At 71.0% G+C, this 56800-nt stretch carries 53 protein-coding genes and 1 pseudogene (2 of these 54 running past the window's edge); 31 read left to right on the forward strand and 23 right to left on the reverse strand.

Annotated elements, in window-relative coordinates; all coding sequences use genetic code 11:
• Nucleotides 1-981, reverse strand: the 5' portion of a protein-coding gene (locus ACIBJG_RS25530; protein ID WP_399310715.1) for a glutamate decarboxylase. It extends 444 nt beyond the left edge of the window; only the first 981 of its 1425 coding nucleotides appear in the window; the start codon lies at nt 979-981; its stop codon lies off the left edge, out of view.
• 141 nt (nt 982-1122) lie between these two features.
• Entirely contained in the window at nt 1123-1488 is a 366-nt protein-coding gene (locus ACIBJG_RS25535; protein ID WP_219567320.1) for a YbjQ family protein, read from the reverse strand.
• Between the two features lie 148 nt (nt 1489-1636).
• Between ACIBJG_RS25535 and ACIBJG_RS25540 the strand changes: the two genes are divergently transcribed.
• Nucleotides 1637-2347, forward strand: coding sequence for a DedA family protein (locus ACIBJG_RS25540; protein ID WP_399310717.1), 711 nt, complete (start codon nt 1637-1639; stop codon nt 2345-2347).
• A 33-nt stretch (nt 2348-2380) separates the two neighbouring features.
• On the opposite strand, the gene ACIBJG_RS25545 is transcribed toward ACIBJG_RS25540, so the two are convergent.
• Both ACIBJG_RS25545 and ACIBJG_RS25550 read right to left on the reverse strand, forming a co-directional pair.
• On the reverse strand, nt 2381-4078 hold the full coding sequence (locus ACIBJG_RS25545; protein WP_399310719.1) for a threonine/serine exporter ThrE family protein: 1698 nt from the start codon (nt 4076-4078) through the stop codon (nt 2381-2383).
• A gap of 139 nt (nt 4079-4217) precedes the next feature.
• On the reverse strand, nt 4218-4712 hold the full coding sequence (locus tag ACIBJG_RS25550) for an inorganic diphosphatase (protein WP_123525235.1): 495 nt from the start codon (nt 4710-4712) through the stop codon (nt 4218-4220).
• Nucleotides 4713-4798: 86 nt separating this feature from the next.
• Here ACIBJG_RS25550 and dacB point away from each other — a divergent pair, with 86 nt between their 5' ends.
• The 6 genes from dacB to folE all read left to right on the forward strand — a co-directional run bounded on the left by dacB (nt 4799) and on the right by folE (nt 12452).
• Nucleotides 4799-6304 (forward strand): D-alanyl-D-alanine carboxypeptidase/D-alanyl-D-alanine-endopeptidase, encoded by a 1506-nt coding sequence (gene dacB / locus ACIBJG_RS25555; protein ID WP_399310721.1) that lies wholly within the window; start codon nt 4799-4801, stop codon nt 6302-6304.
• 49 nt (nt 6305-6353) lie between these two features.
• Nucleotides 6354-7487, forward strand: a complete 1134-nt coding sequence (locus ACIBJG_RS25560) for a zinc-dependent metalloprotease (protein ID WP_399310723.1) — start codon at nt 6354-6356, stop codon at nt 7485-7487.
• Between the two features lie 200 nt (nt 7488-7687).
• Nucleotides 7688-8779 carry a tRNA lysidine(34) synthetase TilS gene (gene tilS / locus ACIBJG_RS25565; RefSeq protein ID WP_399310724.1) on the forward strand — a complete coding sequence of 364 codons (1092 nt, stop codon included), beginning with the start codon at nt 7688-7690 and terminating at the stop codon, nt 8777-8779.
• 99 nt (nt 8780-8878) lie between these two features.
• Nucleotides 8879-9418 carry a hypoxanthine phosphoribosyltransferase gene (gene hpt / locus ACIBJG_RS25570; protein WP_399310814.1) on the forward strand — a complete coding sequence of 180 codons (540 nt, stop codon included), beginning with the start codon at nt 8879-8881 and terminating at the stop codon, nt 9416-9418.
• Between the two features lie 196 nt (nt 9419-9614).
• The gene (ftsH, locus tag ACIBJG_RS25575) at nt 9615-11639 is read left to right on the forward strand and encodes an ATP-dependent zinc metalloprotease FtsH (RefSeq protein WP_399310726.1); all 2025 of its coding nucleotides are present in this window, start codon (nt 9615-9617) and stop codon (nt 11637-11639) included.
• A gap of 207 nt (nt 11640-11846) precedes the next feature.
• The gene (folE, locus tag ACIBJG_RS25580; protein WP_399310728.1) at nt 11847-12452 is read left to right on the forward strand and encodes a GTP cyclohydrolase I FolE; all 606 of its coding nucleotides are present in this window, start codon (nt 11847-11849) and stop codon (nt 12450-12452) included.
• Between the two features lie 45 nt (nt 12453-12497).
• Here folE and ACIBJG_RS25585 read toward each other — a convergent pair whose 3' ends face one another.
• From ACIBJG_RS25585 to ACIBJG_RS25610, 6 genes are all read right to left on the reverse strand, one after another.
• A complete protein-coding gene (locus ACIBJG_RS25585; RefSeq protein WP_399310729.1) occupies nt 12498-12980 on the reverse strand; it encodes a DUF3180 domain-containing protein in 483 nt (160 codons plus the stop codon).
• Nucleotides 12981-13038: 58 nt separating this feature from the next.
• Entirely contained in the window at nt 13039-13650 is a 612-nt protein-coding gene (folK, locus tag ACIBJG_RS25590) for a 2-amino-4-hydroxy-6-hydroxymethyldihydropteridine diphosphokinase (RefSeq protein ID WP_399310731.1), read from the reverse strand.
• Complete coding sequence (gene folB, locus ACIBJG_RS25595) at nt 13647-14006, reverse strand: dihydroneopterin aldolase (RefSeq protein ID WP_326736961.1); 360 nt, start codon at nt 14004-14006, stop codon at nt 13647-13649. Before folB ends, folK begins: the two co-directional genes overlap by 4 nt.
• A gap of 212 nt (nt 14007-14218) precedes the next feature.
• Complete coding sequence (locus tag ACIBJG_RS25600; RefSeq protein WP_399310733.1) at nt 14219-14701, reverse strand: nuclear transport factor 2 family protein; 483 nt, start codon at nt 14699-14701, stop codon at nt 14219-14221.
• Nucleotides 14698-15495, reverse strand: a complete 798-nt coding sequence (gene folP, locus ACIBJG_RS25605) for a dihydropteroate synthase (protein WP_399310816.1) — start codon at nt 15493-15495, stop codon at nt 14698-14700. Before folP ends, ACIBJG_RS25600 begins: the two co-directional genes overlap by 4 nt.
• Before the next feature lie 93 nt (nt 15496-15588).
• A complete protein-coding gene (locus ACIBJG_RS25610; protein WP_399310735.1) occupies nt 15589-17430 on the reverse strand; it encodes a phosphatidylglycerol lysyltransferase domain-containing protein in 1842 nt (613 codons plus the stop codon).
• A gap of 140 nt (nt 17431-17570) precedes the next feature.
• Here ACIBJG_RS25610 and ACIBJG_RS25615 point away from each other — a divergent pair, with 140 nt between their 5' ends.
• Nucleotides 17571-18692 (forward strand): alpha/beta hydrolase, encoded by a 1122-nt coding sequence (locus ACIBJG_RS25615; RefSeq protein WP_399310737.1) that lies wholly within the window; start codon nt 17571-17573, stop codon nt 18690-18692.
• A gap of 114 nt (nt 18693-18806) precedes the next feature.
• Here the strand turns inward: ACIBJG_RS25615 and ACIBJG_RS25620 are convergent, their stop codons facing one another.
• Nucleotides 18807-19994: a betaine/proline/choline family ABC transporter ATP-binding protein gene (locus ACIBJG_RS25620; protein ID WP_399310740.1), complete on the reverse strand. Its 1188-nt coding sequence runs from the start codon at nt 19992-19994 to the stop codon at nt 18807-18809.
• 129 nt (nt 19995-20123) lie between these two features.
• Between ACIBJG_RS25620 and ACIBJG_RS25625 the strand changes: the two genes are divergently transcribed.
• From ACIBJG_RS25625 to ACIBJG_RS25640, 4 genes are all read left to right on the forward strand, one after another.
• Entirely contained in the window at nt 20124-20837 is a 714-nt protein-coding gene (locus ACIBJG_RS25625) for an ABC transporter permease (RefSeq protein ID WP_399310741.1), read from the forward strand.
• Between the two features lie 5 nt (nt 20838-20842).
• Entirely contained in the window at nt 20843-21517 is a 675-nt protein-coding gene (locus tag ACIBJG_RS25630; RefSeq protein ID WP_399310744.1) for an ABC transporter permease, read from the forward strand.
• 106 nt (nt 21518-21623) lie between these two features.
• Nucleotides 21624-22607 (forward strand): ABC transporter substrate-binding protein, encoded by a 984-nt coding sequence (locus tag ACIBJG_RS25635; RefSeq protein ID WP_399310746.1) that lies wholly within the window; start codon nt 21624-21626, stop codon nt 22605-22607.
• Between the two features lie 104 nt (nt 22608-22711).
• Complete coding sequence (locus tag ACIBJG_RS25640; protein WP_399310747.1) at nt 22712-23746, forward strand: hypothetical protein; 1035 nt, start codon at nt 22712-22714, stop codon at nt 23744-23746.
• 32 nt (nt 23747-23778) lie between these two features.
• Here ACIBJG_RS25640 and ACIBJG_RS25645 read toward each other — a convergent pair whose 3' ends face one another.
• Both ACIBJG_RS25645 and ACIBJG_RS25650 read right to left on the reverse strand, forming a co-directional pair.
• Entirely contained in the window at nt 23779-24921 is a 1143-nt protein-coding gene (locus ACIBJG_RS25645) for an NADH-quinone oxidoreductase subunit D (RefSeq protein WP_136326460.1), read from the reverse strand.
• A 91-nt stretch (nt 24922-25012) separates the two neighbouring features.
• Entirely contained in the window at nt 25013-26005 is a 993-nt protein-coding gene (locus tag ACIBJG_RS25650; RefSeq protein ID WP_399310750.1) for an SAM-dependent methyltransferase, read from the reverse strand.
• Nucleotides 26006-26101: 96 nt separating this feature from the next.
• Between ACIBJG_RS25650 and ACIBJG_RS25655 the strand changes: the two genes are divergently transcribed.
• The 3 genes and pseudogenes from ACIBJG_RS25655 to ACIBJG_RS25665 form a co-directional block, all read left to right on the forward strand.
• Complete coding sequence (locus tag ACIBJG_RS25655; protein ID WP_399310752.1) at nt 26102-27322, forward strand: sensor histidine kinase; 1221 nt, start codon at nt 26102-26104, stop codon at nt 27320-27322.
• A 69-nt stretch (nt 27323-27391) separates the two neighbouring features.
• The gene (locus ACIBJG_RS25660) at nt 27392-28066 is read left to right on the forward strand and encodes a response regulator (protein ID WP_399310754.1); all 675 of its coding nucleotides are present in this window, start codon (nt 27392-27394) and stop codon (nt 28064-28066) included.
• A 63-nt stretch (nt 28067-28129) separates the two neighbouring features.
• Nucleotides 28130-28288 (forward strand): annotated as a pseudogene (locus ACIBJG_RS25665) (ATP-binding protein); the annotation flags it as partial.
• Between the two features lie 348 nt (nt 28289-28636).
• Here ACIBJG_RS25665 and ACIBJG_RS25670 read toward each other — a convergent pair.
• Nucleotides 28637-29857: a threonine aldolase family protein gene (locus tag ACIBJG_RS25670; protein WP_399310756.1), complete on the reverse strand. Its 1221-nt coding sequence runs from the start codon at nt 29855-29857 to the stop codon at nt 28637-28639.
• A 186-nt stretch (nt 29858-30043) separates the two neighbouring features.
• On the opposite strand from ACIBJG_RS25670, the gene ACIBJG_RS25675 reads away from it, so the two are divergent.
• From ACIBJG_RS25675 to ACIBJG_RS25720, 10 genes are all read left to right on the forward strand, one after another.
• Nucleotides 30044-31000: a Rossmann-like and DUF2520 domain-containing protein gene (locus ACIBJG_RS25675; protein WP_399310758.1), complete on the forward strand. Its 957-nt coding sequence runs from the start codon at nt 30044-30046 to the stop codon at nt 30998-31000.
• Nucleotides 30997-32013 carry a pantoate--beta-alanine ligase gene (panC, locus tag ACIBJG_RS25680; protein WP_399310759.1) on the forward strand — a complete coding sequence of 339 codons (1017 nt, stop codon included), beginning with the start codon at nt 30997-30999 and terminating at the stop codon, nt 32011-32013. Before ACIBJG_RS25675 ends, panC begins: the two co-directional genes overlap by 4 nt.
• Nucleotides 32010-33746, forward strand: coding sequence for an L-aspartate oxidase (locus ACIBJG_RS25685; RefSeq protein ID WP_399310760.1), 1737 nt, complete (start codon nt 32010-32012; stop codon nt 33744-33746). Before panC ends, ACIBJG_RS25685 begins: the two co-directional genes overlap by 4 nt.
• A gap of 2 nt (nt 33747-33748) precedes the next feature.
• Nucleotides 33749-34792: a carboxylating nicotinate-nucleotide diphosphorylase gene (gene nadC / locus ACIBJG_RS25690; RefSeq protein ID WP_399310762.1), complete on the forward strand. Its 1044-nt coding sequence runs from the start codon at nt 33749-33751 to the stop codon at nt 34790-34792.
• Nucleotides 34792-35589 carry a type III pantothenate kinase gene (locus ACIBJG_RS25695; protein ID WP_399310764.1) on the forward strand — a complete coding sequence of 266 codons (798 nt, stop codon included), beginning with the start codon at nt 34792-34794 and terminating at the stop codon, nt 35587-35589. The genes nadC and ACIBJG_RS25695 overlap by 1 nt, the downstream gene beginning before the upstream one ends.
• A gap of 149 nt (nt 35590-35738) precedes the next feature.
• The gene (locus ACIBJG_RS25700; RefSeq protein ID WP_399310818.1) at nt 35739-36323 is read left to right on the forward strand and encodes a hypothetical protein; all 585 of its coding nucleotides are present in this window, start codon (nt 35739-35741) and stop codon (nt 36321-36323) included.
• Nucleotides 36324-36365: 42 nt separating this feature from the next.
• The gene (locus ACIBJG_RS25705; RefSeq protein WP_399310766.1) at nt 36366-36545 is read left to right on the forward strand and encodes a hypothetical protein; all 180 of its coding nucleotides are present in this window, start codon (nt 36366-36368) and stop codon (nt 36543-36545) included.
• A 113-nt stretch (nt 36546-36658) separates the two neighbouring features.
• Nucleotides 36659-37156, forward strand: a complete 498-nt coding sequence (locus ACIBJG_RS25710; RefSeq protein WP_399310768.1) for a BlaI/MecI/CopY family transcriptional regulator — start codon at nt 36659-36661, stop codon at nt 37154-37156.
• Between the two features lie 9 nt (nt 37157-37165).
• Nucleotides 37166-37723: an amino-acid N-acetyltransferase gene (locus ACIBJG_RS25715; RefSeq protein ID WP_350997980.1), complete on the forward strand. Its 558-nt coding sequence runs from the start codon at nt 37166-37168 to the stop codon at nt 37721-37723.
• A 145-nt stretch (nt 37724-37868) separates the two neighbouring features.
• Nucleotides 37869-38204: an Lsr2 family protein gene (locus tag ACIBJG_RS25720; RefSeq protein WP_359134104.1), complete on the forward strand. Its 336-nt coding sequence runs from the start codon at nt 37869-37871 to the stop codon at nt 38202-38204.
• Here the strand turns inward: ACIBJG_RS25720 and ACIBJG_RS25725 are convergent.
• A complete protein-coding gene (locus ACIBJG_RS25725) occupies nt 38183-38803 on the reverse strand; it encodes an SCO3374 family protein (RefSeq protein ID WP_399310771.1) in 621 nt (206 codons plus the stop codon). The two genes, ACIBJG_RS25720 and ACIBJG_RS25725, sit on opposite strands and share 22 nt — an antisense overlap.
• Before the next feature lie 441 nt (nt 38804-39244).
• Between ACIBJG_RS25725 and ACIBJG_RS25730 the strand changes: the two genes are divergently transcribed.
• From ACIBJG_RS25730 to ACIBJG_RS25740, 3 genes are all read left to right on the forward strand, one after another.
• Entirely contained in the window at nt 39245-41773 is a 2529-nt protein-coding gene (locus tag ACIBJG_RS25730; protein WP_399310772.1) for an ATP-dependent Clp protease ATP-binding subunit, read from the forward strand.
• 239 nt (nt 41774-42012) lie between these two features.
• The gene (locus ACIBJG_RS25735) at nt 42013-43203 is read left to right on the forward strand and encodes a PQQ-binding-like beta-propeller repeat protein (protein ID WP_399310774.1); all 1191 of its coding nucleotides are present in this window, start codon (nt 42013-42015) and stop codon (nt 43201-43203) included.
• Between the two features lie 416 nt (nt 43204-43619).
• Nucleotides 43620-44357 (forward strand): M23 family metallopeptidase, encoded by a 738-nt coding sequence (locus ACIBJG_RS25740; RefSeq protein WP_399310776.1) that lies wholly within the window; start codon nt 43620-43622, stop codon nt 44355-44357.
• A 21-nt stretch (nt 44358-44378) separates the two neighbouring features.
• Here the strand turns inward: ACIBJG_RS25740 and ACIBJG_RS25745 are convergent, their stop codons facing one another.
• The gene (locus ACIBJG_RS25745; protein WP_399310778.1) at nt 44379-44963 is read right to left on the reverse strand and encodes a TetR/AcrR family transcriptional regulator; all 585 of its coding nucleotides are present in this window, start codon (nt 44961-44963) and stop codon (nt 44379-44381) included.
• Nucleotides 44964-45087: 124 nt separating this feature from the next.
• Between ACIBJG_RS25745 and ACIBJG_RS25750 the strand changes: the two genes are divergently transcribed.
• Nucleotides 45088-46665: an MDR family MFS transporter gene (locus ACIBJG_RS25750; RefSeq protein WP_399310780.1), complete on the forward strand. Its 1578-nt coding sequence runs from the start codon at nt 45088-45090 to the stop codon at nt 46663-46665.
• 74 nt (nt 46666-46739) lie between these two features.
• Here ACIBJG_RS25750 and cseC read toward each other — a convergent pair whose 3' ends face one another.
• The 5 genes from cseC to ACIBJG_RS25775 form a co-directional block, all read right to left on the reverse strand.
• Nucleotides 46740-48110 (reverse strand): two-component system sensor histidine kinase CseC, encoded by a 1371-nt coding sequence (gene cseC, locus ACIBJG_RS25755; RefSeq protein ID WP_399310781.1) that lies wholly within the window; start codon nt 48108-48110, stop codon nt 46740-46742.
• Nucleotides 48107-48811, reverse strand: coding sequence for a two-component system response regulator CseB (gene cseB, locus ACIBJG_RS25760; RefSeq protein ID WP_399310783.1), 705 nt, complete (start codon nt 48809-48811; stop codon nt 48107-48109). The genes cseC and cseB overlap by 4 nt, the downstream gene beginning before the upstream one ends.
• Nucleotides 48812-48821: 10 nt before the next feature.
• Nucleotides 48822-49565, reverse strand: a complete 744-nt coding sequence (locus ACIBJG_RS25765; protein WP_399310785.1) for a hypothetical protein — start codon at nt 49563-49565, stop codon at nt 48822-48824.
• Nucleotides 49553-50197: a SigE family RNA polymerase sigma factor gene (locus ACIBJG_RS25770; RefSeq protein ID WP_399310786.1), complete on the reverse strand. Its 645-nt coding sequence runs from the start codon at nt 50195-50197 to the stop codon at nt 49553-49555. Before ACIBJG_RS25770 ends, ACIBJG_RS25765 begins: the two co-directional genes overlap by 13 nt.
• 198 nt (nt 50198-50395) lie before the next feature.
• Nucleotides 50396-51298 (reverse strand): A/G-specific adenine glycosylase, encoded by a 903-nt coding sequence (locus ACIBJG_RS25775; RefSeq protein ID WP_399310788.1) that lies wholly within the window; start codon nt 51296-51298, stop codon nt 50396-50398.
• A gap of 337 nt (nt 51299-51635) precedes the next feature.
• Here ACIBJG_RS25775 and ACIBJG_RS25780 point away from each other — a divergent pair, with 337 nt between their 5' ends.
• Nucleotides 51636-52466 (forward strand): hypothetical protein, encoded by an 831-nt coding sequence (locus tag ACIBJG_RS25780; protein ID WP_399310790.1) that lies wholly within the window; start codon nt 51636-51638, stop codon nt 52464-52466.
• A gap of 318 nt (nt 52467-52784) precedes the next feature.
• On the opposite strand, the gene disA is transcribed toward ACIBJG_RS25780, so the two are convergent.
• Both disA and radA read right to left on the reverse strand, forming a co-directional pair.
• Entirely contained in the window at nt 52785-53909 is a 1125-nt protein-coding gene (disA, locus tag ACIBJG_RS25785; RefSeq protein WP_399310791.1) for a DNA integrity scanning diadenylate cyclase DisA, read from the reverse strand.
• A gap of 123 nt (nt 53910-54032) precedes the next feature.
• Nucleotides 54033-55445 carry a DNA repair protein RadA gene (gene radA, locus ACIBJG_RS25790; RefSeq protein WP_399310793.1) on the reverse strand — a complete coding sequence of 471 codons (1413 nt, stop codon included), beginning with the start codon at nt 55443-55445 and terminating at the stop codon, nt 54033-54035.
• 135 nt (nt 55446-55580) lie between these two features.
• On the opposite strand from radA, the gene ACIBJG_RS25795 reads away from it, so the two are divergent.
• A protein-coding gene (locus ACIBJG_RS25795) for a hypothetical protein (protein ID WP_399310795.1) crosses the window boundary here: on the forward strand, nt 55581-56800 show its 5' portion. Its footprint extends 730 nt past the window's final position; 1220 of the gene's 1950 nt are visible here — the first part of the coding sequence; its start codon is at nt 55581-55583; its stop codon lies off the right edge, out of view.

A 56800-nucleotide genomic window follows, 5' to 3' on the forward strand; every position in this document is an offset into this window, starting at 1 on the left:
GTTCAGGGCGAAGGTGGGCATGTCGCCGCCCAGGTAGTTGACCCGGAAGACGAGCTCCTCGGGCAGTTCGGCGGGGGAGCGCCACAGCGCCCAGCCGACGCCCGGGTAGACCAGCCCGTACTTGTGCCCGGACGTGTTGATCGAGGAGACCCGGGGGAGGCGGAAGTCCCAGACCAGGTCCTCGTCCAGGAACGGCGCCACCATCGCGCCCGACGCCCCGTCGACGTGGACGGGGATGTCGAGGCCGGTGCGTTCCTGGAGGGCGTCGAGGGCCGCGCAGAGCTCGGCGATCGGTTCGTAGCTGCCGTCGAAGGTGGAGCCGAGGATGCCGACGACGCCGATGGTGTTCTCGTCGCAGAGGTCGGCCGCGGCCTGCGGGTCGAGGTGGTAGCGGTCGCCCTCCATCGGGACGAGGCGCGGCTCGACCTCCCAGAACGTACAGAACTTGTCCCAGCAGACCTGCACGTTGACGCCCATGACCAGGTTGGGCCGGGCGGTCGCCGGATAGCGGTCGGCGTTCTTGGCCGCCCAGCGGCGCTTGAGCGCCATGGCGGCCAGCATGCAGGCCTCGCTGGACCCGGTCGTCGAACAGCCGACGGCGGTGGCGGGGTCGGGGGCGTTCCAGAGGTCGGCGAGCATCGCCACGCAGCGCCGTTCCAGTTCGGCGGTGCGCGGGTACTCGTCCTTGTCGATCATGTTCTTGTCGCGGCACTCGCCCATCAGCACACCGGCCTGGGGTTCCATCCAGGTGGTGACGAAGGTGGCGAGGTTGAGCCGCGAATTGCCGTCGAGCATCAGCTCGTCATGGACGAGGCCGTACGCGGTGGCAGGCGGCAGTGGTCCGTCCGGCAGCTTGTGCCGGGGCGGTGCGGACTCCATCCCGGCGGTCGGGTCGGCCTCCCCGAAGAACGGGTTGAGCGCGAGCCGGCGCCGCGCGTCGGACGGTTCGGTGCCGTGTGCGGAGCCTTTGTGGAGCGGCATCGCAGACCTGCCCTTCTCAGCTGTCGCCGGCCTGACGGAATGAATCCGGCGATACGGACAATGCCTGACGATACGGATAGTGGGGGTGTCCGGCGCGTCGGGCGGCGCCGACGGCGCACCGAGCCACCCCCGTCACGCCGCTCAGCTCCTGCTGATCACCGCAGCGGTTCCGTACGCACAGACCTCCGTGCCCACGTCCGCCGCCTCGCTCACGTCGAAGCGCATCATCAGCACCGCGTTGGCGCCGCGCGCCCTCGCCTGCTCGACCAGCCGCTCCATGGCCTGGTTGCGGGTCTCGACGAGCGTCTTGGTCAGCCCCTTCAACTCGCCGCCGATCATGGACTTCAGCCCGGCGCCGATCTGGCTTCCGAGGTGACGGGACCTGACCGTCAGGCCGAACACCTCGCCGATGACCTGCGTCACCTGGTGGCCGGGTACGTCATTGGTGGTGACGACCAGCACATCGGACTGTGCCGTCTGGCCGCCGCCGTAATCCTCGATGCCCATGGTGTGACACCTCCTGGGATCGAGTTTTGCCCCGGTTCACCCCGTGTGCATCTCCACGGGGGCCAGTGGAACCGGGAAGGGGGCTGCCGCGTTGATAGCTTTGGGCGGCCACGCAGCCGACATCGACCACATCCTGGAGCCCGGACCCTTGAATACGCTTGCGCTCGGACCGAGCTGGCTCGACCCGGACCACCTCATCGGGCAGTTCGGGCTGATCGGTGTGCTGGTCATCGTCTTCGCCGAGTCCGGGCTGCTGATCGGGTTCTTCCTGCCCGGCGACTCGCTCCTGTTCACCACGGGTCTGCTGGTGACGACGGACAAGCTGCACACCCCGCTGTGGCTCGTCTGCGTCCTGGTCGCCCTGGCGGCGATCATCGGCGACCAGGTGGGCTATCTCTTCGGCCGCAAGGTCGGCCCCTCGCTCTTCAACCGCCCGGACTCCCGCCTCTTCAAGCAGGAGAACGTCGAGAAGGCCCACGAGTTCTTCGAGAAGTACGGGCCGAAGTCGCTGATCCTGGCCCGCTTCGTGCCCATCGTGCGGACGTTCACGCCGATCATCGCCGGTGTCAGCCGGATGAACTACCGCTCGTTCATCACGTTCAACGTCATCGGCGGAGTCCTCTGGGGCGTCGGCGTGACGCTCCTCGGGGCGGTCCTGGGCAAGATCGAGTTCGTGCACAAGAACATCGAAGCGATGCTCATCCTGATCGTGCTGATCTCGGTCGTGCCGATCGCCATCGAGTTCCTGCGCGCCCGCAGCAAGTCGAAGAAGAAGGCCGCCTCGGCCGTGGACGAGGACCCGGCCGCCGGTGGCAGCACGGACGCGAGCCGTCGCGGCGGCCGCCACGCCAAGCGCTGACGCCGGTCCCGAGGGGGACCACGGGTCCCCGCGTCAGAAGCCGCGCGTCCGCTTGGCCGCGCGGCGGTTCGCTCCGCCGACCGCCCCCGGCACCCGCATGAACAGCCGGGAGATCTCGCTTCCCAGGTTCACCCCGATCGCGATGGCCAGCGCCGTGGCCACCGCGGTCGACAGGGAGGCGAGCCCCCGGTCCAGCTCGTTCTGCGCGACACCCAGCAGACCGAAGTACGTGGCGGAGCCAGGCAGCAGTGGGCCGATCGCCGCCGTGATGAACGGCAGCGACGAGGTGTACCGGTAGCGCGAGAACAACTGCCCGAACAGTCCGACGAGCCCGGCCGCGGTGGCGGTGGCCGCCACCGCGGAGAGGTCACCCGTCCGGGCCATCGCCCCGTAGATGATCCAGGCCACGCCGCCGTTGAGCGTCACCGCCAGGACCGTGGCCCGCTCCTGCTGGAGCAGGATCGCGAAGGACAGGGTCAGCACCATCGACGCCAGGATCTGGATCACCGGCCGGTCATGGGTGATGAACCGTGCCTCCGGGTCCAGCTCGGCACCCAGCTGGAGCCCCCCGTAGAGAGCCAGCAGCACCCCGGTGACGATGGCGATGAAGAAGTACATGACCTCCAGCAGTCGCGCCGACGCGGTGATGTAGTAACCGGTCAGACCGTCCTGCACACCCGCGACCAGCGCCCGCCCCGGCAGGAGGGCGAACAGTCCACCCGTGATCACCGCTGACGGCCGTACGTCCGACCAGTGGGTGAGGGTCAGCGCCACGCCCATCGCGGCGGGCGGCATCGCCGCCACGACGAACTGGTAGAACTCCGGCAGCCCGCGCCCGGCACACAGCCAGGCCAGCCGGTCACCGAGCATCGCACCGAGCGCGGCGATCAGGAACACCACGGGCCCACCGCCGACCAGCACCGATGCCGCGCCCGCCAGTCCGCCGGCGGCCATGGTGAGCACCCAGCCGGGGTACGGATGCCGGTTCCGGCGGATCTCCGCCAGGCGCCGGTAGGCCTCCTCCAGCGAGATCTCGCCCTCTTCGGTGGTGATGTCGTCGATGAGCCGGAAGACCGCGGCCAGCCGGGTGTAGTCGGTGCCGCGGCGCCGTACGGTCCGGCTCGCCGTCACCGGGTCGTCGACCAGCGACGGCTGGTGCGAGATCGACAGCAGTGTGAAGGTGACGGTCGGTTCGCAGCGGTCGAGCCCGTAGCTGCGGGTCACCGCGAACATCGCCGCCTCGACGTCCTCGGCCCCCTCACCGCCGGCGAGCAGGAGCTCCCCGATACGCAGGGTCAGGTCGAGTACGCGCGGCACCGCGGGGCCCGCGTCGTCGTGCCGCTGGACCGGTTCCGGTGCCGGACGATCGTGGACCGGCATCCGCAGCATCGTGCGCATCCGGTCCTGCCAAGGGGCCTCCTTGGTCAGCCGGATCATCGGGATGCCGTGCGCGGGCGTGAAGGCGGGCGGGGAGTTCCGGGCGTCGTAGGTGCGCGGCGTGGCGAAGGCCGATCCGGCCGTCTCCGAACCGGAAGCGGAACCCGTGCCCGAACCGGATGACGGCCCCTGCGGCTCGGGGGTCAGCCCGGACGGCAGGGAGAACTCCGACGTCGGATGGTCGTCGTCCGACGGCGCTGCGGACCTCCCGACCCCGGCGGGCTGGGAGAAGGCGCTGCGCGCCTCGTCGGACTGGGGCTTCTGGTCATCGGGACCGCCCGGTTCCGCCACCACTCGACCTCGCTCCTCCTCGGCTGTGCGTCCTTGGCCGCACTCCTGCCCAGTATGGCCACGCCCATGGTCGGCCACGCGAACGGGCGGCACACCGTGAAGGTGTACCGCCCGAGAGCCGTTCAGAACCGCAAGCGGAACGTCAGTGCGCGCCGCCCTGCGCCTCGAGGCGCTTGTAGGAGTTCTCGATCTCGGCCTCGGCCTCGACCCGGCCGACCCAGTCGGCGCCCTCGACGGACTTGCCCGGCTCCAGGTCCTTGTAGACCTCGAAGAAGTGCTGGATCTCCAGGCGGTCGAACTCCGACACGTGGTGGATGTCGCGCAGGTGCTCCACCCGGGGGTCGGAGGCCGGCACGCACAGCAGCTTGTCGTCGCCGCCGGCCTCGTCCGTCATCCGGAACATGCCGATCGCGCGGCACTTGATGAGGCAGCCGGGGAAGGTCGGCTCCTCCAGGATGACCAGCGCGTCCAGCGGGTCGCCGTCCTCGCCGAGGGTGTTCTCGACGAAACCGTAGTCGGCGGGGTAACTGGTCGAGGTGAAGAGTCGACGGTCCAGGCGGATCCGACCGGTCTCGTGGTCCACCTCGTACTTGTTCCGCGAACCCTTAGGGATCTCGATAACGACGTCGAACTCCACGGGTGGCTCCTCCATGATCAACACATACGACTGATGGTTAAGTGTCCCCCACGGAGTTGTGTGCTCGCGAAAGGGGCTGGTCAACGGTGGCCGAGCCGGTGAAAAGACCGTCGATCAATCCGTTCTCCCGCATTGGCGGACCGGCTCTCGCCGACCGCCTGGGCATGCGCAACGGACTGGGTGACCGGCAGTTCACGGCTGTCTCCGCCGTCCTGGGCCTGGCCCTCGCAGCCGGCGCCGTCTTCGCCGCCGGTCCCTGGGACTCGGGTCAGCGTAAGGCCGAGCAGGACTGGGCGGCTGCCCGGGCCCGTGCAGGTGGCGCACATCACGAGCCGGCCGACCCCGCCGGACCGGCCCCGGCCCCCAGCGCCCCGGCCGTACTCGCGGCCCTCGGCACCGGGGCCGACAAGCCCGCGCCGGACGCCGCGGTCGCCCCGGACGGAGCAGCTGCCGGACTCCGCGCCGTCCTGGACCCGTTGCTGAAGAACCCCGCGCTCGGCAGCCGGCGCAGTGCCGTCGTCATCGACACGGCCACCGGCAAGCGGCTGTACGGGGTGGGGGCCGACACCCCCATGACACCCGCGTCCACCGTCAAGATCGCCACCACGGTCGCGGCCCTGACGGCGCTCGGCCCCACCCACCGCATCCCCACGACCGTCCGGGCCGCCGCCGATCTGCGCACCGTGACGCTGGTCGGCGGCGGCGACCCGACCCTCGACCGGGCGGCCCTGCGCTCCCTGGCCGCCGCCACGGCCCGCGCCCTCAAGGACGGCGGGATCCGTTCGGTGCGGCTGCGGTACGACACCTCCGGCTACTCCGGGCCCGCGCTCCACCCGATCGGCCCCAACGAGAACATCGCCCCCGTGAGCGCCCTGATGATGGACGAGGGCCGGCTCGACGACACCTCCAGCGGCCCCGCACCGCGCAGCGGCGACCCGGCACGCGACGCCGCCGACGTGTTCGGCGAACTGCTGGACGAGGCCGGGATCGCCACCGGGGACGGCGCCGCCCCCGGCCGGGCGGCCGCGAAGTCCCGGCCCGTCGCCAGGCACCTGTCCGCCCCGCTGTCCGCCCTCGTCGAGCGCGCACTGACCAACAGCGACAACGACATCGCCGAGGCACTCGCCCGGCAGACCGCGCTCGCCACGGGTGAACCGGCCGACTTCAACGGCGGCCGACGGGCCGTCACCGCGCAGCTGAGGAAGCTGGGGCTGCCGCTGAGGGGCGTGTCCATCGCCGACGGCAGCGGGCTCAACCGCAAGGACAAGGTCACCGCCGCCCTGCTCGCCGGGCTGCTGGCCCGCGCGGCCGGCCAGGACCATCCGGAGCTGCGCCCCGTCCTCACCGGCCTCCCGGTCGCCGGCTTCAGTGGAACGCTCAGCGACCGCTACACCACGAAGGCCGGCGGCAGCGGCCTGATCCGCGCCAAGACGGGCACCCTCACGGGCGTCAACACCCTTTCCGGCACGGTCGTCGACCCCCACGGCCGGCTGCTCACGTTCGCCTTCCTCTCGTCGGGCACCACCGCCCCGTCCGAGGCCCAGTCCGCCCTCGACGCGCTCGCCACCGCTCTGGCCGCCGGCCGGCGGTGAGCGGGTCAACACCTCACCGCGACAAGGGCAGAGCACGTACGGTTGACGCATGACGAGCATCGGTGGTGCCGGGATGGTCGACTGGAATCTCGCGGTCGCGACAGCGACCCGGCTTGTGCGGCCGGGTCCCGAGATCAGCCGCGAGGAGGCCCGCGAGGTCGTCGCGGAGCTGCGCAGGCATGCCAAGGCGGCGGAGGAACACGTCCGTTCGTTCACCCGGATGATCCCGGAAGGGACCGAACCGGAGGACACTCCGGTCCTGGTCGTCGACCGGGCGGGCTGGATCAGGGCGAACGTCGCGGGCTTCCGGGAACTGCTGCGCCCCCTTCTGGAGAAGATGGAGGAGCGGCGCGGCGGCGGTGCGGGCGGCGCCGTGCTCGGCGCGGTCGGCTCCAAGGTGACCGGCGTGGAGGTGGGGATGCTGCTGTCGTTCCTGGCCTCCCGGGTCCTCGGCCAGTACGAGACGTTCGCCCCCGCCACCCGTGACCTGCCGGCCTCGGCCGACGGCGGCGGCAGGCTCCTGCTGGTCGCCCCGAACATCGTCCACGTCGAGCGGGAGCTGGAGGTGGACCCGCACGACTTCCGCCTCTGGGTCGCCCTCCACGAGGAGACGCACCGCACCCAGTTCACCGCGGTGCCCTGGCTCCGCGACCATCTGCAGGGCGAGATCCAGTCATTCCTCGACGAGACCGACGTCGACCCGATGACGGTGCTCGAACGGCTCCGCGAGGCCGCCCAGTCGCTGGCCGGCGGCCGGCCCGAGGGCGAGGAGGGCGAGGACGGCGGGCGCAGCCTGGTCGAGATCGTCCAGACTCCCGCCCAGCGCGAGATCCTCGGCCGGCTCACCGCGGTGATGTCCCTGCTGGAGGGGCACGCCGACTATGTGATGGACGGCGTCGGCCCCGAGGTGGTGTCCTCCGTCGGCGAGATCCGGGAGAAGTTCCAGCAGCGCAGGGCGCGCGGCGCGAGCCGTCTCGACCAGGCGCTGCGCAAGCTCCTGGGGCTCGATGCCAAGCTGCGTCAGTACCGGGACGGCGAGCGGTTCGTGCGCGCCGTGGTCGACGAGGTCGGAATGGACGGCTTCAACCGGGTCTGGACCTCGCCCAACACCCTCCCGACCAAGGCGGAGATCGCCAAACCGGAGGACTGGATCGCGCGGGTGCACCGTAAGGCAGAGTCATGATCACGGCCCGCGCACAAGCCGGGGACCCGAGGGCAACGCGCCGGTAATCACCCATCCGAGGGACCGTAGGGGCATGGGAAGGCGTGCAATGCTCGATGAACGGCTTTGCTCTGTCACCATCGACGCACTCTGAGTGATGGCAGTCTTCACCGTCCGGCACTCGGAGGCACCTCTCCAGAACTTCACGAAGGGCACCGGACATGGGTCCCCATCCTGCGGTCGCGGCGATACGCCTGGCGGTCCGCCGCGTACTCCACGACGTACTCACCGAATTCGCCGATCAGAACGAACGCACCGGGCACACCGGACGCGCCCCGCACCCCGAGCTCGCCGAAGCGGGGGTGGGCAGGCGGCGTCCCGCACTTCCCGAACGCACCGATACCCCCCTGGTGCTGGTGGCATGCTCCGGCGGCGCCGATTCCATGGCGCTCGCCTCCGCCCTCGCCTTCGAGGCCCGCAAACTCGCCGTCCGGGCCGGCGGCATCACCGTCGACCACGGCCTCCAGAACGGCTCCGACACCCGCGCCACCGAGGTCGTCGGCCGCCTGACCGCCATGGACCTCGACCCGGTCGAGGCCGTCGCGGTGCGCGTCGGCCACGACGGCGGGCCCGAGGCCGCCGCCCGTGACGCCCGCTACGCGGCCCTGGACGCCGCCGCCGAACGGCACGGCGCCGCCGCCGTCCTGCTCGGCCACACCCGCGACGACCAGGCGGAGACGGTACTACTGGGCCTCGCCCGCGGCTCCGGCATCCGCTCCCTCTCCGGCATGGCCGCCGCGTCCGGACCGGCCGGCCGCTACCGCCGCCCGTTCCTCCAGCTCGACCGGCAGACCGCCCGCACGGCCTGCATGGCCCAGTCCCTGCCCGTCTGGGACGACCCGCACAACATCGACCCCGCCTACACCCGCTCCCGGCTGCGCCACGAGGGCCTGCCCGCCCTGGAGAAGGCGCTGGGCAAAGGAGTCGTCGAGGCGCTGGCCCGTACGGCGCAGCTCTCCCGCGACGACGCCGACGCCCTGGACACCTGGGCCGCCGAGGCCGGGCGTGATGTGCGCGACGCCGCGGGCCGGCTGGAGTGCGCCAAGCTGTACGTGCTGCCGCCCGCGGTACGCCGCCGCGTCCTGCGCCGGGCGGCCATAGAGGCGGGCTCCCCGGCCGGTTCCCTCTTCGCCCGGCACATCGAGGAAGTCGACCGCCTCATCACCGGCTGGCGCGGCCAGCAGGCCATCAACCTCCCCGGCCGCGTCGAAGCCCTGCGCCAGGGTGGCAGACTGGTGATTCGGCAGAGCTGACGTACAAGCGGCTGACATGCAGGCGAGCGGCCGCGCAGGCCCGGGACACCATCCCGGGCCCGGCAGGCAAAGAAAGAGACGCGGGTGAACGAGAAGGACATGGGCACCGACCTTCAGTCGGTGCTCCTCACCAAGGAAGAGATCGACGCGAAGCTCGTCGACCTGGCCGCGAAGATCGACGCGGAGTACGCGGGCAGGGACCTGCTCCTCGTCGGAGTCCTCAAGGGCGCGGTGATGGTCATGGCGGACCTGGCGCGCGCGCTGTCCACCCCCGTCACCATGGACTGGATGGCCGTCTCGTCGTACGGCGCGGGCACCCAGTCCTCCGGTGTCGTCCGGATCCTCAAGGACCTGGACACCGACATCAAGGGCAAGCACGTCCTGATCGTCGAGGACATCATCGACTCGGGCCTGACGCTGTCCTGGCTGATGTCGAACCTGGGCTCGCGCGAGCCCGCATCACTGGAGATCTGCACCCTGCTGCGCAAGCCGGACGCGGCCAAGGTCGCTCTCGACTGCAAGTGGGTCGGCTTCGACATTCCCAACGAGTTCGTCGTCGGATACGGGCTGGACTACGCGGAGAAGTACCGCAACCTCCCCTTCGTCGGCACCCTCGCCCCGCACGTGTACGGCGGCTGACGGCGACGCCGGCCAACCCGTCCCGGCTGCGGGGAACCCTCACCGATTTCCCGCCGTTGAGCCTTCGAAGGCGGGTTTGACAGACGTCCTCGACGGTCGTCGGTGACAATGCCGGTGTACCGTCCGAAGAACAGTCTTTACTCACAGCAGCATTTACCTACGGGCAGGAGGGACGGGGCGTCTTCGCTCCGTATGGATGGACGTGAAGCGATACTTCCGTGGGCCGGTCATGTGGATCGTGCTGGCCGTCCTCGCCGTGGTCGTGTTGATGCAGGTCGTCGGCTCGGGTGGCGGCTACAAGACGGTGGACACCGGCAAGGTGATCCAGGCGATCAGTAAGAACCAGGTGGAGCAGGCCAAGCTGACCACCGGTGACGATCACATCATCAAGATCGAGCTGAAGGACGGCCAGAAACTCTCCGGCGAGTCCGGCAGCAAGTTCCAGGCGAGCTACATCGGCGACCAGGGCGTCCAACTCGCCGACACGCTGCAGAAGAAGTTCGAGGGCGGTGACATCGACAAGGGCTACACCGTCTCGCCGTCGAAGCAGTCCCCGTTCGTCTCGATCCTCTTCTCGCTGCTGCCGTTCGTCCTCATCGTGGTCGTCTTCCTGTTTCTGATGAACCAGATGCAGGGTGGCGGCTCCAAGGTCATGCAGTTCGGCAAGTCCAAGGCCAAGCTGATCACCAAGGACACTCCCAAGACGACGTTCGCCGATGTGGCGGGGTCGGACGAGGCGGTCGAGGAGCTCCACGAGATCAAGGAGTTCCTCCAGGAGCCGGCGAAGTTCCAGGCCGTCGGCGCCAAGATCCCCAAGGGCGTCCTGCTGTACGGGCCTCCCGGTACGGGCAAGACGCTGCTCGCACGCGCCGTCGCCGGCGAGGCGGGCGTCCCGTTCTACTCGATCTCCGGTTCCGACTTCGTCGAGATGTTCGTCGGTGTCGGTGCCTCCCGTGTCCGTGACCTCTTCGAGCAGGCCAAGGCGAACGCCCCGGCGATCGTCTTCGTCGACGAGATCGACGCTGTCGGCCGGCACCGCGGTGCCGGTATGGGCGGCGGTCACGACGAGCGCGAGCAGACGCTGAACCAGCTGCTCGTGGAGATGGACGGCTTCGACGTGAAGGGCGGCGTCATCCTGATCGCCGCCACGAACCGGCCGGACATCCTCGACCCGGCGCTCCTGCGCCCGGGCCGTTTCGACCGGCAGATCGCGGTCGACCGGCCGGACATGCTGGGCCGGCTGGAGATCCTCAAGGTTCACCAGAAGGGCAAGCCGGTCGCACCGGACGTCGATCTCGGCGCCGTTGCCCGTCGTACGCCCGGATTCACCGGTGCCGATCTGGCCAACGTGCTGAACGAAGCGGCGCTCCTCACGGCGCGCAGCAATCTGAAGCTGATCGACAACAACATGCTCGACGAGGCCATCGACCGCGTCGTGGCGGGTCCGCAGAAGCGGACCCGGATCATGTCCGAGAAGGAGAAGAAGATCACCGCGTACCACGAGGGCGGACACGCCCTGGTCGCGGCGGCCTCACCTCAGTCGGACCCGGTCCACAAGATCACGATTCTCTCCCGCGGCCGCGCCCTCGGTTACACGATGGTGCTCCCGGAGGAGGACAAGTACTCCACGACGCGCAACGAGATGCTCGACCAGCTGGCTTACATGCTGGGCGGGCGCGCGGCCGAGGAGCTGGTCTTCCACGACCCGACGACCGGCGCTGCGAACGACATCGAGAAGGCCACGGCAACGGCCCGCGCGATGGTCACGCAGTACGGCATGACGGAGCGGCTCGGCGCGATCAAGTTCGGTGGCGACAACACCGAGCCGTTCGTGGGCCGCGAGATGGGCCACCAGCGCGACTACTCGGAAGAGGTCGCCGCGCTGGTCGACGAAGAGGTCAAGAAGCTCATCGAGACCGCGCACAACGATGCGTGGGAGATCCTCGTCGAGAACCGCGACGTTCTGGACGCCCTGGTTCTCCAGCTCCTTGAGAAGGAGACCCTCGGCAAGGCGGAGATCGCCGAGATCTTCGCTCCGATCGTCAAGCGTCCGGCCCGTCCCGCGTGGACGGGCTCCGCCCGGCGCACGCCGTCCACCCGGCCGCCGGTGCTCTCCCCGAAGGAGCTCGCCCTCACCAACGGCGCCACCACGGCGAACGGCTCGGTCACGGACACGGTTCCGGCGACCGAGGCGATCCCCGAGGAGCGTCCCGAGAGCTAGACGCCGACCCCGGTGTGGCCCCTGTCACGGGGGCTTCACCGGGCCCGGAATGGATGCCGCGCCCCCCAGGTTTTAGCCTGTGGGGGCGCGGCTTTTCCCTTGGGGCCTGTCCGGCGGATCAGGGTCGGCCCCGGCCATGATCCGCCGGACAGGCCCCGCACCTGCGCGGATGCCCACGCAGTGACAGTTCAGAGGAACGAGGCACAGATGACCGACCCGGTGACGCTGGACGGCCAGGGACCGATCGGCGAGTTCGACGAGAAGCGGGCCGAGGCGGCCGTTCGCGAGCTGCTCATCGCCGTCGGGGAGGACCCGGACAGGGAAGGGCTGCGGGAGACGCCGGGGCGGGTGGCGCGGGCGTACAAGGAGATATTCGCGGGCCTGTACCAGGAGCCCGAGGACGTCCTGACGACCACGTTCGACCTGGGCCACGACGAGATGGTGCTGGTCAAGGACATCGAAGTGTTCAGCACCTGTGAACACCACCTGGTGCCGTTCCGCGGAGTGGCGCACGTCGGGTACATCCCGGCGACCAGCGGCAAGATCACCGGCCTGTCGAAGCTGGCCCGGCTGGTGGACGTCTACGCCCGCCGGCCGCAGGTCCAGGAGCGCCTCACCACGCAGGTCGCCGAGTCTCTGATGGCGATCCTGGAGCCGCGCGGCGTGATCGTCGTCGTGGAGTGCGAGCACATGTGCATGTCGATGCGCGGCATCCGCAAGCCCGGTGCGAAGACGCTGACCTCAGCGGTCCGCGGGCAGCTCCGCGACCCCGCGACGCGCGCCGAGGCCATGAGCCTGATCATGGCGCGCTGACGCCCCGACGCTGACGCCCCGACCGGTACGCGAGTGGGCGGCGGGCTAGGCCGCCGCCGCGTTCTTGTTGTCGTCCTCGTCGTCCGGGAGCTTGCAGACGCGCTCCAGGAAGAGGGCCGCCGCGATCACCGCGATGCCGGCCAGGACCGCGAAGCCCGCGTAGATGGCCTGGTCGCGGCGGGGCGGGTTGTCCAGGGAGCCGAGCAGGAAGACGCCGACGCCGCCGTACAGCCCGGAGACCAGGGCGACGACGAGGGCGCTGGCCTGGCCGAAGACCACGGCACGGGCCGCCATCAGGGGTTCGACGCCCTTCGCGCCCGGCCGGCGCTCGCGCTGGGCGCGCAGCCGGGAGCGGATGGACAGCGCCGTCGCCAGCAGGACCACGGCGATCACCGCGAGCACGATGGGCGCGGCCAGCGGGACGCTCGGCAGGGTGCCGAGGGAGTCCCAGAGGCGGGCACCGCCCCAGGACAGCACCCCGGCGGCGGCGAAGAGGCCGGCCAGTACTCCGAGCCGTAGTTGCTTCACCGGGTGAGCCGCCCTTCGCCGCCTGTGGATGTCCTGCCTTCTCCTTCGAGCCTAACGACTACTCGGGCAGCCGGAGTTCCAGGTCGGCCCGGGGGAGTACGCCGCCGCGTCCCACACCGGCCAGCAGATCGGCGACGGTGCCGGCGCCGGGCAGTTGGGCCCCGGGATCCACGTCGTGCCACGGAACGAGGACGAAGGCGCGTTCGCGGGCCCGGGGGTGGGGGAGGGTGAGCTCCGGGTCGTCGGAGACGACGTCGGCGTACGCGACGATGTCCACGTCGATGGTGCGGGGCCCCCAGCGCTCCTCACGTACGCGCTCGAAGGCCTCCTCGATGGCCTGGCCGCGCTCCAGGAGGGAGGACGGGGGCAGCGTCGTCTTCACGACGACGACCGCGTTGAAGTACGAGGGCTGGGAGCCGGGCTCGACGCCCCACGGCTCCGTCTCGTACACCGGGGAGACCGCCTTGACCCGGAGGCCCGGAGTGTCCTCCAGGGCGTCGATGGCGCCCTGGAGGGTCTCCAGGCGGTTGCCCAGGTTGGAGCCCAGGGAGATCACGGCGCGTTTGGGGTTGGAGAGGGTGATGTCCGCGGCGTCCACCTGCTCGACCACGGAGGCGGGAACCGGCTGTACGGTCGGGTCGCTCTGCCCCTCGGTAGAAAATGCAGTCATGCTCGGCTCCGGGTGATGGTGACGGTGACGTCGTCGAACGGGACGGTGATGGGCGCGTCCGGCTTGTGGACCACGACCTCCACCTCCTCGACGCCTTCGTGCTTGAGACACTGCTGGGCGATGCGCTCGGCGAGCGTCTCGATCAGATCGACCGGCTCGCCCTGGACCACGGCGACGACCTCCTCGGCGACCACGCCGTAGTGCACGGTCTTCGTGAGGTCGTCCGCGGCTGCCGCGGGGCGGGTGTCGAGGCCGAGCACCAGGTCCACGATGAACGTCTGTCCCTCTTCCCGTTCCCGGGGAAAGACGCCATGGTGCCCACGGGCCTTGAGGCCGCGCAGCGCGACACGATCCACGCGAATCACTCCTGCTGTTGTTGTCGAAGGGGCACGGAACCGCGTGCGGGCGGTTGCGTACCCATTTCCGAATCTACCCGCGAGCGCCGACAGCCCTCCCCCGCGGGGGCTATGGACACGACGGCACGGGGCTGGTAGCCGCTGATACCCCGATGTGCCAGGGTCCAATCCCGCCGAGCCACCTTTTGCGCCTCTGCCGGTCATGTACCCGCTCAGGAGGGGGAGTCCTCGTCCTCTTCCTCGCCGGTTTCGGCCAGTACGGGCGAGCCGTGGTGGGACCAGAGCTTCCAGCCGTCCGGAGTGCGGCGGAACACGTTGGTCGCGACGACCAGTTGGCCGACGAGGGGCCCGAGCGAGCTGCCCTCCTCGGCGGGCCCGCCGCTGAGGATGTTCTCGGTGCAGGTCACCAGGGCGGTGTCGCCCGTCATGGAGACCCCGACGTCGGTCAGGAAGAACTGGATGTACTCGGTGTTCGCCATGATCAGGGCGTAACTGCGCAGCACCTCGCCGCGTCCGGTGAGCACCGGCCAGCCGGGGTGGACACAGGAGACGGTGAGGTCCTCGCCGGGCAGCCAGAGCCCGGTCAGCTCGTCCAGGTCGCCGCGCTCCATGGCCTCGTAGAAGGCGGTGTTGGCCCGCTCGACCGCCTCGATGTCGTCGGCGGCGGAGGGCTGCTCGTCCTGCGGCTCGTTCACGCGGCTCCCTCGACCGCGCGGGCGACCCGGACGGCGTCGGCGGTGGCCCGGACCTCGTGGACCCGGACGGCCCAGGCACCGGCCCGGGCGGAGAGCGCGGAGACCGCGGCGGTGGCCGCGTCGCGCTCGCGGGCGGGCGGCGGGGCTCCGCCCTCACCGGCCAGTACGTGCCCGAGGAACCGCTTGCGGGAGGCGGCGACCAGCAGCGGGCGGCCGAGGCCGTGGAGCGCGTCCAGGCGGGCGATGAGCGACAGGTCGTGCGCGGCGTCCTTCGCGAAGCCGAGGCCGGGGTCGATCACGATCCGTTCGGGGGCGACGCCCCCGGCGGTGACGGCGTCCATCCGGATCCGCAGTTCCCCGACGACCTCGGCGACGACGTCCGCGTACACCGCCCTGCTGTTCATGGACTCGCTGAAGCCGCGCCAGTGCATGACGACGAACGGCACGGCGGCGGCGGCGACGACCGGGACCATGTCCGGGTCGGCGAGTCCGCCGCTCACGTCGTTGACCAGGACCGCTCCGGCGGCGACGGCCTGCTCGGCGACCCGGGCCCGCATGGTGTCCACGGAGACCGTGACCCCTTCCGAGGCCAGGCCGCGGACCACCGGGACCACCCGCCGCAGCTCTTCGGACTCGTCCACCCGGCTGGCGCCGGGACGGGTCGACTCACCGCCGACGTCGACCAGGTCGGCGCCCTCGCCGACCAGGTCGAGGCCGTGCTTGACGGCCGCCGTGGTGTCGAACCAGCGGCCCCCGTCGGAGAAGGAGTCGGGGGTCACGTTGACGACACCCATGACCGCGCAGCGGTCCCACTCCGGCAGGCCCTGGACCGTGCCTCGTCCATGCAACGTACTCATACGACCAGCGTAGGCCCGTATGCGAGCCGGTCACGCCGGGTGGACGTGGTGCTCCCCGGCAGCGGGCCGCACATGCGTGCAGGGGCGCCGGCCGCCCGCGGGCAGCCGGCGGGCCAGGGGACGGGGGAGCGCGAAGTTCACGAAGCCCTCGGCCTGCATGGCGGCCAGCGAGATCCGGGGCAGGTCGCGGGCGGTGCGGTAGACCACGAACCGGGGCTCCCAGCGGGGCCGGAACTTGGCGTTGAACTTGTACAGGGACTCGATCTGGAACCAGCGCGACAGGAAGACCAGCAGCCCGCGCCAGACCCGCAGCACCGGCCCGGCCCCCAGCTTCTCGCCGCGGGCCAGGGCGGAGCGGAACATCGCGAAGTTCAGCGAGACGCGCGTGATGCCGAGCCGGGGCGCGGCCTGCAGGGAGGCGACGATCAGCAGCTCGTTCATCCCCGGGTCGGCGGCGCGGTCGCGGCGCATCAGGTCCAGGGACATTCCGTCGGTGCCCCACGGGACGAAGTGGAGCACCGCCTTCAGATCGCCGTACGGGGAGTCGGCGTCCTGCTCGTCGGCCTTGTGGGCGGTGGCGACGAAGCAGTCCCGGTCAGCGGCGTCACCGATCCGGCCGAGCGCCATCGAGAAGCCGCGCTCGGTGTCCGTGCCGCGCCAGTCGGCGGCGGCCCGCCGGATGCGGACCAGTTCGGCCTCGCCGATGTCCGCGACGCGCCGGACCCGTGTCACGTACCCGCCGCGCTCAATGCGTTTCACCATCTGGCGCACGTTGCGCATCGCGCGTCCGGCGAGCGAGAAATCCGCGACGTCCACCACCGCCTCGTCGCCGAGCTCCAGGGCGTCGAGCCCGGTCTCGCGGGTCCAGACCTCGCCGCCGGTCTCGCTGCAGCCCATCACGGCGGGGGTCCAGGAGTGGGCCCTGGCCTCGTCCATGAAGCGTTCGATGGCGCCGGGCCAGGCCTCCACGTCGCCGATCGGGTCGCCGCTGGCCAGCATCACCCCGGACACCACGCGGTAGCAGACGGCGGCCTTGCCGCTGGGCGAGAAGACCACGGCCTTGTCGCGGCGGAGCGCGAAGTGGCCGAGCGAGTCGCGGCGGCCGTGCCGCTCCAGCAGGGCGCGCAGCCGGGTCTCGTCGTCCTCGGTGAGACGGGCGGCCGGATGCTCGGGCCGGAACGCGAGATAGATGGTGGTGACCGCGGTCAGCAGGCCGAGCGCGCCCAGTGAGTAGCCCACGGTCCAGGAGGTGTCGCCGGCGTACTCGACGGGGCCCTCGAAGCCGAACAGGCCGTAGAGCACGTGCTGGAGCCGGTCGGCGATGCTGGGGTCACCGACCAGGCGGCCCGGGTGGACGCTGGTGATGACCAGACCGAGGCCGAGCGAACCCGCGCCGAGCAGGACGAAGTTGGCCAGGGCCCTCCAACGGCTGCGTGGGTCGGGGAGCGCGGCGAATTCACTCCGGTGGCGCACCAGCAGGTAGCACAGCACCAGCGAGACGACGGTGCCCAGGACCGAGTGCCGGTAGACGAACTGGGCCACGGCACCGGCCGGGAGCAGGACGACGGCGGCCCGCCAGGCCCGTCGCTTGTGCCGCTTCAGGCCGTGGGCCAGGAGCAGCAGCAGGACGCCGGCGCTCAGCGAGAGCGCGGCGGCGAAGGGGCCGAGGGCTCCGGGGAGCACCTCGGCGAAGGTGTGCATCCGGCTGTGCCGGAAGCGCGGGAAGACACCCGCGGCGACGTCGATCAGGCCGACGGCGGCGCAGGCGGTTCCGACGAGTGCCGGTACGGTCTCGGGCCGCGGTCCGTGTACGAACTTGCGTACACCGTTCGGAACCGATCCCGATTTATCCCCATCTAGCGTGACAGACATCGCTTCCCGTGGTTCCGCGAGAGATTCTTGGAGTCCGTCGGCCGGAGCGCTGCGGACGATGTGCGACCTCTAGGACGAGGCTTCCGGGCCATGGGTTCACCCATGACCCGGAAATTTCCTGACAAGAAAGTTCTACCGCCATGGGCCTTACCGGCAACGCAGTGCTGATTCTGGCGATCGCGCTGGCCGCCGTGCTGTTCGCCGTCACGATCTGGTTCTGGCCGAGGCTTGCCCGGCGCAGCGTCTCGGCGGTGTTCGGCAGGGTGGGCCTGCTGCTGGCGACCCAGGTGGCGGTCTTCGTCTCCGTCGGCCTGATGGCCAACAACTCGTTCCTGTTCTACGGATCCTGGGCCGACCTGTTCGGTCAGAAGCAGGAACTGGGCGTGGTGACCGACCACGCCCAGGGGACCCTGGCGGAGAAGAACATCGTCCGGGTGGGGACGCAGCGGCCGGACGTGCCGGGCGGCTCACGGCCCACCTCGGCCGGCCGGATCGACAAGGTCGTGATCGCCGGGCGGAGCTCGGGGATCGAGACCTCGGCGTACGTGTACCTGCCGCCGGAGTACTTCCAGGCGGCGTATGCCCGGCGGAAGTTCCCCGCGGCCGTGGTGCTCACCGGTTACCCGGGCACCTCGGAGAACCTCATCAAGGGGCTCGCCTACCCCCGCACATCGCGCGAACGGGTCAGGGCGGGTCGCTCCCAGCCGATGATCCTGGTGATGCTGCGGCCGACCCTGGCGCCGCCGCGGGACACCGAGTGCGTGGACATAAAGGACGGCCCGAAGACCGAGACGTTCTTCGCGGACGACCTGCCGCCGGCGATCTCGGCCGCCTACCGGGTGGGCCGGCATGCCCGCAACTGGGGCATCATCGGCAACTCGACCGGCGGCTACTGCGCCCTGAAGATCGGCCTGCACCATCCGGCACGCTTCACGGCGAGCGTGGGGCTCTCCGCGTACTACAAGGCGGCCGAGGACCCGACGACCGGGGACCTCTTCCACGGTGACCAGCGGGCGCGCGAGCGTGCGGACCTGCTGTGGTCCCTGGACCACGGGCCGCAGCCCGACTCGTCCTTCCTGGTGACGACGTCCCGCCGGGGCGAGTCGAACTACGCCGACACCCGCAAGTTCCTGGCCAAGGTGAAGCGTCCCGCGCAGGTCTCGTCGATCGTGCTCGACAGCGGAGGGCACAACTTCAACACCTGGCGCCGGGAGATCCCCGCGGCCCTGGACTGGATGAGCAGCCGGCTCAGCGAGAACTGACCGGCGCCCGGCCGCCGCGCGGCGAGAACTGACCGGTGCCCCGGCCGCCGCGCAGAGAATTGACCGGTGCCCCGGCCGCCGCGCGGCGAGAACCGGCCGGCGCCCCCGGCCGGTTCAACCGCCCGTGGTCTTCGTGACGCCCGCCACGCTCTCGACGGCCACCTCGGCGCGCGGTACGGCCCGGTCGTCGGCGCTGATCGAACGCCGCAGCGCCTCGTGGAGGCGGGCCGGGGTGAGCACGCCCAGGAACCGGCCCTCGCCCGCCTCGTCGATGACCGCGATCCAGCCGGCGTCGTGCTGGAGCATGGTGGAGAACGCCTGCTTGAGCGGTGCGCCGACGGGCAGCCAGGCCTCCATACGGCGGGCGTGCTCGCGGACCGTTCCCTTGGCGCCGGTGAGCGCGTCACCGGCCGGGATCCAGCCGTGCAGCCGGCCGTCGCCGTCCAGCACCACGGCCCACCGTGCCCCGTCCGCGCGCAGCCGCTCGGTCGCCGTGGCCAGGGGGTCGTCGAGATGGACGACGGGCGGCCGGTCGAGGTCGCTCTCCTCGACGGGGGTGACCGAGAGCCGCTTGAGTCCGCGGTCGGCGCCGACGAAGTCGCCGACGTAGCCGGTGGCGGGGGCGCCGAGCACGGTGGCCGGTGAGTCGAACTGCTCGATCGAGCCCTGGCCGTAGACGGCGATACGGTCGCCGAGCCGGACGGCCTCCTCGATGTCGTGCGTCACGAACAGCACGGTTTTGCGGACCTGGGCCTGGAGCCGCAGGAATTCGTTCTGCAGCCGCTCCCTGACCACCGGGTCGACCGCGCCGAAAGGCTCGTCCATCAGCAGCACGGGAGGGTCGGCGGCCAATGCCCGTGCCACGCCCACGCGTTGGCGCTGGCCACCGGACAACTGTTCCGGATAGCGGTCGCCATAAACGGAAGGGTCGAGTCCGACCAGGTCGAGGAGTTCCGCGGCGCGGGCGCGGCCCTTTCCGCGTTTCCAGCCGAGGAGATGGGGGACGGTCGCGGTGTTCTCCAGCACCGTCCGGTGCGGAAACAGACCGACCTGCTGGATCACATAGCCGATGCGGCGGCGCAGTTGGACGGGGTCGATGGCGGATATGTCGTCCCCGTCGAGGAATATCCGGCCCTCGGTCGGTTCGATCAGCCGGTTCACCATCTTCATGGTGGTCGTCTTGCCGCAGCCCGAAGGTCCGACGAGCGTGACGAGTTCACCTTCGGCGACCTCGAAGGAAAGGTCGTCGACGGCGGTGGTGCCGTCCGCATACCGCTTGGTGACGTGCTCGAAACGGATCATGGTTCCCCATTGTGGCGCGTGTTCTGTGAAGGACGTGTTGCTGGAATACAACGGCCTCGGCGATTGTCAGTGGTCGAGGATAGGCTCGCCGGACATCAGTACGAGAGGCGATCGGGAGGTGGGGGACGGATGGCCGCGCAGAACTGCCTGGTGACGAACGACTGGATCTGCGGGGAGTATCTCCGTTCCCGCAGCCAGGAGTTGACCGATGCGACGGTCCAGCACATCTGGATCACCGCGGTCTCGGTGGCGATCGGGGTGGCCGTGGCCTTTCCGCTGGCGCTGCTCGCCCGTCGCGGCCGGCGCTTCGCCGGGCCGGTTCTCGGGCTGACGACGGTGCTCTACACGGTGCCGTCGCTCGCGATGTTCTCGCTCCTGCTGCCGCTGTTCGGACTCTCCGCGGCGCTCGTCGTCACCGGGCTCGTGCTGTATTCGCTGACCATTCTCGTACGGAACATCCTGGCCGGTCTGGAGGCGGTTCCGCAGGAGGCGAAGGAGGCCGCCCGCGGGATGGGGTACGGGCCGGTGCGGCTGCTGTGGGAGGTCGAGCTGCCTCTCGCGATGCCCGCGCTGATGGCCGGGATACGAATCGCCACGGTGTCCACGATCGCGCTGACCACGGTCGGGTCGATCGTCGGCCGCGGCGGCCTGGGCAATCTCATCGAGGACGCCCTGCCGAGCTTCTTCAAGGCCCAGGTGCTGGCCGCCTCGGTGCTCTGCGTGCTGCTCGCCGTGGTCGCGGACCTGCTGCTGCTCGGTGTGCAGCGACTGCTGACCCCCTGGACCCGAATACCGGCCGGCCGCGACGCCGTGGGCGCGGCCGGCCCTGCGAAGGCGGTCTGAAAACCGTGGGAGTTCTCGGCGAGGCCTGGACCTGGCTCACCACCGGCGCCAACTGGTCGGGGGAGAGCGGGGTGGCCCACCGGCTCGGCGAGCATCTGTACGTCAGCGGGGTGGCGCTCGCCCTGTCCTGCGCCATCGCGCTGCCCATCGCCCTGTACCTGGGCCACATCGGGAAGGGGGGTGCGCTGGCCGTCAACATCTCCAACGTGGGGCGGGCGATCCCGGTCTTCGCGGTGCTGGCCCTCTTCATGGTCTCGCCCCTGCGCAACGCGGGATACATACCGACGATCATCGCCCTGGTGCTGTTCGCCGTGCCGCCGTTGCTGACCAACGCCTACGTCGGGATGACGGAGGTGGACCGCTCCGTCGCGGAGGCCGCGCGGGGGATGGGGATGTCGGGCGGCCAGCTCTTCCTCCGAGTCGAACTCCCGCTGGCCTACCCCATGATCATGACCGGGCTGCGTTCGGCCTCGGTACAGGTCGTGGCCACGGCGACCATCGCCGCGATGGTCGGCCAGGGCGGCCTCGGCCGGATCATCACCGCCGGCTTCAACACGTACAACACCCCGCAGGTGGTCGCGGGCGCCCTGCTGGTCGCCGTACTCGCGCTGCTGGTGGAGACGGTCCTGGTCGGCATCGACCGGCTGCTGTCCCCGCTGCGCCGCCGCCGGACGGCATGAGCGCCCGGCCGTCCCACCCAACCGATACGGCCCATCCCACCGTTTCGGCCCACCCAACCGATAACGCTAGTCACCTATGGCCTCGTTGCCGTGGACGGAGAACAACATGAGCAGGATCTCGCGCACCGCCGGCGCGGTCATCGGCATCGTCGCGCTCGCGGGCTCGCTCGCCGCCTGCGGTGGCGACAGCCTGGAGAAGGACAAGGACGGGTCCGCCGCGTCCGCGGACAAGGGCTCCGGGAAGAAGGGCTCGCTGGTCGTGGGAGCGGCCGCCTTCACCGAGTCCAAGGTGCTCGCGGAGCTCTACGCCGGAGTCCTGTCCGACGCCGGATACAGCACGTCGATCACCACGGTGAAGAACCGCGAACTCTACGAACCGTCGCTGGAGAAGGGCGAGATCGACGTCGTACCGGAATACGCGGCGACGATCGCGGAATTCCTCAACGCCAAGGTGAACGGGGCGAAGGCGGCCGGGTCGAAGCCGGTCGCCTCGGGCGACACCGCGGCCACGGTCGCAGCCCTGGAGAAGCTCGCCACTCCGCGCGGGCTGAAGGTGCTGCCGGCCGGTCAGGCCGTCGACCAGAACGCCTTCGCGGTCACCAAGGAATTCGCCGACAAGAACAAGCTCAAGACCCTTTCGGATCTCGGCGCCTCCAAGATCAAGGTGAAGATCGCGGCGGGTGACGAGTGCGAGGTGCGGCCCTTCTGCGCACCCGGGCTGAAGAAGACGTACGGCATCGATGTCACCGGCATCGACCCCAAGGGAGTCGGCACCCCGCAGTCCAAGCAGGCGGTCAAGGACGGCAAGGACCAACTGGTCCTCACCACCACGACGGACGCGGTGCTCGACAGCTTCGGCCTGATCTTCCTGGACGACGACAAGAAGCTCCAGAACGCGGACAACGTGCTGCCCGTCCTCAATGCCGAGGACGCCGGCGCCCAGGACGTCGCCGACGCCCTCGGCAAGCTCACCGCCGCACTCACCACACAGGACCTGGCCGAGCTGAACCGCAAGGTCGACGCGGAGCGCGCCAAGCCCGCCGATGTGGCCAAGGAATACCTGGAGACGAAAGGTCTGATCAAGAAGTAGCGCGAGGGCCGGAATGGGTGGTTCAGGGGCCGTCAGGTAACTGCCGGGGAACAGATTGCCGGGCGGCCCCCCAAGCGGACCGTACGCACGGTAAATTTCAGGCCATGTCACGTGGACGCCATCGCCATTCGCCACCTCTGCACAGAATTCTTCCGCCTTCGGTCGTCGCCGGAGCCGCGGTCCTCTGTGCCGCGGGAGCCTGGCTGCTCGCCGAGCCGCTGGTCCTGCGCGGACTGGTCGCCGCCGCTGCGGCCGCCGCCGTCACCGGCGCGTATCTGATGCGCAGCTGGGACCGGGAGGCCGGCCGTCGTGTCGCGGAGCTGACGCGCGCCCGCGCCAGTGACGAATGGCGCGCCGAAGAGCGCGTGGCGGAACTGGAAGCCGATCTGGAGGAGTCGCGCGAGCTGCGCGCCCGCCTGGAGACGAAGCTGCGCCGCAAGCGCGTGGAGCTCGCCGGGCTGCGGGGCGAGCACGCCGCGCTGCTGCGGCGGTACGCCAACGCCGAGACCGAGCGCGCCAGTGTGCTGGAGAGCCGTCGCCAGCTCGCACTGGAGGCGGCCGCGCCGCCCCGCGAACTGCCCGCCGCGCGCAGCACCCCCACCCCGGCCGCGTATCTGCGGGCTGCCCAGGCCCTCGACGACCTCTCGCGCAACGGGGCGCTCCAGGAGGCGCGGCGTACCGCCGAGCAGGCCAGGAAGCGCGATCTCGCGGAGCGGGCCCGGGAGACGGACGAGCCGCAGGGCAGGCACGCGGCGGCTGCGGGCTCGCCGGCGTCACCCGGGCAGCAGACCACCGAGCAGCACCGCCGCCCGCAGGCGGTCCTGCCCGCGACCAGGCCTTCCCAGGCCCTGCCCGCCGCGCGCCCGGTGCCGGCCGCCAGCGCGGTCGTCCCGTACGCGGCGGCCCGCCGCCATCTGGTGCCGCAGGGCAGCTTCGACTTCTTCGGTACGCAGAAGGCGCACGCCGCGATCGAGGCCGTGCAGAACGAGGACCTCGCCGACGTGGTGGGCGAGGAGGCATTGGCCGCGCACCGCACGGGCACGGCCGAGAACCGGGCCGTCGGCAAGGTCATCGACCTGACCGCGCACGACGAGACCGAGCAGCTGGACGTGGCGGAGCTGCGCAGCGCGATCTCGTAGAACGGGCAGAACGGGCCGCAGCCGGTCGTGGGTTACTTGTCGATGTCGCCGACGACGAAGAACAGCGAGCCGAGAATCGCCACCATGTCGGCGACGAGCGTGCCGGGCAGCAGTTCGGTGAGCGCCTGGATGTTGTTGAACGAGGCGGAGCGGAGCTTCAGCCGGTACGGGGTCTTCTCGCCCTTGGACACCAGGTAGTAGCCGTTGACGCCGAGCGGGTTCTCCGTCCAGGCGTAGGTGTGGCCCTCGGGGGCCTTCAGGACCTTGGGCAGGCGCTGGTTGATCGGACCGGGCGCCAAGTCGGCCATCCGGTCCAGACAGGCGTCCGCCAGGTCCAGCGCGTTGTGCGTCTGGTCCAGCAGGCACTCGAACCGGGCCAGGCAGTCGCCCTCGGTACGGGTGACGACCTTCAGGGTGTCCTGGAGTTCCCCGTACGCGAGATACGGCTCGTCGCGCCGCAGGTCGAAGTCGACGCCCGAGGCGCGGGCGATCGGCCCGGACACCCCGTACGCGTGCACGGCCTCGGCCGACAGCACGCCCACCCCGCGGGTACGGCCCCGGAAGATCTCGTTGCCCAGCACCAGCTTGTCGTAGACGTCCATCCGGGAGCGGACCGAGGCGACGGCGTCCCGGGCACGGCCGAGCCAGCCCGCCGGGAGGTCCTCCTTGAGGCCGCCGACCCGGTTGAACATGTAGTGCATCCGGCCGCCGGAGACCTCCTCCATCACGGCCTGGAGCTCCTCGCGCTCCCGGAACGCGTAGAACACCGGGGTGATCCCGCCGAGTTCCAGCGGGTACGAGCCGAGGAACATCAGGTGGTTGAGGACCCGGTTCAGCTCGGCGAGCAGAGTGCGGGTCCAGACCGCGCGCTCCGGCACCTCCATGCCGAGCATCCGCTCGACGGCCATCACGACGCCCAGTTCGTTGGAGAACGCCGACAGCCAGTCGTGGCGGTTGGCGAGCATCACGATCTGCCGGTAGTCGCGGGCCTCGAAGAGCTTCTCCGCGCCGCGGTGCATATAGCCGATGACCGGCTCGGCGTGCTGGATGCGTTCGCCGTCCAGGACGATGCGCAGACGGAGCACGCCGTGGGTGGAGGGGTGCTGGGGGCCGATGTTGAGCACCATGTCGGTGCTCTCCGCCGCGCCGCCGATGCCGACTGTCGTCTCCGTCATGCCGACAGTATTGCCTGCGGCCCGGCTTCCCGGGGCTCCGCCCCGGACCCGCGCCCCAAACGCCGGCGAGGCTGGATATGCCCCGGGCGCCTCAGTCGCCGGGGACGACCGGGCCCGGGACACGTTGCATCAGCCAGCCGAAGTCGCCCAGGCCGCCCCGGGCCGTCAGCTCCGCGGCCTGGCCCGCCGACGCCAGGGCGCGCACGTATCCGGCCGGGTCGCCCGATGCCAGGGACAGCGGCGGGCGTTCACCGGTGACGCCCAGCTCCCGCAGCGCCTCGCGCTGGGTGCGGATCTCCGCGTCCCGGCCACCCGCCACCGCGCACGCGTCCAGCGCCACGTGCGAGGTGAGGTCGCAACTGCCGTCCGGCACCGGCCGCACCTCCCGCCCCGCCCGGAAGCCGGTCAGCGTGCCGAACGGCGGCCGCTCCTTGCGTAGGTGGCAGTAGTCCACCGCCACCGCGAGCCCGGCGGACAGCGTGGCCACCGCCCCCGCCCACGCCTCGTCGCGCGGGCGGCCGATCTCGGCCCTGCTGCCCGGTCCCGCCGAGGGCCACCAGCGGTCCAGCCAGCGCGCGTCCGCCCCGCTCACCGGTTCGCCCAGCCGCTCGGCGCCGTCCGCAGCCCGCACCAGGACGTACCGATCGACGCCGTCCGGATCCGTCTCGGCGACCGGCACCGGCACGTTGTCAAGCCACTCGTTGGCGAACAGCAGCCCGCGCGCCCCCTGCGGCGGCTTCGCGCACCACTGGATCTGCGGGTCCAGGCCGGGCGGACGGGCGGCGAGCTCCACGGCGTACGCCCGTACCGTGAGGCCGTCGCCCCCTTCGGCCGGCAGTGCGGCGAGCACTCCGGCCGACAGCTCTCCGCGCCCCGCCCCCAGATCCACCAGGTCCACGCACGACGCCCCCACTTCCGCGGCCGTCCTGACCAGCAGCCGGGCCACGGCCGCGGCGAACAGGGGGGAGGCGTGCACGGAGGTACGGAAATGCCCCGCAGGCCCTTCGGGGCTCCGGTAGAACCCCCCGTCTCCGTACAAAGCGGTCTCGGCCGCCTCCTGCCACCCACGCCACTCATCCGTCACGTTCCCAAGTCTCCACCTTGGGGAGTACGGTCTCCGGACCTGGATCGGCCCTTCGGCTGACCCACGCACCCATTGGCTTTCTTTACGCTGGGTTACGTGCAGCGCCTCTACGACTTCATCCGCAGACACCCGACGGGCGTCGACAGCTTCTGGGCCGTCTTCCTCCTCGGGATCTCCGGCATGACGATCGTGGTCGGCGATATCGGGGACGGCGGCCGCGGGGAGCGCATCGCCATAGCGCCGATCGTCGTCGGCCTCTGCGTCGTCGTCGCGCTGCGCCGCCGCGCGCCCGAGAAGATGCTGCTGCTCGCCATCGCGATGGGTGTGGCGCAGCTGGCGTTCGGGGTCAGGCCGACCGTCGCGAACTTCGCCATGCTGGTGATCACTTTCACCGTGGCCACCGTCGGCGAACGCTGGGCCTCCCGGCTCGCCCTGGTCTGCAGTCTGTGCGCGGCGGGTCTCTCCCAGCTCCGCTGGCCGGAGCAGGAGGGAGCACCGCGCGGCTGGGCGGAGGCGGGGTTCGTCGTCGTCGTCATGACGGTGCCGTTCGTGCTGGCCTGGGTGCTCGGCGACTCGATGCGGACCCGGCGGGCCTACTTCGACCAGCTGGAGGAGCGCGCCGCCCGGCTGGAGCGGGAGCGCGAGGCGCAGTCGAAGGTCGCGGTGGCGGCCGAGCGGGCCCGGATCGCCCGCGAGCTCCACGACGTCGTCGCGCACAACGTCTCCGTGATGGTGGTGCAGGCGGACGGCGCCGCCTACGTGATGGACGCGGCCCCCGACCAGGCCCGGCAGGCGCTGGAGACCATCTCCGGTACGGGCAGGCAGGCGCTCGCGGAGATGCGCCGGCTGCTCGGCGTGCTGCGCACCGGCGATACGCCGGAGACCGGGGAGTACGTACCGCAGCCCGACGTCGACCAGATCGAGGACCTGATCGAGCATGTGAGGGCGGCCGGTCTGGCCGTCGACTTCAAGATCGAGGGCACCCCGCGCCCGCTGCCCAGCGGCGTGGAGCTGACGGCGTACCGCATCGTGCAGGAGGCCCTGACCAACACGCGCAAGCATGGCGGTCCGAACGCCGGGGCCAGCGTGCGGCTGGTCTACTTCGACGACGGGCTCGGCCTGCTGGTGGAGGACGACGGCCGGGGCGCGGCGCACGAGCTGTACGAGGACGGCGGCGCCGACGGCGCGGGCCACGGCATGATCGGTATGCGCGAACGGGTCGGCATGGTCGGCGGCACGCTGGACGCCGGACCGCGTCCCGGCGGCGGATTCCGGATCAGCGCGCTGCTGCCGCTCAAGCCCGCGAACCAAGGCTGATCCGTACGGAAGGCCCCGGGCCTCCGTACGCCGAAACCGACCGCAGGACGAACAGGAGACAGGGACCCCATGGCGATCCGCGTGATGCTCGTCGACGACCAGGCGCTGCTGCGCACCGGCTTCCGGATGGTGCTCGCCGCGCAGCCGGACATGGAGGTCGTCGCCGAGGCGGGCGACGGCGCGGAGGCGATCGAGGTACTCCGCTCCACCGCCGTCGACGTGGTGCTGATGGACGTGCGCATGCCCCGGCTGGACGGAGTCGAGGCCACCCGCCGCATCTGCGCGCAGCCGGATGCGCCCAAGGTGCTCATCCTGACGACGTTCGACCTCGACGAGTACGCCTTCTCGGGGCTGAAGGCGGGGGCCAGCGGCTTCATGCTCAAGGATGTGCCGCCGGGCGAACTGCTCGCCGCGATCCGTTCCGTGCACAGCGGCGACGCCGTCGTCGCCCCGTCCACCACCCGACGGCTGCTCGACCGCTTCTCGTCGATGCTGCCCAGCGGCACGGCCGAGCCGCAGCACAAGGACGTCGCCAAGCTCACCGAACGCGAGCGCGAAGTGATGCTCCTGGTCGCGCAGGGCCTGTCGAACGGTGAGATCGCGGGGCGGCTGGTGCTCTCCGAGGCGACCGTGAAGACGCATGTCGGCCGGATCCTGACCAAGCTGGGCCTGCGCGACCGCGTGCAGGTCGTCGTCCTCGCGTACGAGACCGGGCAGGTGCGCGCCGGCGGCGGGGCGGGCTGAGCGGTGGCCGACCTGGTGTGGGTCAACGGCCCCTTCGGGGGCGGCAAGACTTGGGGTCTCTCGTTCGCCGAGCACATCCGTACCGACCGGCTGACGGTTCCTCAGGTCGCCGACCGGATCGCCGCGTCGGCGGGCCTCACCCTGCTGCCGGACACGGACAGCGCGCTGCGGCACCGGGTGCGGCGGACGTGGACGGGCATCCGGCACATCCGGCTCGACTGAACCACCCGCCGCACCGCCCGGGCTCAGCGCGGGATCCCCTCCAGGGAAGTCGCTGCCGAGCCGCGCCACCGCGGTCGGGTCCAGCTGGTGCAGCACGTACCGGCCGCGGCGCCGGGTCGTGACGCTGCCGAGCCGCGCCACCGCGGTCGGGTCCAGCTGGTGCAGCACGTACCGGCCGCGGCGCCGGGTCGTGACCAGGCCCGCCTTCTTGAGCACCGCGAGATGGCGGGAGACCTCGGGGCAGTGATGCCGTTCGAGTCGGCGCGTTCGCCCATGGTGCGGGGTGAGCGGGACGGTCTGGGCCCCCGATCGACGGCCGGCGTCGATCGGCGGCCCGCCGGGCGCGCCTCACTGCTGCCGGGCCACCCGCTCCAGGAACGCCGCCGCCGCCGCGCGGACGTCCGCCGCCGTCCACTTCAGCCCCGCCTCCGTCACGGTGACCTCGGTGAAGGAGACCCCGGGCGGACCGGCGGGCGGTGCCGGGTACCACCTGCGGAAGAGCGCCACGCCCGTCTCCTCCGCCTGCCGCACCGCCGCCTCCGACAGGACGTCCGGCGGGTAGGGGAGCCACACCTGGAACTGGTGCGTGTGCGGCGGCTGCGGATGCACCCGGTACCACCCGGCACCGGCCTCCGCGAACGCCTCGGCCAGCGCCGCGGCGACCACCTTCGCCTGCGCCACGTACGACGGCAGCTTCGGCAGCTGCCGGTCCAGGCCGATCAGGGCGGAGAGCGCCGCGGGGAACTGCTGGAAGACCTGGCCGCCGTACCGGTGGCGCCAGGTGCGGGCCTCCTCGACCAGCGAGGCGGAACCGGCGAGCGCGGCCCCGGAGAGTCCGCCGAGGGTCTTGTAGAACGACACGTACACGCTGTCGGCGAGCGCCGCGATCTCCGGCAGTTCGCGCCCGAAGCGAGACGTGCACTCCCACAGCCGTGCCCCGTCGAAGTGGACGACCGCATCGCGTTCCCGGGCCGCCGCGACCACCGCCTCCAGCTCCTCCCACGTGGGCAGGACGAAGCCGGCGTCGCGCAGCGGCAGCTCCAGCATCAGGGTGCCGAAGGGCTCCGCGAAGTCGCGGATCTCGTCCGCGGTGGGCAGCCGCGGCTCGGACGTCGGGTGGACGGTACGCAGCCCGCTCACCGTCCCCAGCGCTCCGCCCTCGTGCAGTTCCGGGTGGGCGAGGGGGTGCAGCGCCACCGTGGAGTTGCCGGTGCGCCCCGCCCAGCACCGCAGCGCGACCTGCTGTGCCATTGTCCCGGTCGGGAAGAACGCGGCGGCCTCCATACCGAGCGCCCCGGCGATCCGCTGCTCCAGCTCGGCGACGACGCCGTCACCGTAGATGTCCGCCTGCCGGCCGAGATCGGTGACCGTGCCCGCGTCGGCGGCCAGCGAGGCCAGCTGCTCGCCGAGCGAGCGGTCCATCGGGACCCAGGACAGGATCCGCTCGGCCTGCCGCCACGCGGATATGCGGCGCAGCCGCTGCGGATCGGCCTCCTCGTCCCCGTATGCGGGAGAGGTCTCCGGTACGTCCGGCGCCTCGTCGTGCACCTGCTCGTGTGTGTCTGCCATGGGACGATCATCACGCAGAACACAGCCCCTGCCCACAGGATATGGACGCCCCCGGTCCGCCGGTGCTGCCGCGGCCGGGAGTATCCACAGCCTGTGGACAGTCCGGGGTGCGGGCGAGGCGCTGGCGTAGCATGCAGAGAAATCGTCCGGTACCCCCCGCGGACTGGAACGGAAGGCCACTGCCGCGTGAACGCAACAGCCCCCAAGGAGCCCCTCGACGCGAGGGACCGCCCCGCCCGGCTCACCGTCGGCGTCGTCGGCGCGGGCCGCGTCGGCCCCGCCCTCGCCGCGTCCCTGGCACTCGCCGGGCACCGCCCGGTCGCCGTGTCGGGCGTCTCCGACGCCTCGGTGCGCCGAGCCGCCACCCTGCTTCCCGACATCCCGCTGGTCCCGCCCGCCGAGGTCCTCGCGCGCGCGGAGCTGGTCCTGCTGACGGTGCCCGACGACGCCCTGCCGGGTCTCGTCGAGGGCCTCGCCGAGACCGGGGCGGTCCGCCCCGGCCAGCTGATCGTCCACACCTCGGGGCGGTACGGGACGAGGGTGCTGGATCCCGCGCTGCGGGCCGGCGCCCTGCCGCTGGCCCTGCACCCCGCGATGACGTTCACCGGCACCTCCGTGGACGTCCAGCGCCTGGCCGGCTGCTCCTTCGGGGTCACCGCCCCCGAGCAGCTGCGGCTCGCCGCCGAGGCGCTGGTCATCGAGATGGGCGGCGAACCCGAGTGGATCGCCGAGGAGTCCCGCCCGCTCTACCACGCGGCTCTCGCCCTCGGCGCGAATCACCTGGTCACCCTGGTCGCCCAGTCGATGGAACTGCTGCGCACCGCGGGGGTCGCCGCCCCCGACCGGATGCTCGGCCCGCTGCTCGGCGCCGCCCTGGACAACGCCCTGCGCTCCGGTGACGCCGCCCTGACCGGCCCGGTCGCCCGCGGCGACGCGGGCACGGTCGCCGCGCACATCGGTGAGCTGCGCACCCACGCCCCGCAGACGGTGGCCGGTTACGTCGCGATGGCCCGCGCCACCGCCGACCGCGCCCTCGCCCACGGCATGCTCAAGCCGGAGCTCGCCGAGGACCTGCTCGACGTCCTGGCCGACGGCTCGGGCGCCCCCGGCAGCGCCGGTGCCGGACCGGAGGAGTCCCGATGACCGCATCCGCCGCCACTCTGCTCCGTACCGCCGCCGAACTGGCGGGGTACGCCCCCGAGGGCGACCGGGCCGAGCGCGCCGTCGTCATGACGATGGGCGCCCTGCACGAGGGCCACGCCTCCCTGATCCAAACCGCACGTGCGGTTGTGGGAGCGGCCGGCCAGGTCGTCGTCACCGTCTTCGTCAACCCGCTCCAGTTCGGCGAGAGCGCCGATCTCGACCGCTACCCGCGCACCCTGGACGCCGATCTCGCGGTGGCCGGCGCGGCCGGCGCCGATGTGGTCTTCGCTCCGTCCGTCGACGAGGTCTACCCCGGCGGCGAACCCCAGGTCCGGATCTCCGCGGGCCCGATGGGCGAGCGCCTGGAAGGCGCCTCGCGCCCCGGGCACTTCGACGGCATGCTCACCGTCGTCGCCAAGCTGCTCCACCTCACCCGCCCCGATGTCGCGTTCTTCGGACAGAAGGACGCCCAGCAGCTGGCGCTGATCCGGCGCATGGTGCGCGATCTGAACTTCCCGGTGGAGATCGTGGGCGTGGAGACGGCCCGGGAGGCCGACGGACTGGCGCTCTCCAGCCGCAACCGCTTCCTCGACGCGTACGAGCGCCACACCGCGCTCGCCCTGTCCCGGGCCCTGTTCGCCGCCCGTGACCGGCTCGCCGCCCAGCAGGCGCTGCACGCCCGCGCGCAGACGACGGGCGCGACCGAGGACCGGGCCGCCGGACTCACCCGGCTCGGCGAGGCCAGGCTGGCGGCCGACGCCCAGGCGGTCGCCCGGGCCCGGCCGGACGGCGGCCCCGCGGCCGTCCGCGCGGCGGCCCGCGCGGTCCTGGACGACGCGGCGGCCGAGCAGCCCCCGCTCGCCCTCGACTACGTGGCGCTCGTGGACCCGGCGGACTTCACCGAGATCCCCGACGACCGCACCGCGGGCGACGCGATCCTCGCCATCGCCGCCCGCGTGGGCACCACCCGCCTCATCGACAACATCCCGCTGACCTTCGGAGCCATCGCGTGACCGGAATACGGCTGACCGCCCCCGCCCCCGGCTGGTCCATCGACGCCGATGTCGTGGTCGTCGGCTCCGGCGTGGCCGGGCTCACCACCGCGCTGCGCTGCGCCGCCGCGGGCCTCGCCACCGTCGTCGTCACCAAGGCCCGCCTCGACGACGGCTCCACCCGCTGGGCCCAGGGCGGCGTCGCCGCCGCCCTGGGAGAGGGCGACACCCCGGAACAGCACCTGGACGACACCCTCGTCGCTGGCGCCGGCCTGTGCGACGAGGCGGCGGTCCGCACCCTCGTCACCGAGGGCCCCGACGCCGTACGCCGGCTGATCGGTACGGGCGCCCAGTTCGACACCGCGGACGACGGCACCATCGCGCTGGGCCGCGAGGGCGGCCACCACCGCCGCCGCATCGCCCACGCGGGCGGCGACGCGACGGGCGCGGAGATCTCCCGCGCCCTGGTCGAAGCGGTCCGCGAAGCCGCCCTGCACACCGTCGAGAACGCCCTCGTGCTCGACCTGCTCACCGACGCCGAAGGCCGTACCGCGGGCGTCACCCTGCACGTCATGGGCGAGGGCCAGCACGACGGGGTCGGCGCGGTCAACGCCCCCGCGGTCATCCTCGCCACCGGCGGCATGGGCCAGGTCTTCTCCGCCACCACCAACCCGCCGGTCGCCACCGGCGACGGCGTGGCACTCGCGCTGCGGGCGGGCGCGGAGGTCTCGGACCTCGAATTCGTCCAGTTCCACCCCACGGTCCTCTTCCTCGGCGCCGGTGCCGAGGGCCAGCAGCCGCTCGTCTCGGAAGCGGTACGGGGTGAGGGCGCCCATCTCGTCGACGCACACGGCACTCGCTTCATGCTCGGGCAGCACGAGCTGGCCGAGCTCGCCCCGCGCGACATCGTCGCCAAGGCCATCACCCGCCAGATGCAGCTGCACGGCACCGAGCACATGTACCTCGACGCCCGCCACTTCGGCGCCGAGATGTGGGAGCAGCACTTCCCCACCATCCTGGCGGCCTGCCGGACCCATGGCATCGATCCGGTCACCGAGCCGATCCCGATCGCCCCGGCCGCGCACCACGCCTCCGGCGGCGTCCGCACCGACCTGCGGGGACGTACGACCGTGCCCGGTCTCTACGCCTGCGGCGAGGTCGCCTGCACCGGGGTGCACGGCGCGAACCGGCTGGCGTCCAACTCGCTCCTGGAAGGCCTCGTCTTCGCCGAGCGCATCGCGGCCGACATCGTCGCCGACCGGCCCCGGTCCGCCGCCGCCACCGTCGCCGGCCACCCCGCGCCCTCCCCGCTGCTGCCTCCCGAGGCCCGGAGCACGATCCAGCGCATCATGACCCGCGGCGCCGGCGTCGTGCGTTCCGCCGACAGCCTCGCCAGGGCCGCCGAGGAGCTGGAGGACCTGCACCGCAGCGCGTTCCTGAAGGCCGGGGCCGCCGAGCCGAAGGACGCGGTGCCCGGGGTCGAGGCCTGGGAGGTCACCAACCTGCTCCTGGTCTCCCGGGTCCTGGTCGCCGCCGCCCGGCAGCGCGAGGAGACCCGCGGCTGCCACTGGCGCGAGGACCGGCCCGAGCGCGACGACGAGAACTGGCGCCACCACCTCGTCGTCCACCTCACCCCCGACCGGCAGCTCGTCCTCCGTCGGACGGATACCGAGGCGTTCGGGCCCGTACAACCGTCCGGGGCAGCAGACTGCGCAGCAACAGGCACCACCCACCCCACTCCCGAGGAGCCGTAACCGTGAGCACGCCCGAAGAGAATCCGCGCCCCACACCCGTGGACGTACCGCTGATCCAGATCGGCGCGCCCGCACCCGCCGCGGGCGGCTGCGGTGACGGTTGCGGCTGCGGCGGGGAGGACGGCTACGACCTGGACGCCCTGGAGTGCGGCCTGGACCCCGCGCTCGCCCAGCTCCTCGCCGACGCGGGCCTGGACCCCGTCACCGTCGAGGACGTCGCGCACGTCGCCATCGAGGAGGACCTCGACGGCGGGGTGGACGTCACCACCGTCGCCACCGTCTCCGAGGACGCGGTGACCACCGGCGACTTCACCGCCCGTGAGGCCGGCGTCGTGGCCGGTCTGCGGGTTGCCGAGGCCGTGCTCTCCATCGTCAGTACGGACGAGTTCGAGGTCGAGCGGCACGTCGAGGACGGCGACCGCGTCGTCGCCGGACAGAAGCTGCTGACCGTCACCACCCGCACCCGCGACCTGCTGACCGGCGAGCGCAGCGCGCTCAACCTGCTCTGCCGGCTCTCCGGTATCGCCACCGCCACCCGCGCCTGGGCCGACGTGCTGGAGGGCACGAAGGCCAAGGTCCGTGACACCCGCAAGACGACTCCGGGCCTGCGGGCCCTGGAGAAGTACGCGGTGCGCTGCGGCGGCGGCGTCAACCACCGCATGTCGCTGTCCGACGCCGCACTGGTCAAGGACAACCACGTGATCGCGGCGGGCGGGGTCGCCGAGGCGTTCAAGCGGGTCAGGGACGAGTTCCCGGACCTCGCGATCGAGGTCGAGGTCGACACGATGCAGCAGGTCACCGAGGTCCTGGACGCCGGCGCCGACCTGATCCTGCTGGACAACTTCACCCCGTCGCAGACGGCCGAGGCCGTCGAGCTCGTCGGCGGCCGCGCGGTCCTGGAGTCCTCGGGCCGGCTGTCCCTCGACTCCGCCCGCGCCTACGCGGACGCCGGTGTGGACTACCTGGCCGTCGGCGCGCTGACCCACTCCTCGCCGATCCTCGACATCGGCCTGGACTTCCGCGACACCGACGGGGCCGGCGCCTGATGCTGCTCACCATCGACGTCGGCAACACCCACACGGTCCTCGGACTGTTCGACGGGGAGGAGATCGTCGAGCACTGGCGCATCTCCACCGATGCCCGCCGCACCGCGGACGAGCTCGCGGTGCTGCTCCAGGGCCTGATGGGCATGCACCCGCTGCTGGGCATGGAGCTGGGCGACGGCATCGAGGGCATCGCGATCTGCTCCACCGTCCCGGCCGTGCTGCACGAGCTGCGCGAGGTGACCCGCCGCTACTACGGCGACGTCCCCGCCGTCCTCGTCGAGCCGGGCATCAAGACCGGGGTGCCGATCCTGATGGACAACCCGAAGGAGGTCGGCGCGGACCGCATCATCAACGCGGTCGCCGCCGTCGACCTGTACGGCGGTCCGGCGATCGTCGTCGACTTCGGCACGGCCACCACCTTCGACGCGGTCTCCGCCCGGGGCGAGTACACCGGCGGCGTCATCTCGCCCGGTATCGAGATCTCGGTCGAGGCGCTCGGAGTCAAGGGTGCCCAGCTGCGCAAGATCGAGCTGGCCCGGCCGCGCAGCGTGATCGGGAAGAACACCGTCGAGGCCATGCAGGCGGGCATCATCTACGGGTTCGCCGGCCAGGTCGACGGTGTCGTCGGACGCATGAAGAAGGAGCTGGCCGCCGACCCCGACGACGTCACGGTCATCGCGACGGGCGGCCTTGCTCCGATGGTGTTGGGCGAGTCCTCCGTCATCGACGAGCACGAGCCCTGGCTCACGCTCATCGGACTGCGCCTGGTGTACGAGCGCAACGTGTCGCGTCTTTAGAGGGCCCGGCGTGATGCGCCCCTGACCGGCGGTTCGGCCGCGCGGCGCCTCCCCGGAGCCGCCGCGCCGCCGACGGCCAGTTAAACGGATTTTGTCCATTTAGCACGTATTGTCGCGCTATGCCCACGCCCTACGGATCACGCGGCGGTATGGCGTTCAGCGCGGACGAGCTGCGAGTGCTCCGCCGTGCCCTCGCCATCGCCCTCCACCCCGCGCCCCTGCCCGACGAGGACGTCCAGGACTGCCTGCGGCTAGCGGGCGCCGTCGACGAGGCGGTCGGTGAGGCCGGACGGCTGCGCGCCTTCCTCCTCGCCGACCTCGTCCGCTACCGCAACGCCCTCCCCGGCTCCCTCAGCGGATATCTGGAGCGCCTCCAGGACGCCCTGGCCGCCGGGTACGACCCCCGCCCCGAGGATCTCGCCGCCCTGCGCGCCCTTCGCGGCGGACCGGTCGCCGCGGCGCTCCTGGAGCGCTGTCAGGTGCTCGCCGAGCGTTCGGTGCGGGCCCGCCTCGCCGGACGCGCGGTGTCCGCGACGGCACCCGCGCCGCGCAGCCGGCTGCTCGCGCTGCCCGGTGGCCGTGCCGCGGAGCCCGAGAAGCCGAAGGCCCCGGCGGCCCCGGCGGCCCCGGCCCGCCCGGCCCCGCCGTCCGAACGCCCGGCGCCGAAGCCCTCCGAGGTCTTCCCGCCGCGCCGCCGCCCGGTCCCGCCACCGCAGCAACGCGCCGCGGGGTAGGTCCTTTCACCGGGCACGGACCGGCTCGCTACTCTGGACGGCATGGACTACGTATCCGCGCTTGTGCCCCCCGTGGTGATGGCCGCCTTCTTCATCGGCCTGGTCGTGACGATCGTCAAGAGCCAGGGCGGGCCGAACAAGGCCAAGGAGGACGCGGCCGTGGATGCCGCGATCAGCCGCGCGGAAGCGGCCCCGCGGACGCCGCGCACCGACGGGGTCTGACCTCCCGCTCCCGCGCACCACACGTACGAAGGGCGTACGGCTCCCGAGAGCCGTGCGCCCTTTTGTCGCGTAAATAACCGGTCATTCCAGACATTTAGCACTATGGTGTCGCTGTGCCCCGCCAATTGGGAGAGCTGGAAGACGCCGTGATGACGCGGGTCTGGCAATGGAACCGACCGGTAACCGTACGGGAAGTCCTTGAAGACCTTCAGCAGGAGCGGTCCATCGCCTACACGACCGTCATGACGGTTATGGACAATCTCCATCAGAAGGGCTGGGTACGCCGGGAAGTGGACGGCCGCGCATATCGATATACGGCGGTCTCCACCCGTGCCGCGTACTCGGCCGCACTGATGAACGAAGCCTGGTCGAAGAGCGACAACCCCGCCGCCGCGCTGGTCGCGTTCTTCGGGATGATGTCGGCCGAGCAGCACGAAGCCCTCCGGGACGCCATGCGGATCGTTCTGCCCACACTTCCCGAGGGTGCCGTCCAGCCGGTTGCCGAAGCTGCCCCGGAAGCCGCGGGCGAAGGTGCCGGTGAAGCCGCGCGGGACGGATCCGGTGAAGCCGCCGAAGCAGCCGATGACGCGGAGCCGGACGCCGGGCGATAGCGTCGGGGTATGTCCTCAGAGCTTCCGCATACAGATTTCCAGACCGATCCGTCGGTTATAAACGTGGCCATCACCGTCCGCCGTGCGAGGACGAGCGATGTGGCCTCGGTCCGTCGTCTCCTCGACGGCTACGTGCGAGAAGGCATCCTGCTCGACAAAGCGACGGTCACGCTTTACGAGGACATCCAGGAGTTCTGGATCGCCGAACGCGACGAGGACGCGCGGGTCATCGGCTGCGGCGCTCTGCACGTGATGTGGGAAGACCTGGCCGAAGTGCGTACTCTCGCGGTCGATCACAGCATCAAGGGTGCCGGAGTCGGACATCAAGTACTGGACAAGTTGTTGCAGACCGCCCGCTGGCTGGGTGTGCGACGGGTTTTCTGTCTCACCTTCGAAGTCGACTTCTTCGCGAAGCACGGCTTCGTGGAGATCGGAGAGACGCCGGTCGACGGAGATGTCTACAGCGAGCTACTGCGTTCCTATGACGAGGGTGTCGCGGAGTTCCTCGGTCTCGAACGAGTGAAGCCGAACACCTTGGGCAACAGCCGGATGCTTCTGCACCTGTGACCGTCGGAAGAAGAGCGATCCCTATGTCCGAATCGCGCACGTTTCCCGTCTTCTTGCGCTCCTGAACCTCTCCCGGGGGTTTGTGTTTTCCGGTGAAAAGCGGTTTCCTTTCCGCGTACTCCATTTTCGATGAAAGGAAATCCCGGTGGCACAGAAGGTTCAGGTCCTTCTTGTTGACGACCTCGACGGTGGCGAGGCCGACGAGACCGTGACGTTCGCTCTCGATGGCAAGACGTACGAGATTGACCTCACCACGAGCAACGCGGACAAGCTCCGGTCCCTTCTCGAGCCGTACGCGAAGAGCGGCCGGCGCACCGGTGGCCGTGCGGCGTCCGGTCGCGGCAAGGGCCGTGCCGTTCCCGGCGGCAACAAGGACACCGCCGAGATCCGTAAGTGGGCGCGCGAGAACGGCCACAATGTGAATGACCGCGGCCGCGTTCCCGCGGAGATCCGTGAGGCTTACGAGAAGGCCAACGGCTGAGCAGCCGTTTCTCCGGGTGACATCTCCGTCCGGGCGCGCGTCAGGCGGGCCCGGTGGCATTCCGTCGCCACGGCGTCCACGAGCCGGATGAGATCGGGAGCACCCCCACCCCTGCTCCCGAAGCCGGACAGGGCCGGGAGCACCGGTCCCCCCTCCTGCTCGTGCGGTGGGCAGGGGGGCCGCAGCCACACGGCGGCCCCCGGCGTACCCGGCCGGCCCGGCGGCGGCGGTGCGGTGATCCGTCCGCCCACGCCGAGAGCGGTCAGTGCGAGGGCGACCCCGCCCCACTCCAGCCAGTCGAGCAGCCCGGGCAGTTCGTCCGCGCTCCCCGGCGCCACCAGCAGGCTCATCCGCCGGCCCGACAGTGCCACCGGACCGGTCGGGCCCACCCTTCGCAGCACCGCGTGCCCGGCGGCGGCGGGGACGACGAGCGCGTCGAACCGCAGCCCGGTCATCAGCCGCACCGGCGCGCTGCCGGCGGTCGCCCAGCCGAGCTCCTGCTCGTACCACCGGGCACACGTTCCGCGTGACGCGCCATCGGCGCGGCTCTCCCGCTCTGCGGGGAGCGCGGTGCGGGGAGGCGGGACGGTGAGGGTCATGCCGGAAGAACTCCCGAGTCGCGCCAAGGGTTACGCAGAGTCCTTGATCGAACGCATAGTGTGTCCGGGTTGGGGGCGTACGGGCGCATTCGGGAGTACGAAGATGTTCGCCCGTAGCGGAGGGAACCCGCGTACGCCGCATGGACTGTCTGTAATTGCGGGTAAGACATCCCTAGTGGGGAGGGGCGACACGCAAGCCACGGACGTCTCACGTTCGCCATCGGCGTACTGGCGATAGGGGTATCTGCCTGGCCTGCGGGAACATCGTCTCGCACCATCGGGTTGGAGCAGTTGTCGGCGTTCGGGGCAGGAGATCCCCCGGGAAGCAGGGCCGGGTGTCGGCACTTGAAATGAGCGGTCCCCGCTTGCGGGACTAAGCTGCGGAAGGACAGGGAGGGGACCGACCCCTTACTGCCTGACCGCTCTGAGGAGCGATTAACGATGTTCGAGAGGTTCACCGACCGCGCGCGGCGGGTTGTCGTCCTGGCTCAGGAAGAAGCCCGGATGCTCAACCACAACTACATCGGCACCGAGCACATCCTCCTGGGCCTGATCCACGAGGGTGAGGGTGTCGCCGCTAAGGCCCTGGAGAGCCTCGGGATTTCGCTCGAGGCGGTCCGCCAGCAGGTGGAGGAGATCATCGGGCAGGGCCAGCAGGCTCCGTCCGGGCACATCCCCTTCACGCCCCGAGCCAAGAAGGTCCTGGAGCTGTCGCTCCGCGAGGCCCTTCAGCTCGGCCACAACTACATCGGCACCGAGCACATCCTGCTCGGCCTGATCCGCGAGGGCGAGGGCGTCGCCGCCCAGGTCCTCGTGAAGCTGGGCGCCGACCTCAACCGGGTGCGCCAGCAGGTCATCCAGCTGCTGTCCGGCTACTCGGGCGGCAAGGAGGCGGCCACAGCGGGCGGCCCCGCGGAGGGCACGCCCTCCACGTCGCTGGTGCTCGACCAGTTCGGCCGGAACCTCACCCAGGCCGCTCGTGAATCCAAGCTCGACCCGGTCATCGGGCGCGAGAAGGAGATCGAGCGGGTCATGCAGGTGCTGTCCCGCCGTACGAAGAACAACCCGGTCCTCATCGGCGAGCCCGGCGTCGGCAAGACGGCGGTCGTCGAGGGCCTGGCCCAGGCCATCGTCAAGGGCGAGGTGCCCGAGACCCTCAAGGACAAGCACCTCTACACCCTCGACCTCGGTGCGCTGGTCGCCGGTTCCCGCTACCGCGGTGACTTCGAGGAGCGCTTGAAGAAGGTCCTCAAGGAGATCCGCACCCGCGGCGACATCATCCTGTTCATCGACGAGCTCCACACCCTCGTGGGTGCGGGCGCCGCCGAGGGCGCGATCGACGCGGCGAGCATCCTCAAGCCCATGCTGGCGCGAGGCGAGCTCCAGACCATCGGTGCCACCACGCTCGACGAGTACCGCAAGCACCTGGAGAAGGACGCCGCTCTCGAGCGCCGCTTCCAGCCCATCCAGGTCGCGGAGCCGTCGCTGCCGCACACCATCGAGATCCTCAAGGGTCTGCGCGACCGCTACGAGGCCCACCACCGCGTGTCCATCACGGACGAGGCGCTGGTCCAGGCCGCGACGCTGGCCGACCGGTACATCTCGGACCGCTTCCTGCCGGACAAGGCGATCGACCTGATCGACGAGGCCGGTTCCCGGATGCGCATCCGCCGGATGACCGCGCCGCCGGACCTCCGCGAGTTCGACGAGAAGATCGCGGGCGTGCGCCGCGACAAGGAGTCGGCCATCGACTCCCAGGACTTCGAGAAGGCGGCGTCTCTCCGTGACAAGGAGAAGCAGCTGCTGGCGGCGAAGGCCAAGCGCGAGAAGGAGTGGAAGGCCGGCGACATGGACGTCGTGGCCGAGGTCGACGGCGAGCTCATCGCCGAGGTCCTCGCCACCGCCACCGGCATCCCGGTCTTCAAGCTGACGGAGGAGGAGTCCTCCCGTCTGCTGCGCATGGAGGACGAGCTCCACAAGCGCGTCATCGGGCAGAAGGACGCCATCAAGGCCCTCTCGCAGGCGATCCGCCGTACGCGAGCCGGTCTGAAGGACCCGAAGCGTCCGGGTGGCTCGTTCATCTTCGCCGGTCCGTCCGGTGTCGGTAAGACCGAGCTGTCCAAGACGCTCGCCGAGTTCCTCTTCGGTGACGAGGACGCGCTGATCGCCCTCGACATGTCGGAGTTCAGCGAGAAGCACACGGTTTCCCGCCTCTTCGGCTCGCCCCCCGGCTACGTGGGGTACGAGGAGGGCGGCCAGCTCACCGAGAAGGTGCGCCGCAAGCCGTTCTCCGTCGTCCTGTTCGACGAGGTCGAGAAGGCCCACCCCGACATCTTCAACTCCCTGCTCCAGATCCTGGAGGACGGTCGCCTGACCGACTCCCAGGGCCGGGTCGTGGACTTCAAGAACACGGTCATCATCATGACGACCAACCTCGGGACCCGGGACATCTCCAAGGGCTTCAACCTGGGCTTCGCGGCCCAGGGCGACGTCAAGACGAACTACGAGCGGATGAAGACGAAGGTCAACGAAGAGCTCAAGCAGCACTTCCGGCCCGAGTTCCTCAACCGTGTCGACGACACGGTCGTCTTCCACCAGCTCACCGAGGAAGACATCATCCAGATCGTCGACCTCATGCTCGCCAAGGTGGACGAGCGTCTGCGGGACCGCGACATGGGCATCGAGCTCAGCGCGGAAGCGAAGTCGCTCCTGGCGAAGAAGGGCTACGACCCCGTGATGGGCGCCCGGCCGCTGCGCCGGACGATCCAGCGCGAGATCGAGGACATCCTCTCCGAGAAGATCCTCTTCGGCGAGCTGCGCCCCGGTCACATCGTGGTCGTCGGCACCGAGGGCGAGGGTGAGGAGCAGAAGTTCACCTTCCGCGGCGAGGAGAAGTCGGCTCTGCCCGACGTCCCCCCGATCGAGCAGGCGGCAGGCGGCGCCGGCCCGAACATGACGAAGGAAGCGTGACAGGCACCCACGGCCTCTAGAGGCCCTGGCGTCCGAGCGTCCGAAGGGGCGGCCCCGTACCGGTTCACACCGGTCCGGGGCCGCCTCTTTGCTGTTGCGTACACAGTGACGGGCGCGTCACAGAGCTGTCCCGGTCGTGTCAGCTCGTCGTACGGGCGTAAACCCGCTGGTTAGTCTGGCCCGGCTCCGGGCGCTTGGTCCGGGGTGCGGACGAACAGGCGACGGGGATGGGGCAGGCCATGCGCAGTAGCGACGTGTCACGCAGACGGATGATGAAGCTGGCAGGAGCCGGGCTGGTGCTGCTGGGGGCCGGGGCATCGGCCTGCGGACCGAAGGACGAGCCGCCCGCCGGGGGACCGGATGTGCCGAGGGGGACCGGCACCCCGGCGCCGGGTTCCACGCCGAAGCCCGCCTGGCAGCACGCCACCACGTTCGACGGACTGGCGTGGATCTCCGCGATGGCGGTCGTCGGCAACGTCCTGCTCGTCTCGGGTGACCCGCTGGTGGCCCGCGACATATCCACCGGCAAGGAGATCTGGTCCCGCGCGGAGGTCACCACCCCGGGCGCCAACATGCTGATCGGCGGCGGGACGCTCTACCTCAGGAGCGCCCGCTACGACGGGAACATCGTCGGCCTGGACCCCGCCACGGGCAAGGACACCTGGCGCAGCCGGATGGGGGACCAGTACTCCCAGCCCCGCCCCATCGCCGCGGACGGGGACCATGTCTATGTCGTCGCCGGAATCCTGGACAAGGAGTTCAGGACGCCGGAGAACGTGATCGCCGCGATCGACACCACCTCGGGCAAGGTCGTCTGGCGCGAGAAGCGTGACAAGGGGACGGACGAGAACGGCCTCACCGCGCGGGTGGCCGGCAACCGTCTCGTCTACACGGACTTCCGGGAGAACCTCACGGTGCGCGACACCGCGACCGGGCACCAGGTCTGGACGAAGAAGATCGGCCGGTCCAACAACCGCGGTTTCGAGGTTCACGACGGCCTCGCCATCCTCGCCAACGGGCAGTGGATGCGTGCCTACGACCTGGCGGACGGCAAGGAGCGCTGGTCATTCAAGACCGAGGAGTTCAGCCGGTTCAACGACCCGGCGGTCCTGGACGGAGTCCTGTACGTCTCCGACAGCGCGCACGGCCTCTGGGCGGCCGACCCCGCCACCGGGAAGGCGCACTGGCACGACAAGGGGAGCCTGGACGTTGCCGCCCCCTGGCAGTTCGCGAAGGTGGGGGACGTCCTCTACGGGGCGACGGAGTTCGACAAGGACGGCGGCATCCACGCCTACGACGCCGGCAGCGGGAAGCTGCACTGGACGTACAACGACGGCAGCGGCGACCTCCAGCGGTGGTACCTGGCGGGGGGCGGCAAGCAGCTCGTGGCCCTGCACGCGAAGAAGGTGACGGCGCTGCCCCTGGGGTAGCACCGTCACCGCGGGCCGAAGGTCCCGAAACGGACAGTCCTTGGTCCCACCGCCGGTGACAAGGCGCACAGCCCGATTCGGGCCTACTAGGCACCTTAGGGGCCCCGGCCGTGATCGCGGCCGGGACCTTCGGCCCGGTGTCCGACAGGGTGTTCGGGCGTTTGGGGGGAACTGCCCGGATGGCGGGCCCATGTCCGGTATGGACGGTTTGGAACTGGGGTTAAACCCGCTTCGGCGAAGACTTTCGGCAACGGTCGGCGGGTGCGGAGCGGGACCCGTGCCGACGAATTCCCGAGCCTCCCACTACGGCTTTTCCTCGTAGATGGGGGGTTTGAGTGCATCCGGGGGTGCGGGTTACCAAGGTATGGCCAGCCCGGCACGCCGCCGGGTCCAGTCATCCCGGAGGTTCTCTGCTTATGTCGAAGCGCGTTACGTTCCAGACCCGCCGCCCGTCCGCTTCCCGTGTGCGTGGCGCCGTGGTCGCAGCCGGCCTGGGGACGTCGATGGTTCTCGGTGCGGGCGCTGCGTTCGCGGCCGGCACGGCGGGCACCACCAACGCCGCGAGCCTGGCGGTCACGACCACCGCCGACTCGGTCGCCCAGCAGGCGGCCGCGCAGGGCAAGGCGGCCGAGCACGCCGCGGCGAAGAAGGCCGAGGCGTCCAAGAAGAAGGCCGCCGAGGCGAAGAAGGAGGCGGCCGCCAAGAAGACGGCCGCTGCCAAGAAGGCCGCGAAGCTCGCCTGGGAGACCCCGGTCGACCACTACGAGCTGAGCGCGACCTTCGGCAACGACGGAGCCCGCTGGGCGCACAAGCACTCCGGCCAGGACTTCGCCGTGCCGATCGGCACCAAGGTCCAGGCCGCGCACACCGGCACCATCGTGAAGGCCGGCCCGAACGGCGGCGGCGACGGCCCCGCGTACGGCAATGCCATCGTGATCAAGCACAGCAACGGTACGTACTCGCAGTACGCGCACCTCTCGAAGATCCAGGTGCACATCGGCGAGCACGTGAAGAAGGGCGAGAAGATCGCCCTCTCCGGCAACACCGGAAACTCCAGCGGCCCGCACCTGCACTTCGAGATCCGGACCACCGCGAACTACGGTTCGGCGGTCAACCCGGTGAACTTCCTGCACCACCACGGCATCTCGGTCTGATCCGACCGCGACACCACCCCGCTACTGGGCGCAGCCCGGGCCGTGTGCCCGGGTGACCAGTTCGACGGCGACTTCGAGGGCGGCCTTCCGCTTGTCCTCGGGGTCGCCGTCGACGTCTTTCAGCGCGAGCATGCCGGCGTGCAGGGTGAAGAGCGCGCTGAAGCACCGCACCTGGTCGGTGAGCGGTGCGTCGGGATCCTTGATCAGGTCCACGAGTGCCAGGACCCGGTCCTTGATCGTCACGCCGATGCTCAGGTCGCGCACGGTCGCCTGGTTCTCCTGCATGAAGCGGAAGAGCGGGGCGGCGCCGGCCAGTGCCTCGCTGTAGCGGCTGAGGATCTCCTTCTTCGTCTCCAGGGTGCGCGGCTGCGTCTCGCCCCAGGTGATCAGTTCCTCGACCGGACGGTTGAGGTCCTCGAAGATGCTGACCAGGATGTCTTCCTTGGTCTTGAAGTGGTAGTACAGCGCGGCCTTCGTGACGTCGAGTTGTGCGGCGATCTCCCGCAGTGAGGTCTTCTCGTACCCCTGCTCGGCGAAGAGCTCCAGAGCGACGTCCTGGATGCGCTGCCGGGTGTTGCCCCGGCGGGGCTGCGGCGTGCTGCTCATGGCGCTCTCCCAAAAACTTACTTGACGCCCGGCTAGTTGCGGGGCTATTTTCCCCTAGTGTAGTCAACTAGCCGGGCGGCAAGTAAGAGGTCCGGTGCGCAGGGGATCTGGGGAGTTGGGGAACATGGCGGACCTGATGAAGGCAGCGGACGGGAAGGCGGACGTCCCGGCGGGACGGGCGGAGAAACCCGGACCGCAGCAGCGCAGCGTGCGGGTGGTGGTGCTCGCCCTGATGATCGCCATGCTGCTGGCCATGCTCGACAACCTGATCGTCGGCACCGCCATGCCGACCATCGTCGGTGACCTCGGCGGGCTGGAGCACCTCTCCTGGGTCGTCACCGCCTACACCCTGGCCACGGCCGCCTCCACCCCCATCTGGGGCAAGCTCGGCGACATGTACGGGCGCAAGGGCATCTTCCTCACGTCCATCGTGATCTTCCTGATCGGCTCGGTCCTCAGCGGTATGTCCCAGGACATGGGCCAGCTGATCGGCTTCCGCGCCGTCCAGGGCCTGGGCGCCGGTGGTCTGATGGTCGGCGTCATGGCGATCATCGGTGACCTCGTACCGCCCCGCGAGCGCGGCAAGTACCAGGGCATGATGGCCGGCGTCATGGCGATCGCGATGATCGGCGGACCGCTGGTCGGCGGCACCATCACCGACCACCTCGGCTGGCGCTGGAGCTTCTACATCAACCTGCCGCTGGGTGCCGTCGCCCTGGCCATGATCACCATCGTGCTGCACCTGCCCAAGCGGGAGCGCACCAAGGCGAAGGTCGACTACCTCGGCGCCGGACTGCTCACCGTAGGCATCACCGCGATCGTGCTGGTGACCACCTGGGGCGGTTCGGAGTACGACTGGAACTCCGCCGTCATCATGGAGCTCATCGCGATCGGCGTCGCCGCACTGGCCGGCTTCGTCTTCGTCGAGACCAAGGCCGCGGAACCGATCATCCCGCTGCACATCTTCCGCAACGCCAACTTCACCCTGATGTCCGTCGTCGGCTTCATGGCGGGCTTCGTGATGTTCGGCGCGGTGCTCTACCTGCCGCTGTTCCAGCAGTCCGTCCAGGGCGCGTCCGCGACCAACTCCGGACTGCTGCTCCTGCCGATGCTCCTGGCGATGATGATCGTCTCGCTGGTCGCCGGACGGATCACCACCAGCAGCGGCCGGTACAAGATCTTCCCGATCGTGGGATCGATCCTGATGGTCGCCGGACTCTTCCTGCTCTCGACGATGGACACGGGCACCACCCGGTTCACCTCCGGCATCTACATGGCGGTGCTCGGTGCGGGCATGGGCTTCCTGATGCAGATCACGATGCTCGTCGCGCAGAACAGTGTCGAGATGAAGGACATGGGCGTCGCCTCCTCCTCCACCACCCTGTTCCGTACGCTCGGCAGCTCCTTCGGTGTCGCCATCATGGGCGCGCTGTTCACCGGACGGGTGAGCGACGAGATGGCCGCTCGTGGGGGCGCGGGTGCCACGATGCACGGCGCCCAGCTGGACGCGGCGAGCCTGGCGAAGCTGCCGGTGCGGGTTCGCGAGGCGTACGAGTTCGCGGTGGCGTCCGGCACCCACATCGCCTTCCTGGTCGGCGCCTCCGTCGGGCTGGTCGCGGTTGTGGCCTCGCTGTTCGTCAAGGAGGTCCCGCTGCGGGGCACCGGACCGGAGAAGGCTTCCCCGATGGCCGAAGCGGTCTAGGAGTTCTCGGTACGGGAAAGGCCGCGGGGTGCGTACCCCGCGGCCTTTCCCGTCTCTCCGTCCGGAACGGCCGCTCAGCGGTCGGGGTGCGCGCCGCGGCCGGCGGCCTTCCTGTCCCTCGGCTCCGGACCGCGCTGCTCGCCCAGCATGGGGAAGCTGCCGGTGTCCGTGGGCGCGTGCTCGGGCAGCCACAGGACGGCGATCGCCCCGCCGGTGCCCTCGGCCGCACCCACGGGGGCCGCGTTGCGGAAGGTCAGCCGGGCGCCGAGCACCCGGGCCTGGCCGGCCGCGATCGTCAGCCCCAGCCCGTGCCCGTGCCCGGCCCGGTCGGTGGATCCGGTACGGAACCGGCTCGGCCCCTCCCGCAGCAGCGCCGCCGGGAACCCGGACCCGTGGTCGCGGACCCGCACCACCCGGCCCTCGACCGTGACCTCCACGGGTGTGGACCCGTGCTTGGCGGCATTGCCCAGCAGATTGCCCAGGATCCGCTCCAGCCGGCGCGGATCGGTGCTGACCCACGACTCGTGGACCACCTGCACCCGCACTTCCGGGTCCAGCAGCGCCACCCGGCGGCTGACGAACTCGCCCAGCGCGACCTGCTGCAGCTCGGCCCGCTCGGAGGCGCTGTCCAGCCGGGCCACCTCCAGCACGTCCTCGACCAGCGTGCGCATCGCCTGCGCCCGGTCCCGTACGAGCTCCGTGGGGCGGCCCGGCGGCAGCAGCTCGGCAGCGGTCAGCAGCCCCGTCACGGGGGTGCGCAGTTCGTGCGCGATGTCCGCGGTGACCCGGCGCTCGGCCTCGATCCGTTCGTTCAGCGCGTCCGTCAGGGCGTCCACCGCACCGGCCAGCTCGTCGGTCTCGTCGCGCACGACTCCGCCGACGGCGTCCCCGACCCGTACGTCGGTATGGCCCTGCGCGACCCGTCCGGCCGCGGCCGCCGCCTTGCGCAGCCGGCGCGAGAGCCGGCCGCCGATCAGGACCCCCAGCGCGGAGCCGCCGAAGACCACCGAGACGGAACCGATGATCAGGGCCCGGTCGAGATCACCCATGATCGTGGTGGAGCGGTCGGCGAACCGGGTGTGGAGCGAGAGCACGTCGCCGTTGGCGAGCGGCACCGCCGCCCACACGTCGGGCACCCCGCCGCCGTCCTCGACATGCGTCGCGCGCCGGTTGCGCCGGATCTCGTGCCGCAGGCTCTTCGGCATCGTCGGATCATTGAGCTTCGCGCCGAAGCGGGGGTCGGCCTTCTTCGTCTTCGTCGCCTCGTAGAGCAGCTGGGCGTAGTTCAGCCGCTCCAGCTGGACCTCGCGCGCGTTCTCCAGCATGGAGACCCTGGCGGCGTTGTGGACGACCAGGCTCAGCGCGACCGCGATCAGGGCGCCGACCGACGCGATCGCGATGCTGATCTTCCAGCGGACACCGGTCCGCAGGGCCGGGCGCCTCATGCCCTGAGCTTGTAGCCGAAGCCGCGGACCGTCTCGATCCGGTCCTGGCCGACCTTCGTGCGCAACCGCTGGACGTGGACGTCCACGACCCGGGTGTCCCCGCCCCAGCCGTAGTCCCAGACCCGCTCCAACAGCTTGTCGCGGGAGAGGACGGTGCCGGGGGCGGACGAGAACTCCAGCAGCAGCCGCATCTCCGTGGGGGTCAGACCCACCTGCTCGCCGCCCTTGCGGACCTCCATGCCCTCGGTGTCGATCTCCAGGTCGCCGAAGACGAGCACGCCGCCCTCGGGCCCCGCCGCCGTCTCGCCGCCGCCCGCCCCGGCCCCCGAGGCATGGCCGAAGCGACGGAGCACGGCACGGATCCTGGCGACCAGGACCGCGCCGTCGAACGGCTTCGTGACGTAGTCGTCGGCGCCCGCCTCAAGGCCGAGCACCACGTCGATCGAGTCGGCCCGGGCCGACAGCATGATCACCGGGACCGTCGACTCGTCCCGGATGCGCCGGCAGAGGCTCACCCCGTCCAGGCCGGGCACCATCACGTCGAGCAGCGCGATGTCGGGCCGGTTTCTCCGGAACGCTTCGAGGCCGAGGAGCCCGTCGGGCATGGCGGTGACCACGAAGCCGTCCCGCTCCAGTGCCAGCTGGGTGGCCTCGCGGATGACGTCGTCGTCCTCGACGAACAGGACATGGGTCTCGGCCATCGGACTGCTCTCAGTTCTTCGTCGGTTCGGTGGGCTCGGGGAAGTCCCCGTCTCCGGCTCCGACGGCTCTGTTGAAGTCGTTGTGCACCCGGTCCTGCTCGCTGAACCGGTTGCTCGCCCAGTGGTACGTGATCACTTCCTCGCCCGAGGGGTAGGCGACCGCGTCCTTCTTCCCGTACACCTGCGTCGTCACCACCAGATCACCGCGGTCGATGGTCCCGTAGACCGCGGGCTGTTCGATGGTGAACACGTTCTCGTACGTGCCGCCGGGTCGCGGCCGGTACACATAGGTGCCCACACCGACCGAGTCGCCGCAGGTCATCACGTTCACCACCACGTCGGCGGAGGTGCCGCCGGTCAGGGTTCCGTACGAGGTGTCCACCGGGTACTCGTCACCGGTGCAGGGCTTGAGGGCGGTCCTGACCCGCTCGCTCACCTTGGAATCCGCCTTGAGCAGGCCCACCGCGTCGACCCGGGGCGTCGGCCTCGCCGTGGACAGGGCCGTGGTGCTCGGCGTGACCTGGGCGACCGGCTGGGTGCCTGCCGGTCCCTCGTCGCGCGTGCCCGTGCCGCCGGTGGAGCAACTGGCGGCGAACAGCCCGAAGACGGCGAGCCCGGCCAGAGCCGTACTGCTCGCCGCCCAGCCGGTCAGCAGGCGTCTGTGCCTGCCTCCGGCCCCGTCCCCCGTGGGTCCTCCGGTGACTGTGCCGCCGCTTCCGCCGCCGCCCTCACCGCTGCCTGTCAGGCCGCGCACCGCTCCCGCCCCCGCTCGTCGTGACGCCCCTCGGGGGGCGCCCCTGCCTGTGCCCGCGACCGCACCGGGGTCCGGGGCGCCGCGACGCGGACCTCCGCTCCGCGGTGCCCGTCCTCACGGATCCGCTCCGCACGGCTCGCCGCTTCCCTGCTCTCCAGCTCCTGGCGCAGTCGCGCCAGCGCCCGGTGCAGGGTGCTCTTCACCGTACCGGCCGACATGCCGAGCGCCGCGGCCGTCTCCTCCGTGCTCATCTGCTCCCAGTGTCGCAGTACGACCACGCTGCGCTGCTTGGGAGCGAGGACGCCCAGGACGTCCATCAGCAGGGCACGGTCGGCGCGCTGCTCGGTGCCGTCCTCGACGCTGGCGTCGGGAAGCTGCTCGGTGGGGACCTCGTCGAGCTTGCGCGCCCGCCACCACTCGGTGCGGGTGTTGATCATGACGCGGCGCAGATAGGCGTCGGCCAGGGACTTGTCGGCGATGCCGTCCCAGCGGCCGAAGGTGCGGGCCAGCGCGGTCTGCAGCAGGTCCTGCGCGTCCACGGGGTCCGGGACCAGCCGGCGTGCGCTGCGCAGCAGCGCGTCCTGCCGGGTACGTACGTACTCCTCGAAGCCGAGCACCTCACCCTGCGCCATGACAACCGCCTCCGTCCCCGTGAAACCCCGTAGAACCACCGCCAGCCGCCTGGTCATCGGGCTGACGTCGGTGACGCTACGGAGCTGTTGTCACGAGGCTGTGCGGAGCAGCCGTACGCCGACGCACGGCTGCCCATCGGTTGTGTAACAGCGCAGGAGGAGGAGGGACAAAGCCCCCGTGAAAGCGGAACGGGCCCGTCAGGTCAGCGGCAGCCGGTACTGGCCGCCCGCCAGCGGTTCGACCAGGCCGTCGGAGACCAGGCCGTCCAGCGCGCGGGCCCGCTGCACCGGCTCCTCCCACACCGCGTCGAGCGCCGACTGCGGCACCGGGTTCACCGCCTCGCGCAACACCGCGAGCAGCCTGCCGCGCACCTGCCGGTCCGTACCGGCGTAGGTCTGGCCGCGGCGCGGCGGCCCCTGGTGGGCGGGCTTGCCGGCCAGCCGCCAGGCGCACTGCCCGGCGATCGGGCAGCGCGTGCAGTCCTCGTTCCTCGCGGTGCAGACGAGGGCGCCGAGCTCCATCGTCGCGGCCGCCCACTGCGCCGCCTGCTCGTCCTCGTCCGGCAGCAGGGCGCGGGCGAGCTTGCGTTCGGCGGCGGTGGTCGCGTTCGGCGGGTACTGGATGCCGGACGCGGCCCGGGCGAACACCCTGCGGACGTTCGTGTCGAGGACGGCGTGCCGCTGCCGGTAGGCGAACGAGGCCACGGCGGCTGCCGTGTACTCGCCGATCCCGGGCAGGGCGAGCAGCTGGGCGTGCTCGCTCGGTACGTCGCCGCCGTGCCGTTCCGTTATGGCCTGCGCGGCCCCGTGCAGGCGCAGGGCCCGCCGCGGATAGCCGAGCCGGCCCCAGGCGCGGACCGCCTCGCCGGGCGGTTGCGCTGCGAGGTCGGCGGGTCGCGGCCAGTGGGCCAGCCACTGCTCGTACACCGGGAGGACCCGGTTGACGGGGGTCTGCTGCAGCATGAACTCACTCACCATCACACCCCAGGCGCCCGCTTCGGGGCGGCGCCAGGGCAGATCGCGGGCGTGCTGGTCGAACCACCCGATGACGGGAGTGTGGAGGGAGGTGGGGGGCGTCTGTGTCGCAGTTGTGGCAGTCATCGCATCGTCGATCCTGGCATGGAAGTGCAGACGAGGGTCAGGGGCACGGGGGTGTCGCCCCGCATAAGAGCCCTTGGAGTGATAGTGCCCCCCGTCTTTCCCCGCCCTGCCCGACCCGTGTTCCGGCAAGTGGCGGCACGCCCCGCGAGCCGTTGCGGCAACTGGCCCATGGACACCGCGCGCGATCACTCCATGTGTGCAGACTGTCACCGAAAGTGCCGGATCGGTGAGGGCTGCGAGGTAACGGCGCGTCCCAGGATGATGATCCGCAAAACTTGGAGGCCTGTGGCGGCGGGTGGGGCGGGAGTTGGCGCTGTTCTCTCGTACAGTTTGCGCCGTGGGATCTTTGCGTAATCCGATCGGGCCGCTTCCCTCCACCATCTACTGGCGACGGAGGGCGGTAGCGGCGACGCTGATTGCGCTGCTCGCGTTGCTGGTCGTATGGGCCGTCACCAACGGTGGCGCCAAGGGGAATCACGACGACTCGCGGGCACCTGGCTCCGGTCCCACGGACTCGATCACGCCAGGGCCCTCCGGTTCCGGCCCGGCGATCAGTGAACAGCCGGGCGGGCGCGACGAGTCGGGCGACGACGGCGGCAGCGACGGGAGCGGCGGCGGAAGTTCGGACCCGGGCACCGGCGGCACGGGTGACGACGGGGGCGGCACCGGCACCGGCAACGGGTCTGCCACGGAGGCCGGTTCCGGTGCGAGCGGCGGTTCCGGCAGTACGACCACGGGACAGCAGGTGCCGGCCGGCTCCTCGCTCCCCAACTGCGCGCCCACCGCGCTGAGGCTGAGCCTGAAGACGGAACTCCGTTACGGACCCGGCGAGAAGCCGAAGTTCCGGCTGATCGCCACGAACACCTCGTCCACCGCCTGCAAGGCCGACTTCGGCCCGAAGTCCGCGGTCCTCACCGTCACGGAAGCCGGCGGTGACGACGAGGAGGTGTGGTCCTCCAAGGACTGCCCGCGCAACGCGGCCGCCGTGCTGCTGAAGGTGCCGGCGGGGGCGTCCGTCGAGCACGCCGTGGAGTGGGACCGCGCGAAGAGCGCCCCGAAGTGCGCGACGCCGCCCGCGGGGGCCGTGGGCCCCGGTACGTACCTGGTTGAGGCGAAGGCCCCGGGGGCGCCCGTGCAGCGCGCCTCGTTCGTCCTCGCGAAGGACTGACGGAGAAGGGCTGACCCCGGGGGCCGACCGCAAAGGGCCGACCGCGAACGGCCGCGGGCCGGGGCGCCTGAAGGCCCGGCTGCCCCGGCGGCCGTACCGGCTGCTAGGGCGTGTTTCGAAAGTCCCGCCTGCCGGGCGGCGTCTGGCACTTCCCCGAGCTCTCGGCTTCGCTCGAGCAGGGGAGACCCCATTGCTCGCGGCGTTGCCGAAAAGTCCTAGTAGCTCCGCTACGAGGACTTCCCGGCGCCTTGCGATCGCACGCGCCAGACGCCGCCCGGCCCGCCCTCCGGGCGGACGGCGCTACTTTCGAAACACGCCCTAGACGTACCGCTCGAGGATCGACGACTCCGCCAGCCGCGACAGCCCCTCGCGCACGCTGCGGGCCCGTGCCTCGCCGACGCCGTCCACCGTCTGGAGGTCGTCGACGCTCGCGGCGAGCAGCTTCTGCAGACCGCCGAAGTGCTCCACCAGCCGGTCGATGATCGCCCCGGGCAGCCGCGGCACCTTCGCCAGCAGCCGGAAGCCGCGCGGCGACACCGCGGAGTCGAGCGTCTCCGGAGAGCCGCTGTACCCCAGCGCCCTTGCGACGACCGGGAGTTCGAGCAGCTCGGTGTGGGACAGCGCGTCCAGCTCGGTGAGCGCCTCCGCCACCGTGCGCGAGCGCTTCGCGGTCGGCTCCGGCACGTAGTCGCGCACGACCAGCTCGCGCTCCGGCTCCACGCCCGCGATCAACTCGTCGAGCTGGAGCGAGAGGAGCCGCCCGTCGGTCCCGAGCTCCACCACGTACTCGGCGATCTCGGTCGCGATCCGGCGGACCATCTCCAGCCGCTGGGCGACGGCCGTCACGTCCCTGACCGTCACGAGGTCCTCGATCTCCAGGGCGGAGAGCGTGCCCGCGACCTCGTCGAGCCGGAGCTTGTACCGCTCCAGCGTGGCGAGCGCCTGGTTGGCGCGGGAGAGGATCGCGGCGGACTCCTCCAGGACCCGGCGCTCCCCGTCCACGTACAGCGCGATGAGGTGCATCGACTGCGAGACCGAGACCACCGGGAAGTTGCACGCCTTGGAGACCCGGTCCGCGGTGCGGTGCCGGGTGCCCGTCTCCTCGGTGGGGATCGAGGCGTCCGGGACCAGCTGGACGCCGGCCCGCAGGATCTTGGTCATGTCCTTGTCGAGGATCAGCGCCCCGTCGAGCTTGGCGAGCTCACGCAGCCGGGTCGCGGTGAATTCCACGTCCAGCACGAAGCCGCCGGTGCACATGGACTCGACGGTCCTGTCCATGCCGAGCACGATCAGCCCGCCGGTGTTGCCACGGAGGATGCGCTCCAGGCCGTCCCGCAGGGCCATTCCGGGCGCGACGGCGGTCAACGAGGCGCGCATCAGCGCCTCGTTACCGGTGCTTTGGCCGGACTTTCCGGGCGATGCTGCCCGGTCGCTGGCTGCCACTGCACTCCTCCGGTCACAGGTTGCGGTGCCCTCAGGGCGCCCCGTTCGGATCAGGTCCGATCCGAGCGAAAGACCTTATGTCCCTCATGCCGTTCGTACGGACGGGCGAGACCAGGGCAAAGTCTACCGGCGTGCGCCGTCCTCCTGTGGGGCCTGTGTACGAGAGCGGCGTGGAAGCACCCTGAGCGCGTCGCCCATGTTGGCGACTTCTGTGACCTTCATACCGGCCGGGACCTTCCCCGGATCGGTAGGAACCAGTGCGTGGGTGAAGCCCAGGCGATGCGCCTCGGCCAGCCTGCGCTGGACCCCGGTGACCCTTCTGACCTCGCCCGCGAGCCCCACTTCGCCGATCGCCACAAGATTCTTGGGCAGCGGTGTGTCACTCGCCGCACTGGCCAGCGCCAGCGCGATCGCGAGGTCCGCGGCGGGCTCGGTGAGCTTCACGCCGCCGACCGTGGCGCTGTAGATGTCCCGCTTGCCCAGCGAACTGATCCGGCCGCGCTGCTCCAGGACGGCCAGCATCATCGACACCCGGGACGTCTCGAGACCCGAGGTGGTGCGCCGGGGCGAGGGGATCTGGGAATCGACGGTGAGCGCCTGCACCTCGGCGACCAGGGGGCGCTTGCCCTCCAGGGTGACGGTCAGGCAGGTGCCGGGCACCGGCTCGTCGCGGCGGGTGAGGAAGAGGCCGGAGGGGTCGGCGAGGCCGGTGATGCCCTCGTCGTGGAGCTCGAAGCAGCCGACCTCGTCGGTCGCCCCGTAGCGGTTCTTCACGCCGCGCACGAGCCGGAGCCGGGCATGGCGGTCGCCCTCGAAGGACAGCACCACATCGACCAGGTGCTCCAGCAGTCGCGGCCCCGCGATCGCTCCGTCCTTGGTGACGTGACCGACCAGGATGGTCGACATGCCGCGCTCCTTGGAGGCCCGGATCAGCGCGCCCGCGACCTCGCGGACCTGTGCCATCCCGCCGGGCGCGCCCTCGATCTCGGGGGAGGCGACGGTCTGTACGGAGTCCAGGACGAGCAGGGACGGCTTGACGGCGTCCAGATGGCCGAGGACCGCGGACAGATCGGTCTCGGCGGCCAGGTACAGATGGTCGTTGATGGCCCGGATCCGGTCGGCGCGCATCCTGACCTGGCTCGCGGACTCCTCGGCCGTGACGTACAACGTGCGGTGCTCGTCGCTCGCGGCCTTGGCCGCCACGTCCAGCAGCAGCGTGGACTTCCCCACGCCGGGCTCGCCCGCGAGCAGCACGACGGCGCCGGGCACCAGCCCGCCGCCCAGCACCCGGTCCAGCTCGCCGACGCCCGTCGAGCGGGCGGTGGCCTGGCGGCTGTCGACCTGGCCGATGGGGAGTGCGGCGGTGGAGACGCGGCCGGCCGCCGTGGTGCGCACCGCAGGGGCGCCGCCGAACTCCTCGACCGTCCCCCACGCCTGGCACTCGGGGCAGCGGCCGAGCCACTTGGCGGTCGTCCAGCCGCATTCGGTGCAGCGGTAGGACGGCCGGTCCTTCGCGGATTTCGTACGGGCAGCCATGGCGCCACCGTATAGGTGGGGTCGGACAGTGCGGCCCGGTGCGGTGCGGTGCGCGGGGAGCCGGGCGCCGGCGGCGGGTGCGGAAGCACGGGCTCCCGTCCCTTATTGAGCGATACGTTCACCCGTAAGGGTTAAATGTGCTCAAGGGGTGCGAGGGGCAGGTCCTGCCCTGCCTACGGTCGCAAGGTGACGAGCAGCAGGCTGGAGACCCCGACCAACACCCCCGGCGTACACCGGGCGCAGCACCGCGCGCCCCACTCCTCTCCGAAGCAGCCGCCCGCCCGTTACGAGCCGCATCTCGACGGCCTGTTCACGTACTGCCTCTCCGTGCTCTGCGACCACGACGCCGCCACCGAGGCGCTCGGCGGCGTACTGGCGCTCGCCGAGCGGCAGACCGGCCGGTGTCCCGCCGACGAGGAGGAACGGAAGACCTGGCTGTACGCGCTGGCCAGATGGATGTGCCTGCGCAGGCTCGGCGAGCAGAAGCAGGGCCGCCGGGCGCACCGCAGGCCCGACGGGCCGCCGGCGCGCAGGCAGTCGGCCAGGGCGCAGGACGACCACCGCGGAGCAGCCGCACCGGCAGCCCGCGCGGGACGGCGCACGCCCGCGGTCGCGCACGTCCCGAAGACCGCGTCCGCACCACCCCACACGCCCCCTGGTCCTCACGCGCCCCGGCCGGCCACCGCCCTCTCGCACGCCGCGCCCCTGGAGAGCCCCGCGGCCGCCGAGGCGCACCGCCGCGAGCTCGCCCAGCTGGCCTGGCCCGAGGCGGCGGGCACCACACCCGAACAGCGTGAGGCGCTGGAGCTCGCGGTGCGCCACCGGCTCACCCCCCGCGCGGTCGCCGCCGTCCTCGGGCTGGAACCCGCGACGGCCCGGGAACTCCTGGCCGCGGCCGCCTGCGAGGTGGAACGGACACGGGCGGCCCTCGCCGTCGTGGAGACGGGCAACTGCCCCGCCGTCGGCAGGCTCACCAGCGACCGTCGCGTGCTGCTCTCCGCCACCCTGCGCCGCGAACTCGTACGGCATGTGGACGACTGCCCGAGCTGCCGCCGCGCGGCCGAGCGGGCCGGAGCCCAGGACCCCTGGCCCGGGGCCGCGGTCACCCCCGCGGCCGCCCTGGCGGTCGTCGAGGCGCCGCGCCCCTCCGCCTATGTGGCGATGATGCACGCCCAGAAGCATCAGAAGAATCGGTCCGCCACTCCCCGGTTCGACCGCACGGGCTTCCCGATGGACCCGAAGGATCACGCCGCACGCCGGGACCGGCTGCGCTCCAGGGTCATGACGACAACGGTCGTCGCCACGGTCGTCGCCGCCCCCGTGATCGCCCTGTGGTCCGCCTACCGGGGCGCGCC

Source organism: Streptomyces sp. NPDC050422, from assembly GCF_044458665.1.
In the GTDB taxonomy this organism is placed as follows: domain Bacteria; phylum Actinomycetota; class Actinomycetes; order Streptomycetales; family Streptomycetaceae; genus Streptomyces.

Coding starts and splice junctions, on each gene's coding strand:
- ACIBJG_RS25535 (WP_219567320.1), bottom strand. CDS start 1,488: ATGGGCATCGAGGATTACGGCGGCGGCCAGACGGCACAGTCCGATGTG.
- ACIBJG_RS25560 (WP_399310723.1), top strand. CDS start 6,354: ATGACGAGCATCGGTGGTGCCGGGATGGTCGACTGGAATCTCGCGGTC.
- tilS (WP_399310724.1), top strand. CDS start 7,688: ATGGGTCCCCATCCTGCGGTCGCGGCGATACGCCTGGCGGTCCGCCGC.
- hpt (WP_399310814.1), top strand. CDS start 8,879: ATGGGCACCGACCTTCAGTCGGTGCTCCTCACCAAGGAAGAGATCGAC.
- ftsH (WP_399310726.1), top strand. CDS start 9,615: ATGGACGTGAAGCGATACTTCCGTGGGCCGGTCATGTGGATCGTGCTG.
- folE (WP_399310728.1), top strand. CDS start 11,847: ATGACCGACCCGGTGACGCTGGACGGCCAGGGACCGATCGGCGAGTTC.
- folK (WP_399310731.1), bottom strand. CDS start 13,650: ATGACTGCATTTTCTACCGAGGGGCAGAGCGACCCGACCGTACAGCCG.
- folP (WP_399310816.1), bottom strand. CDS start 15,495: ATGGGTGTCGTCAACGTGACCCCCGACTCCTTCTCCGACGGGGGCCGC.
- ACIBJG_RS25610 (WP_399310735.1), bottom strand. CDS start 17,430: ATGTCTGTCACGCTAGATGGGGATAAATCGGGATCGGTTCCGAACGGT.
- ACIBJG_RS25615 (WP_399310737.1), top strand. CDS start 17,571: ATGGGCCTTACCGGCAACGCAGTGCTGATTCTGGCGATCGCGCTGGCC.
- ACIBJG_RS25620 (WP_399310740.1), bottom strand. CDS start 19,994: ATGATCCGTTTCGAGCACGTCACCAAGCGGTATGCGGACGGCACCACC.
- ACIBJG_RS25625 (WP_399310741.1), top strand. CDS start 20,124: ATGGCCGCGCAGAACTGCCTGGTGACGAACGACTGGATCTGCGGGGAG.
- ACIBJG_RS25635 (WP_399310746.1), top strand. CDS start 21,624: ATGAGCAGGATCTCGCGCACCGCCGGCGCGGTCATCGGCATCGTCGCG.
- ACIBJG_RS25640 (WP_399310747.1), top strand. CDS start 22,712: ATGTCACGTGGACGCCATCGCCATTCGCCACCTCTGCACAGAATTCTT.
- ACIBJG_RS25645 (WP_136326460.1), bottom strand. CDS start 24,921: ATGACGGAGACGACAGTCGGCATCGGCGGCGCGGCGGAGAGCACCGAC.
- ACIBJG_RS25660 (WP_399310754.1), top strand. CDS start 27,392: ATGGCGATCCGCGTGATGCTCGTCGACGACCAGGCGCTGCTGCGCACC.
- ACIBJG_RS25670 (WP_399310756.1), bottom strand. CDS start 29,857: ATGGCAGACACACACGAGCAGGTGCACGACGAGGCGCCGGACGTACCG.
- panC (WP_399310759.1), top strand. CDS start 30,997: ATGACCGCATCCGCCGCCACTCTGCTCCGTACCGCCGCCGAACTGGCG.
- ACIBJG_RS25695 (WP_399310764.1), top strand. CDS start 34,792: ATGCTGCTCACCATCGACGTCGGCAACACCCACACGGTCCTCGGACTG.
- ACIBJG_RS25700 (WP_399310818.1), top strand. CDS start 35,739: ATGGCGTTCAGCGCGGACGAGCTGCGAGTGCTCCGCCGTGCCCTCGCC.
- ACIBJG_RS25705 (WP_399310766.1), top strand. CDS start 36,366: ATGGACTACGTATCCGCGCTTGTGCCCCCCGTGGTGATGGCCGCCTTC.
- ACIBJG_RS25715 (WP_350997980.1), top strand. CDS start 37,166: ATGTCCTCAGAGCTTCCGCATACAGATTTCCAGACCGATCCGTCGGTT.
- ACIBJG_RS25725 (WP_399310771.1), bottom strand. CDS start 38,803: ATGACCCTCACCGTCCCGCCTCCCCGCACCGCGCTCCCCGCAGAGCGG.
- ACIBJG_RS25730 (WP_399310772.1), top strand. CDS start 39,245: ATGTTCGAGAGGTTCACCGACCGCGCGCGGCGGGTTGTCGTCCTGGCT.
- ACIBJG_RS25735 (WP_399310774.1), top strand. CDS start 42,013: ATGCGCAGTAGCGACGTGTCACGCAGACGGATGATGAAGCTGGCAGGA.
- ACIBJG_RS25740 (WP_399310776.1), top strand. CDS start 43,620: ATGTCGAAGCGCGTTACGTTCCAGACCCGCCGCCCGTCCGCTTCCCGT.
- ACIBJG_RS25745 (WP_399310778.1), bottom strand. CDS start 44,963: ATGAGCAGCACGCCGCAGCCCCGCCGGGGCAACACCCGGCAGCGCATC.
- ACIBJG_RS25750 (WP_399310780.1), top strand. CDS start 45,088: ATGGCGGACCTGATGAAGGCAGCGGACGGGAAGGCGGACGTCCCGGCG.
- cseC (WP_399310781.1), bottom strand. CDS start 48,110: ATGAGGCGCCCGGCCCTGCGGACCGGTGTCCGCTGGAAGATCAGCATC.
- cseB (WP_399310783.1), bottom strand. CDS start 48,811: ATGGCCGAGACCCATGTCCTGTTCGTCGAGGACGACGACGTCATCCGC.
- ACIBJG_RS25770 (WP_399310786.1), bottom strand. CDS start 50,197: ATGGCGCAGGGTGAGGTGCTCGGCTTCGAGGAGTACGTACGTACCCGG.
- ACIBJG_RS25775 (WP_399310788.1), bottom strand. CDS start 51,298: ATGACTGCCACAACTGCGACACAGACGCCCCCCACCTCCCTCCACACT.
- radA (WP_399310793.1), bottom strand. CDS start 55,445: ATGGCTGCCCGTACGAAATCCGCGAAGGACCGGCCGTCCTACCGCTGC.